At 58.7% G+C, this 56432-nt stretch carries 52 protein-coding genes and 1 pseudogene (1 of these 53 cut by a window edge); 27 read left to right on the top strand and 26 right to left on the bottom strand.

Features of this window, described 5'->3' with window-relative positions:
- The first annotated feature begins 113 nt into the window (after positions 1–113).
- Positions 114–407 carry a DUF3077 domain-containing protein gene (locus AC3ISI_RS01310; RefSeq protein WP_489335128.1) on the top strand — a complete coding sequence of 98 codons (294 nt, stop codon included), beginning with the start codon at positions 114–116 and terminating at the stop codon, positions 405–407.
- 57 nt (positions 408–464) lie between these two features.
- Here the strand turns inward: AC3ISI_RS01310 and AC3ISI_RS01305 are convergent, their stop codons facing one another.
- Complete coding sequence (locus AC3ISI_RS01305; protein ID WP_489335127.1) at positions 465–2078, bottom strand: Fic family protein; 1614 nt, start codon at positions 2076–2078, stop codon at positions 465–467.
- A 541-nt stretch (positions 2079–2619) separates the two neighbouring features.
- Here AC3ISI_RS01305 and AC3ISI_RS01300 point away from each other — a divergent pair.
- Positions 2620–3546 (top strand): LysR family transcriptional regulator, encoded by a 927-nt coding sequence (locus AC3ISI_RS01300; RefSeq protein WP_489335126.1) that lies wholly within the window; start codon positions 2620–2622, stop codon positions 3544–3546.
- Here AC3ISI_RS01300 and AC3ISI_RS01295 read toward each other — a convergent pair.
- The 8 genes from AC3ISI_RS01295 to AC3ISI_RS01260 all read right to left on the bottom strand — a co-directional run bounded on the left by AC3ISI_RS01295 (position 3463) and on the right by AC3ISI_RS01260 (position 11635).
- On the bottom strand, positions 3463–3780 hold the full coding sequence (locus tag AC3ISI_RS01295; protein ID WP_489335125.1) for an AzlD domain-containing protein: 318 nt from the start codon (positions 3778–3780) through the stop codon (positions 3463–3465). The two genes, AC3ISI_RS01300 and AC3ISI_RS01295, sit on opposite strands and share 84 nt — an antisense overlap.
- Positions 3759–4475 carry an AzlC family ABC transporter permease gene (locus AC3ISI_RS01290; protein WP_489335124.1) on the bottom strand — a complete coding sequence of 239 codons (717 nt, stop codon included), beginning with the start codon at positions 4473–4475 and terminating at the stop codon, positions 3759–3761. The genes AC3ISI_RS01295 and AC3ISI_RS01290 overlap by 22 nt, the downstream gene beginning before the upstream one ends.
- Complete coding sequence (locus tag AC3ISI_RS01285; protein WP_489337605.1) at positions 4472–4885, bottom strand: GNAT family N-acetyltransferase; 414 nt, start codon at positions 4883–4885, stop codon at positions 4472–4474. Before AC3ISI_RS01285 ends, AC3ISI_RS01290 begins: the two co-directional genes overlap by 4 nt.
- Positions 4886–4931: 46 nt before the next feature.
- On the bottom strand, positions 4932–5681 hold the full coding sequence (locus AC3ISI_RS01280) for a 2OG-Fe dioxygenase family protein (RefSeq protein ID WP_489335123.1): 750 nt from the start codon (positions 5679–5681) through the stop codon (positions 4932–4934).
- A gap of 290 nt (positions 5682–5971) precedes the next feature.
- Complete coding sequence (locus AC3ISI_RS01275; RefSeq protein WP_489335122.1) at positions 5972–6184, bottom strand: hypothetical protein; 213 nt, start codon at positions 6182–6184, stop codon at positions 5972–5974.
- Between the two features lie 245 nt (positions 6185–6429).
- A complete protein-coding gene (aguA, locus tag AC3ISI_RS01270; RefSeq protein ID WP_489335121.1) occupies positions 6430–7536 on the bottom strand; it encodes an agmatine deiminase in 1107 nt (368 codons plus the stop codon).
- A gap of 5 nt (positions 7537–7541) precedes the next feature.
- A complete protein-coding gene (gene aguB, locus AC3ISI_RS01265) occupies positions 7542–8420 on the bottom strand; it encodes an N-carbamoylputrescine amidase (protein ID WP_489335120.1) in 879 nt (292 codons plus the stop codon).
- Between the two features lie 302 nt (positions 8421–8722).
- Positions 8723–11635 carry an aminotransferase gene (locus AC3ISI_RS01260; protein WP_489335119.1) on the bottom strand — a complete coding sequence of 971 codons (2913 nt, stop codon included), beginning with the start codon at positions 11633–11635 and terminating at the stop codon, positions 8723–8725.
- Positions 11636–11822: 187 nt separating this feature from the next.
- Here AC3ISI_RS01260 and rfbC point away from each other — a divergent pair, with 187 nt between their 5' ends.
- The 4 genes from rfbC (at position 11823) to AC3ISI_RS01240 (ending at position 16165) form a co-directional block, all read left to right on the top strand.
- Positions 11823–12368: a dTDP-4-dehydrorhamnose 3,5-epimerase gene (gene rfbC, locus AC3ISI_RS01255; protein WP_489335118.1), complete on the top strand. Its 546-nt coding sequence runs from the start codon at positions 11823–11825 to the stop codon at positions 12366–12368.
- Positions 12369–12472: 104 nt separating this feature from the next.
- On the top strand, positions 12473–14281 hold the full coding sequence (locus AC3ISI_RS01250) for a sensor histidine kinase (protein ID WP_489335117.1): 1809 nt from the start codon (positions 12473–12475) through the stop codon (positions 14279–14281).
- Entirely contained in the window at positions 14278–15669 is a 1392-nt protein-coding gene (locus tag AC3ISI_RS01245) for a sigma-54-dependent transcriptional regulator (RefSeq protein ID WP_489335116.1), read from the top strand. The genes AC3ISI_RS01250 and AC3ISI_RS01245 overlap by 4 nt, the downstream gene beginning before the upstream one ends.
- A 40-nt stretch (positions 15670–15709) precedes the next feature.
- Positions 15710–16165: a thioesterase domain-containing protein gene (locus AC3ISI_RS01240; protein ID WP_489335115.1), complete on the top strand. Its 456-nt coding sequence runs from the start codon at positions 15710–15712 to the stop codon at positions 16163–16165.
- Positions 16166–16302: 137 nt separating this feature from the next.
- Here AC3ISI_RS01240 and cysQ read toward each other — a convergent pair whose 3' ends face one another.
- Both cysQ and nudE read right to left on the bottom strand, forming a co-directional pair.
- Entirely contained in the window at positions 16303–17130 is an 828-nt protein-coding gene (gene cysQ / locus AC3ISI_RS01235) for a 3'(2'),5'-bisphosphate nucleotidase CysQ (RefSeq protein ID WP_489335114.1), read from the bottom strand.
- On the bottom strand, positions 17127–17693 hold the full coding sequence (gene nudE, locus AC3ISI_RS01230) for an ADP compounds hydrolase NudE (protein ID WP_489335113.1): 567 nt from the start codon (positions 17691–17693) through the stop codon (positions 17127–17129). The genes cysQ and nudE overlap by 4 nt, the downstream gene beginning before the upstream one ends.
- A gap of 90 nt (positions 17694–17783) precedes the next feature.
- Between nudE and yrfG the strand changes: the two genes are divergently transcribed.
- The 5 genes from yrfG to AC3ISI_RS01205 all read left to right on the top strand — a co-directional run bounded on the left by yrfG (position 17784) and on the right by AC3ISI_RS01205 (position 23502).
- On the top strand, positions 17784–18446 hold the full coding sequence (yrfG, locus tag AC3ISI_RS01225; RefSeq protein ID WP_489335112.1) for a GMP/IMP nucleotidase: 663 nt from the start codon (positions 17784–17786) through the stop codon (positions 18444–18446).
- A gap of 64 nt (positions 18447–18510) precedes the next feature.
- Positions 18511–19398, top strand: coding sequence for a LysR family transcriptional regulator (locus AC3ISI_RS01220; RefSeq protein WP_489335111.1), 888 nt, complete (start codon positions 18511–18513; stop codon positions 19396–19398).
- Positions 19399–19492: 94 nt separating this feature from the next.
- Positions 19493–20332 carry a formate dehydrogenase accessory sulfurtransferase FdhD gene (fdhD, locus tag AC3ISI_RS01215; protein WP_489335110.1) on the top strand — a complete coding sequence of 280 codons (840 nt, stop codon included), beginning with the start codon at positions 19493–19495 and terminating at the stop codon, positions 20330–20332.
- The gene (locus tag AC3ISI_RS01210) at positions 20329–22677 is read left to right on the top strand and encodes an FdhF/YdeP family oxidoreductase (RefSeq protein ID WP_489335109.1); all 2349 of its coding nucleotides are present in this window, start codon (positions 20329–20331) and stop codon (positions 22675–22677) included. Before fdhD ends, AC3ISI_RS01210 begins: the two co-directional genes overlap by 4 nt.
- 336 nt (positions 22678–23013) lie before the next feature.
- Positions 23014–23502: a glycine zipper domain-containing protein gene (locus AC3ISI_RS01205; RefSeq protein ID WP_489335108.1), complete on the top strand. Its 489-nt coding sequence runs from the start codon at positions 23014–23016 to the stop codon at positions 23500–23502.
- Between the two features lie 71 nt (positions 23503–23573).
- Here the strand turns inward: AC3ISI_RS01205 and AC3ISI_RS01200 are convergent, their stop codons facing one another.
- The 3 genes from AC3ISI_RS01200 to AC3ISI_RS01190 all read right to left on the bottom strand — a co-directional run bounded on the left by AC3ISI_RS01200 (position 23574) and on the right by AC3ISI_RS01190 (position 27288).
- Positions 23574–23993 (bottom strand): acyl-CoA thioesterase, encoded by a 420-nt coding sequence (locus AC3ISI_RS01200; protein WP_489335107.1) that lies wholly within the window; start codon positions 23991–23993, stop codon positions 23574–23576.
- Between the two features lie 30 nt (positions 23994–24023).
- Complete coding sequence (locus AC3ISI_RS01195) at positions 24024–25250, bottom strand: 3-hydroxyacyl-CoA dehydrogenase (RefSeq protein ID WP_489335106.1); 1227 nt, start codon at positions 25248–25250, stop codon at positions 24024–24026.
- A 103-nt stretch (positions 25251–25353) separates the two neighbouring features.
- Entirely contained in the window at positions 25354–27288 is a 1935-nt protein-coding gene (locus tag AC3ISI_RS01190) for a RecQ family ATP-dependent DNA helicase (protein WP_489335105.1), read from the bottom strand.
- Between the two features lie 777 nt (positions 27289–28065).
- On the opposite strand from AC3ISI_RS01190, the gene AC3ISI_RS01185 reads away from it, so the two are divergent.
- From AC3ISI_RS01185 to AC3ISI_RS01165, 5 genes and pseudogenes are all read left to right on the top strand, one after another.
- Positions 28066–28341: a hypothetical protein gene (locus AC3ISI_RS01185; RefSeq protein WP_489335104.1), complete on the top strand. Its 276-nt coding sequence runs from the start codon at positions 28066–28068 to the stop codon at positions 28339–28341.
- Positions 28342–28794: 453 nt separating this feature from the next.
- Entirely contained in the window at positions 28795–29094 is a 300-nt protein-coding gene (locus AC3ISI_RS01180; RefSeq protein WP_489335103.1) for a hypothetical protein, read from the top strand.
- A 225-nt stretch (positions 29095–29319) separates the two neighbouring features.
- Positions 29320–29529 (top strand): annotated as a pseudogene (locus AC3ISI_RS01175) (EamA family transporter); the annotation flags it as partial.
- 258 nt (positions 29530–29787) lie between these two features.
- Positions 29788–30285, top strand: a complete 498-nt coding sequence (locus tag AC3ISI_RS01170) for a helix-turn-helix domain-containing protein (protein WP_489335102.1) — start codon at positions 29788–29790, stop codon at positions 30283–30285.
- On the top strand, positions 30282–31553 hold the full coding sequence (locus AC3ISI_RS01165; protein WP_489335101.1) for a type II toxin-antitoxin system HipA family toxin: 1272 nt from the start codon (positions 30282–30284) through the stop codon (positions 31551–31553). The genes AC3ISI_RS01170 and AC3ISI_RS01165 overlap by 4 nt, the downstream gene beginning before the upstream one ends.
- Positions 31554–31667: 114 nt before the next feature.
- On the opposite strand, the gene ltrA is transcribed toward AC3ISI_RS01165, so the two are convergent.
- The 4 genes from ltrA to AC3ISI_RS01145 form a co-directional block, all read right to left on the bottom strand.
- Complete coding sequence (ltrA, locus tag AC3ISI_RS01160; protein WP_489335100.1) at positions 31668–32984, bottom strand: group II intron reverse transcriptase/maturase; 1317 nt, start codon at positions 32982–32984, stop codon at positions 31668–31670.
- Between the two features lie 478 nt (positions 32985–33462).
- Positions 33463–35004, bottom strand: coding sequence for a phosphoenolpyruvate carboxykinase (locus AC3ISI_RS01155; RefSeq protein WP_489335098.1), 1542 nt, complete (start codon positions 35002–35004; stop codon positions 33463–33465).
- A 180-nt stretch (positions 35005–35184) separates the two neighbouring features.
- Entirely contained in the window at positions 35185–36087 is a 903-nt protein-coding gene (gene hslO / locus AC3ISI_RS01150; RefSeq protein ID WP_489335097.1) for an Hsp33 family molecular chaperone HslO, read from the bottom strand.
- A gap of 421 nt (positions 36088–36508) precedes the next feature.
- Positions 36509–36916 carry an RNA-binding S4 domain-containing protein gene (locus AC3ISI_RS01145; RefSeq protein WP_489335096.1) on the bottom strand — a complete coding sequence of 136 codons (408 nt, stop codon included), beginning with the start codon at positions 36914–36916 and terminating at the stop codon, positions 36509–36511.
- Between the two features lie 216 nt (positions 36917–37132).
- Between AC3ISI_RS01145 and rimB the strand changes: the two genes are divergently transcribed.
- Positions 37133–37612, top strand: coding sequence for a retropepsin-like aspartic endopeptidase RimB (gene rimB, locus AC3ISI_RS01140; protein ID WP_007949200.1), 480 nt, complete (start codon positions 37133–37135; stop codon positions 37610–37612).
- Positions 37609–38514, top strand: coding sequence for a 30S ribosomal protein S6--L-glutamate ligase (rimK, locus tag AC3ISI_RS01135; RefSeq protein WP_489335094.1), 906 nt, complete (start codon positions 37609–37611; stop codon positions 38512–38514). The genes rimB and rimK overlap by 4 nt, the downstream gene beginning before the upstream one ends.
- Before the next feature lie 128 nt (positions 38515–38642).
- Here rimK and AC3ISI_RS01130 read toward each other — a convergent pair whose 3' ends face one another.
- Both AC3ISI_RS01130 and ompR read right to left on the bottom strand, forming a co-directional pair.
- Positions 38643–39956, bottom strand: coding sequence for an ATP-binding protein (locus AC3ISI_RS01130; RefSeq protein WP_489335093.1), 1314 nt, complete (start codon positions 39954–39956; stop codon positions 38643–38645).
- Positions 39957–40059: 103 nt separating this feature from the next.
- On the bottom strand, positions 40060–40800 hold the full coding sequence (gene ompR, locus AC3ISI_RS01125; RefSeq protein WP_007949203.1) for an osmolarity response regulator transcription factor OmpR: 741 nt from the start codon (positions 40798–40800) through the stop codon (positions 40060–40062).
- A gap of 361 nt (positions 40801–41161) precedes the next feature.
- Between ompR and AC3ISI_RS01120 the strand changes: the two genes are divergently transcribed.
- The 7 genes from AC3ISI_RS01120 to tauD all read left to right on the top strand — a co-directional run bounded on the left by AC3ISI_RS01120 (position 41162) and on the right by tauD (position 49585).
- Positions 41162–43486 (top strand): Tex family protein, encoded by a 2325-nt coding sequence (locus tag AC3ISI_RS01120; protein WP_489335092.1) that lies wholly within the window; start codon positions 41162–41164, stop codon positions 43484–43486.
- Entirely contained in the window at positions 43486–43869 is a 384-nt protein-coding gene (locus tag AC3ISI_RS01115; protein ID WP_489335091.1) for a PaaI family thioesterase, read from the top strand. The genes AC3ISI_RS01120 and AC3ISI_RS01115 overlap by 1 nt, the downstream gene beginning before the upstream one ends.
- 293 nt (positions 43870–44162) lie before the next feature.
- Positions 44163–45746 carry a glutamate--cysteine ligase gene (gene gshA / locus AC3ISI_RS01110; protein WP_489335090.1) on the top strand — a complete coding sequence of 528 codons (1584 nt, stop codon included), beginning with the start codon at positions 44163–44165 and terminating at the stop codon, positions 45744–45746.
- Between the two features lie 247 nt (positions 45747–45993).
- Complete coding sequence (gene tauA, locus AC3ISI_RS01105) at positions 45994–46971, top strand: taurine ABC transporter substrate-binding protein (RefSeq protein WP_489335089.1); 978 nt, start codon at positions 45994–45996, stop codon at positions 46969–46971.
- A 16-nt stretch (positions 46972–46987) separates the two neighbouring features.
- The gene (gene tauB / locus AC3ISI_RS01100; RefSeq protein ID WP_489335088.1) at positions 46988–47767 is read left to right on the top strand and encodes a taurine ABC transporter ATP-binding subunit; all 780 of its coding nucleotides are present in this window, start codon (positions 46988–46990) and stop codon (positions 47765–47767) included.
- On the top strand, positions 47764–48597 hold the full coding sequence (gene tauC, locus AC3ISI_RS01095; protein ID WP_489335087.1) for a taurine ABC transporter permease TauC: 834 nt from the start codon (positions 47764–47766) through the stop codon (positions 48595–48597). The genes tauB and tauC overlap by 4 nt, the downstream gene beginning before the upstream one ends.
- Before the next feature lie 145 nt (positions 48598–48742).
- Entirely contained in the window at positions 48743–49585 is an 843-nt protein-coding gene (gene tauD / locus AC3ISI_RS01090; RefSeq protein ID WP_489335086.1) for a taurine dioxygenase, read from the top strand.
- Positions 49586–49677: 92 nt separating this feature from the next.
- Here tauD and mgrA read toward each other — a convergent pair whose 3' ends face one another.
- From mgrA to AC3ISI_RS01070, 4 genes are all read right to left on the bottom strand, one after another.
- On the bottom strand, positions 49678–50715 hold the full coding sequence (gene mgrA / locus AC3ISI_RS01085; RefSeq protein WP_489335085.1) for an L-glyceraldehyde 3-phosphate reductase: 1038 nt from the start codon (positions 50713–50715) through the stop codon (positions 49678–49680).
- Positions 50716–50851: 136 nt separating this feature from the next.
- The gene (locus AC3ISI_RS01080; RefSeq protein ID WP_489335084.1) at positions 50852–51316 is read right to left on the bottom strand and encodes a type II toxin-antitoxin system HicB family antitoxin; all 465 of its coding nucleotides are present in this window, start codon (positions 51314–51316) and stop codon (positions 50852–50854) included.
- Positions 51313–51495, bottom strand: a complete 183-nt coding sequence (locus AC3ISI_RS01075; protein ID WP_489335083.1) for a type II toxin-antitoxin system HicA family toxin — start codon at positions 51493–51495, stop codon at positions 51313–51315. The genes AC3ISI_RS01080 and AC3ISI_RS01075 overlap by 4 nt, the downstream gene beginning before the upstream one ends.
- 128 nt (positions 51496–51623) lie before the next feature.
- Positions 51624–52514 (bottom strand): LysR family transcriptional regulator, encoded by an 891-nt coding sequence (locus AC3ISI_RS01070; RefSeq protein ID WP_489335082.1) that lies wholly within the window; start codon positions 52512–52514, stop codon positions 51624–51626.
- 122 nt (positions 52515–52636) lie between these two features.
- Between AC3ISI_RS01070 and AC3ISI_RS01065 the strand changes: the two genes are divergently transcribed.
- Both AC3ISI_RS01065 and AC3ISI_RS01060 read left to right on the top strand, forming a co-directional pair.
- On the top strand, positions 52637–53371 hold the full coding sequence (locus AC3ISI_RS01065; RefSeq protein WP_489335081.1) for an SDR family oxidoreductase: 735 nt from the start codon (positions 52637–52639) through the stop codon (positions 53369–53371).
- A 137-nt stretch (positions 53372–53508) separates the two neighbouring features.
- Complete coding sequence (locus AC3ISI_RS01060; protein WP_489335080.1) at positions 53509–53769, top strand: hypothetical protein; 261 nt, start codon at positions 53509–53511, stop codon at positions 53767–53769.
- Positions 53770–53785: 16 nt separating this feature from the next.
- Here the strand turns inward: AC3ISI_RS01060 and betT are convergent, their stop codons facing one another.
- The gene (betT, locus tag AC3ISI_RS01055) at positions 53786–55747 is read right to left on the bottom strand and encodes a choline transporter BetT (RefSeq protein WP_489337604.1); all 1962 of its coding nucleotides are present in this window, start codon (positions 55745–55747) and stop codon (positions 53786–53788) included.
- Between the two features lie 426 nt (positions 55748–56173).
- Positions 56174–56432, bottom strand: the 3' portion of a protein-coding gene (epsC, locus tag AC3ISI_RS01050; protein ID WP_489335079.1) for a serine O-acetyltransferase EpsC. 668 nt of this gene lie beyond the right edge of the window; 259 of the gene's 927 nt are visible here — the last part of the coding sequence; the start codon falls outside the window, past its right edge; its stop codon occupies positions 56174–56176.

Here is a 56432-nt window from a genome sequence, read left to right as displayed (position 1 = left end):
AGCCATAAAAATCACTAAAACGTTCCCCCACGCCACCACCTAGCCACGATTACGCATCTGTCCCCTGCTCCACCGGTTCATACCCACCACCGCCCAAAAATCGGAGGTGCCCAATGACCAACCCTCAAGACCTCAAAACCATCGGCCTCCCCCCTTTCTCCTACCACGCCAACGAACCGCTGTTTCGCATTAACGCCGGCGTTCCAGTCATCGAAGCCCTCTCCCACGCCTCCGATCTGCTCCACATCGCCAAACTCCTTGCATCAGATGCCGGGATGGTTCGCGATACCGACCGCCATGCCTGGGCGTCGCATTACTTGCAGGACATGAGTAAAGCGATCATCGATGACGTGGTGAAGGTGCTCGCCGCACCGTGTAACAACCGCGCCAGTAACGTCGCCACATAATCCAGGCCGCACACATGAATAAGCCCCGAATCAATCGGGGCTTTCTGCGTAAGTCCATCATCTGCCTACAGGCTGATTCGGGTGGTATCGATCACTCACGCCACTGTCTATCGGCTCTTCCCTCCGCATCGACTGAGCCACCGCTTCGGTAATGGCGTCCCAAATATCCGGCCTTGTCAGCACAGGCATTTCCTTCGCCAGTACGTTGCTCAGCTTCCCTTCGTTCTGCTCCATGGACCGCAAGAGCCGATCAGCCTGTTGATCCGGCATTTCGACGATCTCCTTGATCGCCTGCCTGGCCCTGATGTGGCTGCGTAAATACCGCGACTCTTCACGCATCTGCTCGGTGATCGTGCGGCGAATGACGTTTGAGATGAACACTACGTGTGGCCCCAGGTTTGGATACCGCCACACCGGACGGGCCTGATCCTGACCCGTGAATTCAATGTTCGAGACCACGCCATCAGGGTATTGCGTACGAATACTGGCGAACGTTACCTGGTCTCGTATGCCCTGCATGAGCGGTTTTGAAACCTGGTCCAGCACGCTGTCATATAGGCGTCGCTCAGCCGAGTCGTCGGTGATAACAGCTGAAATCGGAAGGATCACCGGGTCTGGAATGACCCCATCACGACGCAAAATGTCGTTGATCAGGAAGCGATGGACCCGGCCATTGCCGTCAGCCAGCGGATGGATATAGACGAAAGCAAACGCGGCCACAGCGCTGCGCATGACCGGGGATTGCCCTTGGGTACGATTCAGAAAGACGCGAATGCCTTCTAACATCCGCTCCAAATCACTCTCCGGGGGAGCGACATAATGGACAATCTCCTGATAGCGAACCGTCTCTCCAACAAACACCGGAGATTGCCGAATCCCCAGGCGTGTCAGTGTGGTCACTGCTCCAAGGATTTCTTCTTGCATCTCAGCCAGTGCAACATCGGTGAGCGGCAGTTCGCCCTGACCGGTTCGTCGCGCCAACACATCAGCGAAACGCTGGATACGCGTAGAGCGATCCGCCTCCCCTTCAATCGCGAAGCTGGCTTTACTTTCCCGCAGTGTCATCCATGCGGCGGCGCGCAGCAGAAGGGCTTCGCCAAATTCTGCGGTCAGTTGACCAAAGAGGTGAGGCACATCGAGGTCCGCTGCTGACTGGACTGCTGCTGTCTTGACGACGATCGGGCAGAAGTAGCTCGTGCCCGGCAGGTTGTCATTCACTCGCCAACGCGGCACCTTCACCGCCTCTTCGGGTGAAGCCGCCACCATCAGACCGGCGTTGATGGCGTCGACATACTTACCGCCTATAGGCTCTGGCGCTTGCAATTGCTCGCCTGTTAGCCACTCAAACAGGAAAGCGGCCCTGCGTGCATATTGGCCGGTTGGCTCAACATTTAACCAGTCTTGTACCGGTGCAGGACCCACCTTGGTAAACAGCCGGGTCAAGAATTCAAGGTTCGGGACTTCATGCCGCAGGTGAAATTGCAGATGGGATGAGAGGTCCGGATCGGGGCGCATATTTTCGGTATAGGTCTCAAGACGAAACCCATCTTCGACCTGAGTTGACCGTCGGCTACCCACCTGACTTAACACGGGTAGCCGTGCCATCGGCAGCACGCCGAATGTCGTCGCTAGCCAGGCAGCACCGATGGGGTCTACGGGAAACTCGCTCACGGTCACACTCCTTTGAAAAGCTCGGCCAAATCAAAAATGCCTACAAATGAAGAGTAACGATCAAAATCAGGTTTTGTTGCATAAAAACGATTATTTTTTGATTAATTTGCATAAAAACGAACATTTCAGGCGCATCAGATTGCGCCCCGTCCTGAGATATCACGCTTTCGAACTTACCCTAAACGCATAAAAACGAGTTTGCGCGCTCAAAAACGATCACAAATCTGGCTTTTTGCATAAGAACGTTTCGAGGCCGGCCAGCCTTACTATGTCCCAGCAGGACGAAACCCGCACCGCCATCCCCGTTCCACCCCAAAAAAATGCCCAAACCTCCCGGTCCGAGCATTTTTTGACCCCTATCACCCACCCTTCCCCAGAAACCCCCGACCCTACGCAACCCTCCAACCATCGGACGCCAGCATCATTTCGCTACTAAACTCGGGACAAGCGGGTTCAGGTGCAGGATTATAGCCAGCACATATCGCCCGACCGGCGGTCAGGTACTCAACAATAGCCAGCCCACTTCAGAGGGCATTACCCCATGGATAGCAGAACCCTACGCAACCTCATGCGCATCGTGCAGACCGGCTCTTTGTCGGCGGCGGCAGAGCATTCCTGTTTAACGGTGCAGGCATTGGCTGCGCAGTTGAACAAGGTAGAAGAGCAGTTTGGTTTTCGGTTGTTTCGTCGCTCCAACAAGGGATTGACCCTGACCACCCAGGGCTCGGAACTCACGCCTTACATTGACAAGGTGTTGCTGGCCACGCGGCAACTCGAAGAAAAAGTGGCTGCGCTGAAGATGCCTGGGCAGCGCACGCTCAAGGTGGCGCTGAACACCACGCTTTCGTCTGACTTCAACCGGCGAATGATCGGACGTCTGATTGAGGTATTTCCCGACTATCAGCTGGAATTCAGCTACGCAGAGTCGATGGAAAACCTCAGCAAGCTGAAGAATGAAGACTTCGACCTGGCCGTACTTATCGGGCCGCAGCAGCCAGGGTTGCCGAGCATTATCCTGCCCGAGGTTCAGGTGCAGGTGGTCGGAGCCCATTGCGGCCAGGAAAACGATCCGTTGGTGATGCTCGGCAACAAGTTTCAGGTGCGGCCGGCCGGCGATTGTCCTTATTCCCACAGTTTTTTGCGTTTTCTCGACGCCGGCCTTGGCAATTACGAGTCGAACAAGCGGATGGTCTATTCCTGCAGTGAGACGCTGACGCTGTCGCTGATAACGCAAATGGATGGCCTCGGCATGGTGTCCCGTGACGCGGCCCAACGTAACGGCTTGACCATTTTCCCTGGCTTCGAGGATGCCCTCGAAGTGCGGTTGACGGTCAATAACCCCGAATTGTCGGGCCAGGCCTTGCAAGACGTGGCGGACCTTCCGCTACATGAACGAGCCGAGCGCAATGTACGCAGCCGTTCCCACCGCAACGGAGAGAAAGAGGTTTTTGCTGAGGTACGCACATAACAACGTCGGAATCGCGGCATAAAACTCCGGGCGATCGAGCTGCATCTGTTGATCCTTGATCAACAACGGCGTGAGGCTGATGGCAGCGACGATCGCCACCGGCAAGTATTCCAGCGCCCGGGCGACGAAGGGTGGCCAATGGTCAGTGTTCACTTGCAGCGGCAATGCTCGCGGCAGGAACGTCACGGCCATCATCAAGACGACGACCAGAATCAGGAACGTTTGGTCAGGCATACACCCACCCCACAGCCCACAAAGGTGGCGATAAATACGTTGAACGGCGAGCTGCCCACCAGGCTCAGCGCGCCCATGCAAGCGACGGCGGCCAGTGCGGCGATGAGTTTGTTACGCGTATTACAGAGCGACACCAGCACGTAGAGCATCATCGCCGTCAACGCGTAGTCCAGCTGATACTTGATCAAGTGCGCCGCGTACTGTGCGCAAATCGCCCCCAACAGACCGCCGAGCACCCATGAGGTGTGGCAATACAGATTGAAGCCGATCAGGTAACGCACATTGACCGGCGCACCCTTGCCCAGTTTGACGCTGTGGAAAGCGAAGGACTCATCGGTCAACCCGCCTGCATAACACCAACGCTCAAGTCGACTGAGACCCATCGCCTGCAACGCCTTGGCCATGTAGACCGACATAAGCATGTGCCGCGCGTTGATCAGAAACGTGGTGAGGATAATGGTGGTTAGCGACGCACCGCTGGTAATCAGCGCCAAGGCGGCAAACTGCGAAGCGCCAGCGTACACAAACAGGCACATGGCGACCGGCAACCACACAGGCATCCCGGCATTGACCGCCATCAGGCCGAACACAAACGACACCGTGAAGTAACCCGCCACCACCGGGCTGGCTTCGGCAAAGGTGCGCGAACGCTGGGCCCCGACCATCAGCGGCTGGCGGCTGGACGTCTCATTCATAGATCCCTCTCAAAGGTTCTTTCGCCGCGCGGTTCGCAAAAACCCTGGGCACTCCAAAAACGTTTGCCGGCGAGGTTCGTATCGTCGACAAACAGGAACATCCGCAGCACGCCCACGCGTTTCATGTCCGCAGATGCCGCTTCAACCAGCCGTTGACCGACGCCCTGGCTGCGGTACACCGGGCTGACCGCCAAGTGGTTGATAGTGCCGCGACTGCCGAGCATGCCACCCAGCACCGCGCCAACGATTTCGCCACTGAGGTCCAGCGCGATAAACGAAATGGTGGTCTTTTGCACCAACACACCGCGCAGGCATTTGGCGTCCTGCCATTCGCAGAACGACACTTCTTCGAACTGCCGAAAGAAACGCTCCAGACGCTGCGCATCCTTGGCCGTGGTGCGCCGCAACATCACCGGTGCAGGGCACTCGGCGAGGTTCATCATGGGGTCGAGCTGTTCAGCGAACAATGTCAAAAGCGGTCCCGGGCCGCGAGAAGGAAATCGCCAGAATTTGCCGATAAGCCATGGCGTGAGAATGGGTGTTGCGCGCCGGCGTGACGTAGTGGCGCATGTCCCGATCAAGGAAATAAGTGGTATCGAGAATGTCCGTGTACGTTGTCGACGCCAAATGCTCTTGTTCATGGGCGCTGTACAAGCGGCTCTCCGCCCCCTCCACATTATTACGCCCCCAAAAATGCACGCCGCTGAACGGATAACCGTCGCAGTGAATGCCTTCCGGGGTGATCTCCAGTTGCTTGCCTGGCTTGATCTCGATACGGATCTGATGAATCTGGCATTGCCAGATTTCGTCATGCAGTTCCGGTGGAAGAACGTTTTTGTACACGTCGAAATCCGTGTCAATCAGGCTGCGCATCACCGGTGAATGGATGATTTCTTCGGAGAAGTCCTGGAAGTGCCGCACCATTCCGCCCACGTAGCTGTTGTTGGCCTTGGACTGAACGTAGGCGCGGTGTTCCAGCTGTGTCAGTTCGCGCGTCACCGGGTTGTACTCGAAATCACTGTAGCGACGGTATCGATTGCCCGCCTCGGCTTGACCGTAGTAACTGTCGGGCTCCATGTTTTCCCAACTTCGGGTCAACCTGACGAAGTCGGAGAAGTGACCGAATAAATTGAAGTCACTACTTTTGACGTTGACGTATTTGTCGCGCCGTAGCGATTCGCCCACTTCTTTGTTCAAAACGAGCATTTTTAAAATCTCCGTGCATTTAGCAACCTAATCTAGAGGGCACAGGATTTGCGTCCATGAGAAAGAATTTCAGGCATCTCAAGCACGGCTTGAAACGGCGTTTGGAGTGGCTTGAATTCGACTTTTTACGACTGAGAACAGCCGTTTTTAGTGTTTTTTTACCGTAATGAGGCAAAAAACCCACCGAACCAGTCCGGGGGTTTTCGATTTATTTCGCTAATAAAACCATCGCCCATAAAAAAAAAGCGCCGCCATTGCGGCAGCGCTTTATCAATCCTTTGTTTTTCTTCTTATCCTTCCATCACATCCAACAACGCATCCAGTTCCGCTTCGCTGAAAAAACCAGCGGGATAGCGCTCGATCATCGTCCGACGCGGATCAGGTTCACTGATCTGACGCATTCCATTGGACTTCAACCAGTGCGCAAAGTCCTGGAGTGATTCGCCATTAATTGCCAGGGGGTGCAACGCCCGCTCGCCCACTACATTTACTTCGGCGTTCATTTCAGCGCTCTCTCCTGGTTTGTGAGCGGCTAACTTATCCAAGGTTTATGACAGAACATCGCAGTTCTCCCCCTCCCTGTTTCGCGCGGTGACAGATACAAGAGCTGTGCCAATGTTTCTGGACTGCCGACAAGCGGATATAAAAAAGCCCGCAGTCCTTCAGGGCTGCGGGCGTTACATGTAGAGGGAAGGATTAACATCTGCTCAACAGTTTTTGCAATTGACTCAAGATGTTACAACCTCACTCACTCCTTGTGCGGCGCAGGTTGCTGTTGGGTAAGGCAGTGGATGTTACCGCCTCCCAGTAACAGTTCCCGGCCTGGCACCATCACCACTTCATGTTGCGGGAACAGCGTCTGCAAAATTTCTTTTGCCGGGCCGTCCAGCGGATCATCGAAGCTAGGCGCAATAATCCCGCCGTTGACGATCAAGAAGTTCACGTAAGAACCGGCAAGACGAACAGTCGGATTGCGCTCCTGAGTACCGTCCACCGGGTCGACACCCGCACATTCTTCTTCTGTTGCATACAGCGGCCCCGGTATCGGCATCTTGTGCACCGTGAACGGGCGACCCTTGGCGTCGGTGCTGCTTTGCAGGACTTTCATGGCTGCCTGGCAGCGCGGGTAGTTCGGGTCTTGCGGATCATCGGTCCAGGCCAGCAATACTTCACCCGGGCGCACGTAGCAACAGAAGTTATCCACATGGCCGTCGGTTTCGTCGTTGAACAAACCGTCCGGCAACCAGATGATTTTATCCACACCCAGATTGGCACTGAGCACCGCTTCGATTTCTGCACGATCAAGGTGCGGATTGCGATTGCGGTTGAGCAGGCATTCTTCGGTCGTGATAAGTGTGCCTTCGCCATCGACGTGAATCGAGCCGCCTTCGAGCACGAAGCCCTCGGTGCGATAACGCTGGCTGCGCTCGATCTCGAGGATTTTGCCGCCGACTTGCGAATCTCGGTTCCACGGCGAATACAGACCGCCGTCAAAACCGCCCCACGAGTTGAAGTCCCAATTCACACCACGGACTTCACCACGGTTATTGATGACAAACGTCGGGCCGGTATCACGAACCCAGGCGTCATCACTGGACATTTCCACCACACGAATGTTCGGCACGTCGAGACGGGCGCGAGCGTTTTCGTATTGGCCTGCGGAAACCGCCACGGTCACCGGCTCGAAACGCGCGATGGCTTTTGCCACCGCCACGTGTGCGGCTTGCGCCGGTTTGCCACCCAGGCGCCAGTTATCCGGGCGCTCGGGCCAAATCATCCAGGTCTGGGTGTGTGGCGCCCATTCGGCCGGCATTTGGAAGCCGTCGGCGCGAGGCGTGGTGTGCAAAGTGGTCATGAGAATCAGGACTCCAGGGAACCGTCGAGAGTTTTCAGTGCGCCGTACAGGTTCGGGCGACGATCACGGAACGAACCCCACGCGCTGCGAATGTGTTCCAGCTCGTCGAGGTCGAAAGTGTGCACCAGAATACCTTCTTCGGTTTTGTTGAGCTCCTGAACTTTTTCGCCGAACTGGTTGGCGATGAACGACGAGCCATAGAAGGTAATGTCGTAACCGTCCTGCTCTTCGTTGCCGATGCGGTTGCTGGCGATCAGCGGCATGAGGTTGGCGCCGGCATGCCCCTGTTGTACGCGCTGCCAGTGATCACGGGAGGAAATGGTCTTGTCGTGCGGCTCGCTGCCAATGGCGGTCGGGTAGAACAGGATTTCTGCCCCTTGCAACGCCATGCTACGGGCGCACTCTGGAAACCACTGATCCCAGCAGATGCCCACGCCGATTTTCGCGTAACGGGTGTTCCACACTTTGAAACCGGTATCGCCCGGGTTGAAGTAGTACTTCTCGTGGTAGCCAGGGCCGTCCGGGATGTGGCTTTTACGATAAATCCCGAGGTTGGAGCCGTCGGCATCAATGATCGCGATGCTGTTGAAGCGCGCGCGGCCGGCCAATTCGTAGAAGCTGATCGGCAGCACCACTTGCAGCTCTTTGGCGACTTTCTGGAAGTGCTTGATGGCGACGTTGTCTTCGACGGTTGTGGCCAGTTGCAGGTAATCCGCGTTCGGCTTCTGGCAAAAATACGGGGCCTCGAACAGCTCCTGAATCAGGATGATCTGCGCGCCTTGGGCTGCCGCTTCACGGACCAGCTTCTCAGCGGTTTCGATATTGTCTTCAAGGTCCCAGGAACAGGCCATCTGGGTAGCGGCGACGGTAACGATACGGCTCATGAATCGGCTCCTGAGCAAAGGCTTGGGGTCGAGTGTGGCATCGACCCATGACAGAAATGGGAAGCGCTGGGCGTGGTTCGTCCACGCCGAGGCAGCGGTGACTTTATAGCCGATAAATATCGGCTTTAGAAGCGACCAACAAACCATCTGTCATATTTTTTTGCTGAAAAGCCGATATCTATCGAATAAATACACCTCTAATGTAGGAGCGAGCTTGCTCGCGAAGAGGGAGTGTCAGCCGACATCAACGTCGACTGACACACCGCCTTCGCGAGCAAGCTCGCTCCTACAGGGGTATGGGTTTACAGGCCTTCCGCGAGCACCTTCGAGAGCATGTCGACGAAGAAATCCACACTCTGGCGTGACGTCACCATCGGCGGTTTGATCTTGAGGACGTTGAGGAAGTCGCCGGTCGGTTGCATGAAAATCCCCAGCTCTCGCAGGCGATCACACAGCGCCGTGGTTTCTTCGGTCGCCGGTTCCAGGGTGTCGCGGTTGCGGATCAGCTCGACGCCCAAATAGAAGCCGGAACCGTGCACCGCGCCCACCAATGGATGAATCTCGATCAGCGCTTCGAGGCGCTCCTTGAAATAGCCGCCCACGACCTGAGCGCTTTCCCAGAGCTTTTCTTCTTCCATCACATCCAGTACCGCCATGCCGATCTGGCAACTGACCGGACTGCCGCCCGCCGACGAGAAGAAATAACCTTCGGCCTCCAGCGCTTCAGCAATTTCCCGCCGCGTAATCACCGCGCCCAACGGCTGGCCGTTGCCCATGCCTTTGGCCATGGTGATGATGTCCGGCACCACGCCCTGCTCTTCAAAGCCCCAGAAGAAATGCCCCATACGCCCGTAACCAACTTGCACTTCGTCGGCGATGCACACACCCCCCTGCGCGCGAACCATGGCGTAGACCTGCTGTAAATAGCCCGGCGGCAACGAGATCCCGCCCGCATTGCCGTACACCGGCTCGCAAATAAAACCAGCCAACTGACGCTTTTGCTCGGCGATTTTCGCCAGGTTGTGCTCGACGCTGCGCACATAATCCGGCGCACTGTCCGGACCACGGAATTCTCCGCGATACGTGTTCGGCGCGATGACCGGATGCACCCAGTCCGGACGGCTGCTCAAGGCCTTGGGGTTGTCGGCAATTGAAGTCGACACCGCATCGGCGCCCACCGTCCAGCCGTGATAGGCCTCCAGCACGCTGATCATGTCGCGCCCGCCGCTGTAAGCCCATGCCAGACGAATCGCCAGATCGTTGGCCTCGCTGCCGCTGTTGACCAGGAACACGCGGTCCATGGAGTCCGGCGCCAACTTCAGCAAGCGTTCGGAAAACTCGGCAACCGCCGCATAGTTGAAGCGCGAGTTGGTGTTGAGCAGCGACCACTGACGACTGGCGACCGCCGCCATACGCGGATGTCCGTGGCCAAGTACCGCGACGTTATTGAGCATGTCGAGGTAGGAGCGGCCCTGCATGTCGATCAGGTGGTTGCGCCAGCCGCGTTCGATGCGCGGCGGGTCGACGTAATAGTGCTTCTGGGTACGGGCGAAACTGGCGCTGCGGCGCGCCAGCAGCGTTTGCGAATCCAGTTCCTCTTCAGCATCACAAGCCAGTCCCAGCAATGCCGCCGGCGACGGGCACAAGGCTTGCCAGGCCAGGGCGCGCGAAGGTGTGCAAAACAGCGGCGCATTGAAAGCCGTGCCTCGGCTCAACTGCACGATCAAAGGCCCGCTGACCGAGCCCAACACCTGGCCTTTGACCAGCGCCGCGCCGGTGTGCAGAGACGGTGTCACGCCCCACAACCGCACACTCAGTTGTGGCCCGTCGAGTTGCAGCACGCCGGCCGCCGGCCGATGAACCACACCGGCAAACGGCGATTCGACCGCCGTGCCGTGGGGCACTCGCAACTCGACGTGCAACGGACAGGTGTCCGGCTCGTCGGCACTGTCTGGACGCGTTCGCGACAATCGGTATTGCCCAAATCGACTGGCTGCCAAGCCGTGGGTAGTAGCGGCTTCGGTCAGTAGCCGCTGATCAATCCCTTCTTGCTCCCAGTTACCCGCCTCGAAATGTGGGCTGAGTACACCCAGATCGATCAGCGCAAACTCGCGCCCCACCAGGCTCGGCAACAATGGCGCGAAACCTTCACTGCCAATGCTCGGCAGGCTATTGCCGACGCAGGTCAGGATCGCCGCTTCCATCAATTGCAGCGGCACCGATGTGGCCACCCGGAAAATTTCCCATTCATGGGTCAGGTTGTCGCGGCTGTATTGGTTGCCCGGATCAATACTGACTTGCTGTTCGCCGCTGAGCACCAATACCGCAGCACGCGCGACGATCAGCGGCCAGAGCGCCAGCAGTTCTTCAGGCTGCAAAGGATTGACCGCGTGATAGGCCTCAATCGCTGGCAAAATGTAGAACGGGTCGCTGTTGGCGTGGTGCAGCAGCGCCGCGCAGGTCACCGAAAGATCGGTGATGCGCCAGGTGCGGACCAGGTCGCCGAAATCGATCACGCCCTGCAATTGCCATTGACGTTGCAAGTCGCGCTGCCAGACCACGTTGTCGTCAGTGATGTCCATGTGAATGGCCTGCACCGGCAACTTATCCACCAGCGGTTGCAAGTGACGCTCGGCGCGTTCGGCGGCATCGGCGATCAACCGGCGTTGCGCGTCATCCTTGATGACGGGCAGCAAATGACCGATCAATGCGTTGGCATGACGGGCGTCCCACTGCAACGTGCGCTCAAGGCCAGGATGGTCGAACGCGGCCAGGGCCAGGTCCATTTCGCCGCACAGCTGACCGAAACCAGCCACCACGGCACCCGGAAGGTGATCCAGATGCGTGAGCGACTGACCTTCGATGTAGTCGAGCAGTCGCACGTGCACCGATTGGCCCGCGACGTCCAGCGTGAGCAGATCAGCACCGCTTTTGGCGGGGATCACTCGCGGCACCTTCACGCCGGAGTGCTCGCGCAGATGCTTGAGCCCCGCGTGTTGGGCTTGCAGCTCCAGCGCCGCATAATCGCCACGGCAGATTTTCAGGACGAAACGCCCCTGGTCGCTGTCTACGCGAAAGTTGAGATCCTGCTGGCTGCCAAGAGCCTGCAACTTCCCGCTCAATCCGTAATGCCCTTCCAGCAGCTCAAGCGCTTGCTGCGCGGAGACTTGCGGGCTGGGCAAACTGGCGCGGTGAATCAACGTGGCGAGCGGCATACAACGACCTCTGAAATGTTATTAGGCGCTTATATCGCCATTGCCAGAGGCGATACGCAACCCCCATTCGACCGCCTGACACTTGGCTCAATCAGTAAATGGATCAGGAAAAATCACGTCGCACTCGCCTCACTCGGCACTTTGCGCAAGAATGTCCCCAATCAACGCCTATTACTGGAGAAACACCATGAATGTAGTCACCACCGACCTGCCCGGTGTTCTGATCATCGAACCCAAGGTTTTTGGTGATGAGCGCGGCTTCTTCTATGAGAGCTTCAATGCAAAGGCCTTCGAAGAAGCGACTGGTCTGGATACACAGTTTGTCCAGGACAACCATTCCCGCTCGCAAAAAGGTGTACTGCGCGGTCTGCATTACCAGCTGGAAAATACCCAGGGCAAACTGGTGCGCGTGACGGCCGGTGAAGTGCTGGATGTGGCGGTGGATATTCGTCGTAGCTCAGCGCATTTCGGCAAATGGGTGGCGGTGCGCCTGTCCGCCGACAACCATCGCCAACTCTGGGTCCCGGAAGGTTTCGCCCACGGTTTCGTGGTGCTGAGCGAGTTCGCCGAATTCCTCTACAAAACCACCGACTACTACACCCCATCCGCCGAGCGTAGCATTCGCTGGGATGACCCGGACCTGGCCATCGATTGGCAACTTGAGGAAGCACCGCAACTGTCCGGCAAAGACCAAGCCGCCGTGTTCTTCAAGGACGCTGAAGTCTTTTCCTGAGCCCCTGTCTGAATCTTCTTCGCCAGAACGACTTGGCCAAGGTGCGCAGACTGCGCCACCAAGCCTAGGCATAATGCGCCTGTACCCACAGGCGCCCGATGCTCATGACTCCGACTCTCCCCCGCAGACCCCGCTGGCGCAGCCTTGCCCTGCTGGCGCTGTGCCTGGCGCCGTTATTGTGGCCGCTGGAGCACTTGGCCGAGCGTTACTACCGCAGCGAACTGGCCGGGCAGAACCGTCAGACGCTCGACCTGTATGTCGCCAACCTGCTGGGTACGCTGCATCGTTATGAAGTCTTGCCGCAAATCCTCGGCGACCTGCCGGCCCTGCGCGCGGTACTCGGCGCGCCCGATGATGGCGTCACCCAAGGCAATGCCAACCGCTTGCTGAAAAACATCAGCACGCAAACGGGTGCCGAAGTCATGTACTTGATGGACACCAGCGGCAAAACGCTGGCGGCGTCCAATTGGGACAAGCACGACAGCTTTGTCGGGCGTAATTTTTCCTTCCGGCCTTATTTCAGCGAAGCCATGGCTGGCCGGCTCGGACGGTTTTTCGGCTTGGGCACGACCTCGGCCAAACGCGGTTATTTCTTTGCAGCGGCGGTACGCGATGGCGAAAAAATCATCGGCGTGCTGGTGGTCAAAGTCGACTTGGACCACACCGAAAGCCTCTGGGGCAAAACCCCGGAACAGCTGCTGCTGACCGACCAAAACGGTGTGGTCATTCTCACCTCGCGGCCGGAGTGGCGCTTCCGCTCGACCCGCACGTTGAGCGACGAAGAAAACAAAGCCGTTACTGCGATTCAACCGTACCCGACCCGCGATCCAAAACCGTTGAAACTCAACCCCAACGCTTGGCTGATCCAAACCCAACAGATCGCCGAAACCGGCTGGAACGCCAGTATCCTTGCTCCGCGCACCTTGATTAACCGCCCGGTCCGCACGGTGCTCGCCATCGGGGGCGCAACGTTGTTGGTGTTGATGCTGCTGCTTGGGCTGATGATGCAGCGCCGCCGACATTACCTCGAACGGATCGCTTTCGAAGCCAAGGCTCGTCGCGAACTGGAGGGCCGGGTCGCCGAGCGAACCAGCGACCTCGAAGGCCTCAACCGGCGCCTGAAACAGGAAGTGCTGGAGCGCGAACACGCTCAGCAGGAACTGGTGCGCGCGCAGGATGATCTGGTCCAGGCCGGTAAATTGTCAGCGTTGGGAACCATGTCGGCGAGTATCAGCCATGAGCTCAATCAGCCCCTGGCGGCGATTCGCAGCTACGCGGAAAACGCCGAAGTGCTGCTCGATCATCAACGCACCGACGAGGCACGCGGCAACCTCAAACTGATCAGCGAACTGACCGGGCGCATGGCCTCGATCATCGCTCACCTGCGCGCCTTTGCCCGGCGTGATCGTCACGCGCCGGAAAGCGTTGCGTTGCAACCGGCGCTGGATGACGCGCTGGCATTGCTGGCTAAGCGCCGACGCAGCATGGAGGTCGAACTGATCCGCGACTTGCCCGCCGCCACGCTGTGGGTCGAGGCCGGAGAAACCCGTCTGCGTCAGGTACTCGGCAATCTATTGGCCAACGCCCTCGATGCGCTGACTGAAAAAGGCCCGCCGCGTAAACTCTGGTTGAGTGCCCAATCCACCGCTGACGGCGTCAATCTGTACATCCGTGACAACGGCCCCGGCTTTTGCATGGAAGCCTTGGGACGCGCCAGCGAACCTTTCTACACCACCAAGACCCGCACACAGGGACTTGGGCTGGGGTTGGCGATTTGCGAAACCCTGATGCGTGCCTTCGGTGGTGAACTGTCGTTCGCCAACCACAAGGAAGGCGGCGCCCTGATTACCCTGAGACTACGCGCGGGCGCACCGGGCGTGAGCTTGCAACCGTCCGAGGACCGAAGTGCATGACCATCGACAGCCGCATTCAGGTCGTGTTGATCGACGATGATCCCCATCTGCGTCAGGCCCTGAGCCAGACCCTGGACCTCGCCGGCCTGAAAATCCTGCCGCTGGCTGAAGCCAAAGGCCTGGCCGCACAACTGGAGCGTGACTGGCCGGGTGTGGTGGTCAGCGACATTCGCATGCCGGGCATGGACGGCCTCGAGTTGCTGACCGAATTGCATGCCCAGGACCCGGAGCTGCCGGTATTGCTGATCACCGGCCACGGCGATGTGCCGCTCGCGGTGCAAGCCATGCGCGCCGGGGCTTATGACTTCCTCGAAAAACCCTTCGCCAGCGACGCCCTGCTCGACAGCGTGCGCCGTGCGCTGGCCTTGCGCCGGTTGGTACTGGATAACCGCAGCCTGCGTTTGGCCCTGAGTGATCGCAATGAATTAAGCACTCGACTGGTTGGGCAATCGGCGCCCATGCTGCGCCTGCGCGAGCAGATTGGCGCCCTTGCCGCGACCAAGGCCGATGTGTTGATTCTGGGTGAGACCGGCGCCGGCAAAGAAGTTGTGGCCCGAGCGCTGCACGATTTATCGAACCGTCGTAACGGTCCGTTCGTGGCGATCAATGCCGGCGCGCTGGCCGAGTCCGTGGTGGAAAGCGAGCTGTTCGGTCACGAGCCCGGCGCGTTCACCGGTGCGCAAAAGCGCCGCATCGGCAAGTTCGAATTCGCCAACGGCGGCACGCTGTTCCTAGACGAAATCGAAAGTATGAGTCTGGACGTACAGGTGAAGCTGCTGCGTTTGCTGCAGGAACGTGTCGTCGAGCGTTTGGGCGGCAATCAGTTGATCCCGCTGGACATCCGCATCATCGCCGCGACCAAAGAAGACCTGCGTCAGTCCGCCGATCAAGGGCGTTTCCGCGCCGACTTGTATTACCGCCTGAACGTCGCGCCGGTGCGTATTCCGCCACTGCGCGAGCGCGGTGAAGATGCGTTGGTGATGTTCCAGCATTTCGCCGATGAAGCCAGCGCCCGCCACGGTTTGCCGCCCCATATGCTACAACCGGGGCAACGCGCCATGCTGCTGCGTCACACTTGGCCCGGCAATGTACGCGAACTGCAAAACGCCGCCGAACGCTTTGCCCTGGGCCTGGAACTGGCGCTAGACAACAATACGCCGGAGGGCGGAACCAGCATGCCGGCTGAAGGGTTCAGCGGCGGATTGAGCGAGCAAGTGGAAAACTTCGAAAAGAACCTGATTGCCGCCGAACTGGCACGCTCTCACAGCTCCGTGCGCAGCCTCGCTGAAGCGCTAGGCATTCCGCGCAAAACCTTGCACGACAAGCTGCGCAAACATGGGCTGATCTTCGCCGGCGGAGCAAGCAGCTCTGCTGACGATCTCGATTGAGCGACCGTTAAATCATCACCTTCAAACAAGAGGCCCGCGCATGAATCGCGACAGTCGTCACCTGGAATCCATTCTCCATCACGACATCCCCCTGACGCAGGCCATGGGCATCAAAGTGCTCGACTGGCACGACCAGCAACTGCGCCTGTTCTTGCCACTGGAAGCCAACGTCAATCACAAAAGCACCATGTTCGGTGGCAGTCTGTATTGCGGCTCGGTGCTGGCGGGTTGGGGCTGGCTGCATTTGCGCTTGCGTGAGGAAGGGATTGAAGACGGGCATATCGTGATTCAGGAAGGGCAGATCAGCTATCCGCTACCGGTAACCATGGACGCGACAGCGATTTGTCAGGCGCCGAGTGCGGCGGTGTGGAAAAAGTTTTTGACGATGTATCAGCGCTATGGGCGGGCGCGGTTGACGCTGCATTCACGGATGGTGAATGTCGGCAGTGATGACGATGCGGTGAGGTTTACCGGGCAGTACGTCCTTCACCGCTGAAGCTCAGCCGCCACAAAAACCTGTGGGAGCGAGCCTGCTCGCGATAGCGGACTGACAATCAACCTATTCTTTGACTGACACACCGTCATCGCGAGCAGGCTCGCTCCCACAAGGATTTCGCCTCACTCATACCACGGTCAGGAACGGGCCAGCTCCAACAGTTTTTCGCGCCACGCAGCCTTGGCCGGCAGTGCCAAAAAGAACTCATTCAACAACGATTCCCGTGCTGGATAACAAAACGGTGCACCGCTCAAGTCCAGCACCTCGCCGCCCGCACCTTCCAGCACGCCTTGCGCCGCAGCGGTGTCCCACTGCGAGGTCGGCGCCAGACGCGGATAACAATCCGCCGCCCCTTCCGCCAACAGGCAGAATTTCAACGAACTGCCGATATTGGCCAGTTGCAACTCGCCCAGGCTGTTGCTCAACCCGGCCAGCAAGCGCTCTTGCTCCGGGCTCGAATGCCGACGACTGGCAACCACGGTAAACGCCTCTCCCGCCGCAGGCACTTCGCGAACCTGAATCGGCAATGGCTGGCTGCCCTTGTCGCCGCGCCAGGCGCCCAAACCTGCACCACCGACGTAGAAACGCCCGTTGGTCGGCATCGAGACCACGCCAAACACCACCCGGCCCTGTTCGATCAGCGCGATGTTGACGGTGAACTCTTCACTGCCGCAAATAAATTCCTTGGTCCCGTCCAACGGGTCCACCAGCCACCACCGCTGCCACCCGGCACGCACGCTTTGCGGGATGTTGGCGTCTTCTTCGGACAGCACCGGGATGCTTGGGTCCAGCGCGGTCAACCCGGCCACGATCACATGATGAGCCGCGAGGTCAGCGGCGGTGACGGGTGAATCATCAGATTTGGCGGTCACGGCTGTGCCGGTACGCCAGAACGGCAGGATTGCTTCGCCAGCCTGCAATGCCAGTTCAACCACCGGCGCCATCAATGGATGCGAAAAATTCATGGCAGAAACACCCCGCGCTGGGTCAGCAGGTCACGGGCCAGATACAGTGCCGCCAAGGCACGGCCCTCGGTGAAGCGCGGGTTCTGCGCCAGGGCGGACAACTCACGCAGATTGATCTTGTCCACACCCATCGGCTCGGGCTCGTCACCCTCAAGGCTTTCTTCATACAGATCGGTGGCCAGCACCACCTGGATCTTCTGGCTCATGTAACCAGGCGACAATGACAACTCGGTCAGATGCTCCAGCTGTCGCGCGCCATACCCGGCCTCTTCCTTGAGCTCCCGCTCGGCCGCCGCCAGCACGTCTTCACCCGGCTCGATCAGGCCTTTGGGCAAGGACAGTTCATATTCATCGGTGCCGCCGCAGTATTCCTCGACCAACACCGCATGATCCGAATCGAGCATGGCCACGACCATCACCGCGCCATACCCCGCGCCCTTGCCGACCAAACGTTCATACGTGCGCTCCACGCCATTGGAAAAGCGCAGTTTCAGCTCTTCGACACAGAACAAACGGCTGGTGGCGACGATTTCGCGGGCGAGGACGGTGGGTTTCTGGCGCATGAAAAGCTCCTAGGCGTGAACGCGCTACTATACCCGGCCTATCCTGATTGTTGACCTCGGATATCTCTTTTACCGCTGGAGAAGTTTTTTATGTCCCTGCTGCCCTGGCGCGACATCGACACCGTTCTGCTGGACATGGATGGCACGCTGCTGGACCTGCACTACGACAACCATTTCTGGATGGAGCACTTGCCACAGCGTTACGCCGAGTTGCACGGGGTGAGCCGGGCTATGGCTGAGCTGGAATTGCAGCCGCTGTTCGAGCGTAACGCCGGCCAGTTGCAGTGGTACTGCCTGGATTTCTGGAGCACCGAATTGAAACTGCCGGTGCGCGAACTGAAACTGGAAACCGCGCACCTGATCGCCTTGCGGCCGGATGCAGATACCTTTCTGGCCGCGATCAAACAGGCGGGCAAGCGGGTAGTGATGATCACCAATGCGCATCGGGATTCACTGTCATTGAAGCTGGAAAGGATTGAACTGGCGCCCTACTTCGAGCGCTTGATCAGCTCGCATGATTACGGTTTTCCCAAAGAGAATGCGCAGTTCTGGGAGGCGTTGCAGGCGGACATCGGTTTCGACCCTGCGCGCAGTCTGTTTATCGACGATACGTTACCGATACTGCGCAGCGCGCGCCGTTTTGGCGTGGCGCATTTGTTGGCAGTGAGCGAGCCGGACAGTCGCAAAGGGCCTAAGGACACGGCGGAGTTTGCGGCGGTGGGAGATTATCGGGATTTAATTGCCGGGCTCTAGACTGCGTCGCCTGAATCGCGGGCAAGCGCTAGAATCCCCTCCTTCACCGCGCCCTGGAGCGAAGATGGACATCAAGCAACTGAAATTCCTCATCGCCCTCGACGAAACCCGACACTTTGGCCAAGCCGCTGCCCGCTGCCACATCACCCAGCCGACCCTCTCCATGCGCCTGCGCAGTCTAGAAGAAGAACTTGAGTTGCCACTGGTCAATCGTGGTCAGCGATTTGAAGGGTTTACCGCACCCGGTGAACGCGTGCTGGCCTGGGCGCGCACAGTGCTGGCGGCTTACGACGGCTTGCAGGCTGAAGCTGCGGCTTGTCGCGGTAATCTGGTCGGTACGTTGCGATTAGGCGTAGTGCCGCTGTCGAGTTTCGATCCTCTGCCGCTCATGCAACGCTTGCACGCTGAACACCCGAACCTGCGTTTCGAACTCTCGGCGTTGAGCTCCGAGCAAATCCTCGAACAACTGTCGAACAACCGTCTGGACCTCGGCGTGTCTTATCTGGAGCGTCTGGACAACGAGCGCTTCGATTCACTGGCGTTCAGTGAAACCCACATGGGCCTGCTCTACGATCAGCGCTTTTTCAGTTTCGGCGAATCGCCTTTGAGCTGGGAGTCGCTGATCGAGCTGCCGCTGGGCATGCTCACCAGCGGCATGCACTTTCGCCAGTCCATCGACCACAACTTCCACAGCCGCGGCCTGTCACCTCAGCCACTGCTGCAGACCGATGCGGTGCACCAATTGTTACAAGCGGTACACGGTGGCATGTGCTGCGCGGTGATGCCGCTGGAAGGCGGCCTGGAAAACCTCACTGATCACTTGCGCCTGCAACCTATCGAAAACGCGCAGACCCTCGCCCGGCTGGGGTTGATCATGCGTCGCAGCGCCCCACGCTCGGCCTTGGCGGAAGCCTGTTTTGCGATTTATTCAAAATCACTGACAGCCTCTTGATCGACGTCATCTATCGGCAGATCAGTAATAGCGATTAGACGCGACCTTTTGACGCGCCTAGGCTTAGAGCTGATCAAACCGTCGGTGAAACCTCATGAACACCAAGCGCCCCGGCTGCGCGGCGCCCGCACTCGAAACACCCGCGCCAGACGCAAGCCAGACCTACAGTTTCTGCGATCTTCAATTCACAGAGTCGGCCAGCACCGCGCTGGCCGAAGAAGTTGCGTTGGCAATTGCCTACAACGGCATCAGCCAGGCTGTGATGTTGGTGACGCCGACTGACCTTGAAGATTTCATCGTCGGCTTCAGCCTCGGCAGCGGCATTATTGAAGACGCGACCGACATCTATGACCTGCAATTGACCGGTGAAGGGGCTGCGCAGTACGCGCAAGTGACCATCGCCAACCGCGCCTTCTGGAACCTCAAGCAGCAGCGTCGGCAACTGGCCGGCACCAGCGGTTGCGGGCTCTGTGGCGTGGAAGCAGTTGAACAGGCATTGCCCGACCTCAAGGTGCTGCCGGGCGCGCCGCTGCCGCCTGCCGAATGGCTCGATGGCCTGCGCCAACGCATCGGTGCGTTTCAGCCGCTGGGCCAGCATTGCGGCGCGGTGCACGCGGCGGTGTTTATGAACGGTCAGGGCGAGTTGCTGCTGGGCCGCGAAGACATTGGCCGGCACAACGCCCTCGACAAATTGATTGGCGGGTTGATCCGCCAAAATATTCCAATTACCGGTGGGGTAGCGATAGTCACCAGCCGGTGCAGCCTCGAATTGATCCAGAAAGTCTTGCGCGCCGGCATCCAGACCCTCGTCAGCCTGTCGTCACCCACGGGCCTTGCTGTGCAGTGGGCCCGTCGTCATAACCTCAATCTCATCCATCTATCACAGAAGAATGCGCCGCGGGTCTACAGCCCAGCGTTGGAGACTCAAGCGTGAGCCAACATCAACAAGCCGACCAGAAACCCGTCCCCCGCTACAAGCCCTATAAAGGCGCGGCCGGTGGCTGGGGCGCGCTGGCCAGCGTTGCCCGGGCCTGGTTGACCAGCGACAACGCCCTGAAAAATCTGCGCATGATGCTCAAGACCAACAAGAACGGCGGGTTCGACTGCCCCGGTTGCGCCTGGGGCGATTCCAAGGAAGCCGGCATGGTGGCGTTCTGCGAGAACGGCGCCAAAGCGGTGAACTGGGAAGCGACCAAGCGCCGTGTCGATGGCGCGTTTTTCGCCAAGCACAGCGTCAGCTCGTTGCTCGAACAAAGTGACTACTGGCTCGAGTACCAGGGCCGCTTGACCGAGCCGATGTGCTACGACGCCGAAACCGATCGCTACAAGCCGATCAGCTGGGAAGCGGCGTTTGCCTTGATCGCCAAGCATTTGCAGGGCTTGTCGAGCCCGAACCAGGCCGAGTTCTACACCTCGGGGCGCGCCAGCAACGAAGCGGCGTACCTTTATCAACTGTTCGTACGCACTTACGGCACCAACAACTTCCCCGACTGCTCGAACATGTGCCACGAGGCCAGCGGTGTGGCATTGGCGCAAAGCGTTGGCGTCGGCAAAGGCACCGTGACCTTCGACGACCTCGAACATGCGGATGCGATTTTCGTCTGGGGCCAGAACCCCGGCACCAATCACCCGCGGATGCTCGAACCGTTGCGCGAAGCAGTGAAACGCGGTGCGCAGGTGGTGTGCATCAACCCGCTGAAAGAGCGTGGCCTGGAACGCTTCCAGCACCCGCAACACCCGATCGAAATGCTCACCAACGGCGACAAGCCGACCAACACCGCGTACTTCCGTCCGGCATTGGGCGGCGACATGGCAATCATGCGCGGCATGGCGAAATTCCTGCTGCAATGGGAGCGCGATGCGCAGAAGACCGGGGAGCCCGCCGTGTTCGACCATGACTTCCTCAACGAACACAGCGCCAACGTGCTGGATTACCTGGCCGTCGTCGACGATACGTCGTGGGAGCAGATCGTCGAACAGTCCGGCCTGACCCTGGTGGAGATCGAGCAAGCGGCGCGCATGTACGCCAAGGGCAAGAACGTCATCATGTGCTGGGCCATGGGCATCACGCAGCACCGCCATTCGGTGGCGACCATTCAGGAAATCGCCAATCTGATGTTGCTGCGCGGAAACATCGGCCGGCCGGGTGCAGGTCTGTGCCCGGTGCGCGGCCACAGTAACGTGCAGGGCGACCGGACCATGGGCATCAACGAGCGTCCGCCAGTGGCGTTCCTTGATTCGCTGGAGCGTCGTTTCCAGTTCAAGGTGCCGCGTGACAATGGCCACAATGTGGTCGAAGCGATTCACGCCATGGCCGACGGTCGCTCCAAAGTTTTCATCGGCCTGGGCGGCAACTTCGCCCAAGCCACGCCGGACAGCTCGCGAACCTTCCAGGCGTTGAGTAATTGCGACCTGACCGTGCAGATCAGCACCAAGCTCAACCGCAGCCATTTGGCCCACGGTAAAGACGCGCTGATCCTGCCGTGTCTGGGCCGTACCGACATCGATATCCAGACCGAAGGCCCGCAAGCGGTGACCGTGGAGGACTCGTTCAGCATGGTCCACGCCTCCAACGGCCAGTTGCAGCCGCTGTCGAACCAGATGCGCTCTGAGCCGGCGATCCTCGCCGGCATCGCCGCCGCCACGCTGGGCAGCAAACCGGTGGACTGGAACTGGCTCGTGGCTGATTACGGCCGCATCCGCGATCTGATTGCCGACACGATTCCAGGCTTCCAGAACTTCAACGAAAAGATCAAGAATCGGGGCGGTTTCTACCTCGGCAGCAGTGCCGGTGCGCGTAAGTGGAACACGCCGTCAGGCCGGGCCAATTTCCGCCCGAATGCCCTGCCTAAAGATTTGGTGCACGAGCGCACACGCGCTACCGGGGTGCTCCCCGATTTGATCATGCAATCGATGCGCTCTCACGATCAGTACAACACCACGGTTTATGGGCTTGATGACCGTTATCGTGGCGTGAAGGGTCAGCGCGATGTGTTGTTTGTAAACGAAGCCGACATCATTCGCCTGGGTTTCAAACCGGGGCAGAAAGCCGATATCGTTTCGATCTGGGATGATGGGCGTGAGCGTCGGGTGAAGGGCTTCACGCTGCTGGCGTTTGATATTCCTGCGGGGCAAGCGGCAGCTTACTACCCTGAAGTGAATCCGCTGGTGCCGTTGGAAAGCATCGGGGATGGCAGCCATACACCGACGTCGAAGTTCGTGGCGATCCGGTTGGAAGTGGCGAGTGAGACCGGGTTGATTTTGGCCAAGTCGGCTTAACGCGGCGTCTGATCTGGCCTCTTCGCGAGCAGCTCGCTCCCACAGGGGGTTTGTGTTCAACACAGACCCATTGTAGGAGCGGGCTTGCTCGCGAAGGCGGAGAAACATTCAACTATTATTCCGGACCAATCACTTTCCAATCGCCCACAAAAAAGGCCGTTTCTGTATAGAAACGGCCTGTCCGAAGTAACTAAAGACCGGCGAAAAACAGTTAAGTTCCGTCTATAAAACAGTAACTTATAGAAATGTGCTCAAGTCGTGTTACTCGTCGGATTTCGATTGTCACACCTCTGACACAGCCTCAGGATCGCGTCGTCATCCCCTTGAGGTTCCTCCATGAAGTTCTCCTCGATTCTCTTGTTGTCCCTTGGCTTGTTTAGCGGCATTGCTTCTGCTGGCGGCAATACCGAAGCAGGTGTGGGCGGCGCATTGGGCGGGGTTCTTGGCTCGGTCGTCGGTCAGTCCTTAGGCGGCAATACAGGTTCCACCATCGGCGCAGCCTTGGGTGGCGCGGGTGGTAGCGCAGTCGGCGCAAACAAACACAGCCGTGGCGAAGCCGCCATCGGTGGTGCGCTGGGCGCGGCAGGCGGTAACGTGGTCGGTCGCAGCATGGGCGGCACCTCAGGCAGCCTGATCGGTGCCGCAGCAGGCGGCGGCGCCGGTGGCGCGCTGGGTAACTACATGGGCAACAAATACGATGATGAAGATGGCGGCGATCATGGCTCCTATCGTGGTCATGGTGATCGTCGTTACTACGATGACCACCACCGTCACCACGGCCATGCCTATGGCCATCGCAAGCATCACAAATACTATCGCGACTGAGGCTTCCATCACCTCGTTAGCCGATACATCAAAAAATCGCAGCCCAAGGGCTGCGATTTTTTTTGCCCTGTCTAAACCACCAGGCGCTCCAGCGCGCCACGCAATCCGGCCGGAATCGATACCGGCTGATTCGAAGCACGATCTACGAAGACATGCACGAAGCGCCCGGCCGCACAGGCTTCGTCTTCCCCGTGCTTGAACACGGCCAATTCGTATTGCACCGAGCTGTTGCCCAGTTTGCCAACCCGCAGGCCGATCTCGATCCGGTCCGGAAAGGCGATGGAGGCAAAGTAATCGCAAGCTGAACTCACGACAAAACCCACCACCTCGCCGTCATGGATATCCAGGCCACCGACCTCGATCAAGTAGGTGTTCACCGCCGTGTCGAAAAAGCTGTAGTAGGTGACGTTGTTGACGTGACCATAGGCGTCGTTGTCGTGCCAGCGGGTGGTGATGGGCTGGAAATGTGGGTAGTCGGTGCGTTGATTCATACGCAGCTCTCGTCTTGAAGTGGCTGAAGTCTACCGATCCGCAAACCCTTTACCCACCTCTGCCAATTCGCCGATCAAGCGCGCCGGACGCCAGTGGTCACCCTGCCGGGTTTCCAGCGCCATCAAGCGCTGATGAATGTCCGTCAATCCTTGCTGGTCCGCCCACGCCATTGGCCCGCCCTTCGCCGCCGGGAAACCATAACCGTTGACGTACACCAGATCGATGTCATGCGCCGACGCGGCAATGCCTTCCTGAAGGATCTTCGCCCCTTCGTTAACCAGTGCCAGCAGGCAACGCTCAAGAATCTCCTCAGCGCTTATCTCGCGACGCTGGAAGTCCAGCCCTTCGCTGACCTGCAACACCAGCGCATCCACTTCCACATCGTGCTCGGCCTGGCGACTGCCCGGCGCGTAGTGGTAATAACCGTTGCCACTCTTCTGACCGAAACGCCCGAGTTCGCACAGCCGGTTATCCACCTGAACCTCCGGCGCATCCTGTCCTGTGCCCGCCAGTTCACGAGCCCGCCAGCCCAGGTCGACGCCAACCACGTCGTACATGCGGAACGGCCCCATGGCGAAACCGAAACCTTGCAGCGCTGCATCCACCTGATAGGGATAAGCCCCCTCCAGCAACATCTTGCGTGCTTCAAGCACGTAGGTATTGAGCATGCGGTTGCCGATGAAACCGTCACAGTTGCCAGCAACCACACTGACCTTTCCCATGCGCTTGCCCAGTGCCAGCGCAGCGTCTAGCACTGGCGATGCGGTCTGGGCGCCACGGACGATTTCCAGCAGTTTCATGATGTGTGCAGGGCTGAAAAAGTGCAGGCCCAGCACTTGCTGCGGACGATGAGTCACAGCAGCGATGGCATCGATGTCCAGCGCCGAGGTGTTGCTGGCCAGAATCGCTTCGGGTTTGAGCAGCCCGTCCAGTTCACGAAATATTGTCTGTTTCAGCTCGAGGTTTTCGTAGACCGCTTCGATGACCAGATCGACGTCACGGATCGATGCGTAGTCCGCCGCTGCGGTCACTCGCGCAATGCGCGCGTCTGCCTCGGCCTGATCGATGCGCCCTTGGCGCACATTGTGAGCATTGGTTTCGGCCACTGTGGCCAGTGCCTGTTCAAGCATCTGCGGATTGTTATCCACCCACTGTACCGGCACCCCGGCGTTGGCCAGACACATGACAATGCCACGGCCCATGGTGCCTGCACCGATGACCGCGGCGCGCTGAATGTTGAATGGCGTCTGGCTCATGATTTTCTCTCGTGTTGGCGATCCAAAGACAGCCCCCACCATAGTCAGCCATCGCGCGTTTTTGAAATTTATTCCTGTGATGAGCAACATTCAGCGGATGGATTTACCCCGGCAGATTCGCCTCGGCCCAACCGCGTACCTCGGCGTACGGATAATCTTCCAGCGCCGCAAACCCTGAAATATTCCGCGCCTTCAGTTTGGTAAACAGCGGCACACTAATCCCGCACAGGAAACGAGTCACACGCTCAGCCGATGGAACGTTGCCAGTGTGCTGCTCATGCCTGTGGATAAAATCACCGCACAGTGCTTCAAAGTTTTTATCCACAAGCGCCGGCAATTCCGGTGGTGCTGGCAGTCGCGCGACATGCCCGTGACACACCGAGCAATGCCCGCATTGCCGAGGTGCGTTTTCGTCGCCGAAGTACTCGGCCAGGCGATAACCCAGGCAATGGTCGGTGGCGAACAAGTCCAGCATCGCGTGAATACGAGCGATCTCTGTACGTTCGTGCTGGGTGAAGTAAGCATGTAACTCGGCACTCAACGCCTGACTGTCGAAGTCTGTTTTCAGCAGGCTGTAGACCTCTGTCATCTGCTTGCTTTCAAGTTCGACCCAGCCTTTCTCCTGAAAGTAATCCAGTGCCTTGACCACCCGATTGCGCTCGGCCTGATGCTGCTCATACAGCGCATCGAAATTCACCGTGGCCCAGGTTCGCGCACGGCTGGAGGTCTGGATGATTGCGGCGACGAAGTCCTTGCGCTCGCCCTCGAAGCGCGCAAGCAAGGCTTCCGGCTCCTGCAAGTACTTGAAACGGTATTCGGCGTAATAGGCGTAACGCGGGGCGATCAAGCCGCGCAGCTCCAGCTGAACCAATAAGGTCTTGAGCGGCAATTGGCGAATGTTGCTCTGATCCGCCAATGGCCCCAACAGAAACTCCCACTGCCCCTCAGGGGCGGCGGCGAGCATTTCATCGAGCACACTGCGGATACCGTCAAGCTCTGGAGTGTCGCCGTAGACGAAGTTTTCCAGCACGTTGAGGCTATCGCGGTTGGCCAATACCAGACAGTCGGAGGGTTGCCCGTCACGCCCGGCACGGCCGATTTCCTGGCTGTAGTTTTCGATGGATTTGGGCAGGTCGAAATGCACCACGTTGCGGATGTCACTCTTGTCGATGCCCATGCCAAACGCGATGGTGGCGACGATGCAATTTGACTGACCGCCCATGAACCGTTTCTGGATGGCTTCGCGCTGATCGTTGGGCAACCCGGCATGATAGGCCTCGGCTTGAATGCCGTTACGCCCCAGGTGTTCGGCGATGTGTTCAGCGGTTTTTTGCAGGGTGACGTAGACGATGCTCGGCTGCTGGGGGCGCTCGCTCATCCACTCGACCAGACGTCGGCGCTTGTCCTGACCGCGTACGGGCTCAACCAACAAGTTGAGGTTCGGCCGGTAGAAACCGGTGGTCACGACATCTTCCGGGGCGATTGCGAACCTGGCCTCCATGTCCGCGATCACCTTGGGCGTCGCGGTAGCGGTCAGTAGCAGCGCTTGTGGAATATTGAACTGGCGCTGGTAGTCGGGCAGCTTGAGGTAATCAGGGCGGAAGTTATGGCCCCACTCGGAAATGCAGTGCGCCTCGTCTACCACCAGCAGCGAAATGGGGACTTGCTGCAAGAAGTTACGGAAGCGCTCATTTTTAAGGCGCTCCACCGAGATCATCAAAATCTTCAACTCGCCGGACTTGGCCCGGGCCATCACATCACTGGCGTCGTCGCGACTCTGCGCCGAATCGATACTGCCCGCCGCAATGCCGTGGCGTTGCAGGAACGCCAATTGGTCCTGCATCAGCGCGAGCAACGGCGAGACTACCAGCGTCAGGTGCGGCAGCAACAAGGCGGGTAATTGATAGCAAAGGGACTTGCCGGAACCGGTGGGAAAAATCGCCGCCGCCGAGCGCCCGGCCAGTACCGCGCTGACCGCAGCCTCCTGACCCGGTCGAAACTGTGGATAACCGAAAACCTGTTCCAGGGTGTTGTGCATAAGCTGTCACTCCGTTGACCGCTGCGAAGCCCAAAGCCTAGCCGGCAAACGCTGCGAGTCGAGAAAAGGTCGGGGACCAAAACGATACGGGATGATACCGCGTCACTCTATGGAGCTTTGCCACAGGATGAAACAAACGAAACACTTTGTTCCTCGCAGTGCCGCTCACTCTGACGGTAAGGTCTTTCTCGCACAATAACCGTCCGCGCATTTCACATCACGGCAGGACGCCTGATGGGCGCGGCATTTGAACAAGGAACGACCATGTTTCACAAACCGATTGTTGCCATTGCGCTGCTCCTGACCTCCCTGCTGCTGAGCGCTTGCGACGGGCCCCCCGCAGAGCCTCCGATACTCGCTACGTGTGACACCCTGGAGTGTTCCGCCCAGCAGGCCTGGCGAACTTCCTGACAACTGCGGGTCAAGTGACTCACACGCCCCCCGTAGTTGCTCGATCAACCTCTGCTCCTGAAACACCCGGCTTTTGCTCGCCGATGCAGCATGAGCCGGGCTGATTCATCTTAAGCGTTGCACAGTCGTTTTCGAAACGTCCTACAGATTCTGACGCGCACCCTACCGAGGCTGGAAGCACTGCGCCTGACAACCCCGTAGGAAATTCGCCCCCAAAGGGTATTTCTGAAAAAACTCGGGGATCATGTAGGCAAAAGGCGACATTGACGGTATATCCCCTACAAACCCCGTCCATTTGCGCGGTATTGCGACGCCTGGATGCGCGCCCCTATAGTTTGCCGCGCCGCTGAAAACAGGACGGACCCCATGCAAGACCGCTATCGCCCACTCAAAACCAGTTACAGCGCAACACCCGTGCTGGTCATCGACACTGACGCAGATCCCCACGAAATACTCGACGCCGCGCGACAACGCATCCGCGCCGCCAGCGGCCTGCTCGAAACCCTTTATTGCCTGTGCTTTAAACAGGCTGATACAGACGACATCCCAAACATCGTCAACGCGTTGTACCTGTTGACCCAAGACGGCAACGAACTGCTCGAAATTGCCCGGCAACGACTGCCGAAAATTACCGCTGGTTGATGCCCGGATGAAAATCCCTGTGGGAGCCGGGCTTGGTCCGGGCGGCGTTCCGACGATGAACGATAACGCGGCAGGCCTGAATGCCACCAAACGAGAGATATTTCGGCTGGGGATAAGTCCGTAGGCAACGCCCTATCAAAGCTTCATCCCGGTCCTACAGCTCCAGATCCTTTGTCGTCTTTCGCTGCACGGCGGCTGACACCTATAGTCGTGACCGTCGCTGCCAAATCAGTGACTCGGGCTTGGTCACCCGAATTAGATCCACGCACGCACCCGTTGTATGCTGCCGACGCTTTTGCGTCAGTACGTTTTATGGCGGCTGTGTTTGGGACGTCTTCGGACGTGCCGGGTTTGCGTGTGGTCTCACCGGTTGACCAACCCGAACACAGTCCGCCTCCCATCGCTTGGTCACGATGGCGGCGGTTCCTTCTGATGTATCTGAGGCTACATAAAATGAAGACATGTAATCCGCTCACGATCGATCGCTACCGCCCCCTGCAAACCAACCTCACCGATTCCCCGCCCCTGATCATCGACACAGAGGCAAATCCCCAGGACATCCTCGAAGCTGCCATGCAGCGCATCCGAGCCTCCAGCGACCTCCTGAAAACCCTGCACTGCATCTGCTTCAAACACGGCGACGTCGAAGACATCCCCCACATTACCCACGCACTTTACCTGCTGACCCAGGACGGCTTCGACCTGATGCAAGTCGCCCAACAACGCATGATGGGCTGGAAAGCGCCTGCCTGAGGCCAATTGAAGCTCGTTCCCACGCTCTGCGTGGGAATGTCTCTACAGACGCTCCGCGTTCGGCTCTTGGGATGCAATGCGTCCCGGGCTGCATTCCCACGCGGAGCGTGGGAACGATGAAAAAAAGTCATCGAACACTGGAAAACCATGAGCACGCTTTTTGATGAATTAATGGAAAGCGTGCGACAGATGGATGAGATCTTAAGAGATGAGCGTCGGCCTTGGGCGAGTCTGATGAACCTTGGCGGCTTTTCGTCTTTCGCTTGGGGGGGGGTGGCGGGCTCGGTTTCGGTCATGACGGTGATCAGTACGTTATCAGGTGGGATCGCAGCGATTCTGGGTTATGTGTTTTTCAAAGAGCGACTGGCGAAGGTACAGGTGCTGGGTGTTGTTTTGGTATTGGCAGGGGCATTTGTTCTACATCTGAAAACCTAAAACTACGACGCCTATCGCTACTTCCTACATCCGAAAGAACTTAGGGGGACTCTAAGTGGCATTATTCTGGCTGTTTATCAAGGTTTCAGCTGGAATAATAGCAGTCAAAGTACTTTGTCAAATTTCGATCAGCGCGTGATTTTGAGTCGTTACACGCGACAGAACAATTTTTCCCAAGGCACTGAGCAACCTAACGCGCGCACGCATAAGTGCTATTATTCTGGCAGTTAATGCCTATAAATGAAGGAATAATGGCACATGGCTAAGAAAACGGCGCCCCTCCTACCCTTGGCATCCAGGCTACTCTCGGAGTTTGGCGAACGGCTAAAACTCGCTCGTCTACGCCGCAAGCTGACAGCCAAACAAGTCGCAGAAAGGGCGGGCATGTCCCTGACGACACTGCGCTCTCTGGAGTCAGGCGGGTCAGGCGTAACAATGGGAGCTTATTTGTCAGTGATGCAGGTGCTGGGCCTGGAGAAAGACTTGAGCAAACTCGCCGCAGTGGATGAGGTGGGGCGTCAGCTACAAGATGCGCAGCTGACTTCAGGAACAAGCTCAGCGGTTATCAAACGCCAACGAGTACGCAATGTGATTCCAGCGAAGGTATCGTCAGCTACTCGGGACAAGGAGACCGGGGCATTGGGAAAACCCACAGTGAAACCCAATCTTGCCGCTGACTTTCCTGTCAGCACCCAATCCCTATCCAATTTGTTGACCAAGAAAAAAAAACCTACATCTTCAATGGATGAAAAATGACGCTGATAGCCGTGTATGCCGACTGGGAATCCTTGAATGGACCAAGGCGCCTGGGATTCCTGCATGCCAGAAGGGCTCGCTCCACCAATGTGTTCGAGTTCGAGTTCGACGCTACTGCCTTGGCCGATCCTGAGTTGAACTTCACATCACTGGATCCGCGAATAGGCCTCTTTGAGGGTCGACAATTCCCTGGTCAACATCAGACCCGATTTGGTGTTTTTGCCGATTCAAGCCCGGACCGATGGGGCCAATTGCTGATGAAGCGCCGGCTGGAGCGGGATATCCGTGACGGGTTGGCCCCCAAAGGAACCAAGCTTTACGAATCGGATTTCCTCCTGGGCGTTCATGACCTCTATCGAGTCGGGGCAATTCGATACAGGCTCAACGACGAAGGTAATTTTCTGGATGATCGCGATGGCCTGGCAGCCCCCCCTTTTGTGGAACTACGTGCATTGGAGGAGGCTAGCCGTGCGCTTGAGAGTGATCCAGATAACACGTCTCCGGATGGGCGCGAGTGGCTAAGGATGCTGATAGCTCCCGGCGGTTCACTGGGTGGCGCCAGACCCAAGGCGAGCGTTGCTGACGAGCATGGTCATTTATGGATCGCCAAGTTTCCCAGCACACGTGATGACTACGACGTCGGCGGTTGGGAAATGGTGGTGAATGCCTTGGCGAATCACTGCGGCTTGCGAGTGGCAACTGGCATGGCACGTCGATTCGCAAGCGATCATCACTGCTTCATGGTCAAACGCTTCGACCGGACCGAATCGGGTGGCCGGCTACACTTCGCCTCGGCCATGACCATGACCGACCGCGTGGACGGTGACGATGCATCGGTAGGCGCCAGCTATCTCGAATTGGCAGAAGTGCTCATAAGGCACGGCTCAGAAACCAACGCAGACCTTCGCGAGCTGTGGTCTCGTATCGTGTTCAACATCCTGATCTCCAATACTGACGATCACATGCGCAACCATGGCTTTCTCCTTGACCCTGGTCGGGGATGGCGACTGTCAGATGCCTATGACATGAACCCAGTAGCACACGCCGATGGATTGAAACTCAACATCACAGACGCCGACAACGCACTGGACCTGGAACTCGCTCGCGAAGTGGCCGAATACTTTCGGGTTAGCCGCGTAGATGTGAAAGAGATTATCGAGAGTTTCCAAGAGGTAGTCAGCCAATGGCCAACGCTGGCCGACGCGCTGGGACTGTCGAAGCGCGAACAAGACAACATGGCGCCAGCGTTTCGCCGGTCCAGCATTTGAGCTCGTTTTTGCTTGTATATCGCCCAATCGGCATAGGGGACGGCCTTCATAGGCCGTACCCCTGCCACACCACCCGGCATGCGGGTCCGCACCGGGCGGTTCGAGAGATTGAGGTTATGAGAGTCTCACCAGACCCAGCCTGTCGAACCACGCCACATCCAGCACTCGATTGAGCTCAAACCGGCTGTTACGCCACCAGCTACACGAGTTGGCCGCCACTTTCCGGGCCGATTCGCTGCTGGCTCCCAGAGCCCGCAGTTCGCGGTAAATCGTCGGACCACGCCTCCATTGTTTAAGCTGGATCGCTCGCAATCGGTGTCGCATCCACTCGTCTAGCTCTCGCCAGATTCTCGGCGTTTGTGACAACCCAAAGTAAGTTTTCCAGCCCAGAAGATAAGGGCGTAGGTTCTCGACAACTTGTCGCAGACTGCGACCGCCTGAGCGACGGGTGAGCTCGCGTATCCGTTGCTTGAACTGCTTGCGCGCCTTGACCGCTACCGCTCTTTTGACGCCTTGTGGAGATGCCCAGAAGGCGTAGCCCAGAAACTTGCGACCATATGCACTCGCCACCGCACTCTTGCTCTCGTTGACAATCAAGTGCAGCTTTTCATACAGGCGCTTCAGCAAAGCCATCACCCGCTGTCCTGCCCTACGACTGCGAACATACACATTCGCATCGTCGGCATAGCGCACGAAACAATGGCCTCGACGTTCAAGCTCCCGATCCACTTCGTCCAGCAGCACATTCGCCAACAACGGCGACAACGGGCCGCCTTGCGGCGCCCCACAGCGGCTTTTCTCGACCGCGCCATTGATCAGCGTTCCCGCATCCAGATAGGCCCGGATCAGTCGGATAACCGCCCGATCCGCAATCCGCTTGCGTAAGCGATCAATCAAAATGTCGTGGTCGACCCGGTCGAAGAACTTCTCCAGGTCAACATCCACCACCACTTTCCGGCCCGAAGACATATGACGCTGGGCCGCTAGAACGGCATCCTGCGCACAACGTCCCGGACGAAAACCGTAGCTGTGCTCACTGAAGATTGGATCGAGTAGCGGTTGCAAGACTTGCAGCAGCGCCTGTTGGATCAAACGGTCGGTGACCGTCGGAATACCCAACTCACGCTGACCACCGTCAGGCTTGGGAATGACCACACGCCGTACCGGACTGGGCCGGTAGACGCCTGAAAGAAGCTGTTCACGAATCGCCGCCCATTGGGTCAGCAGATGTTCGGCCGTCTGTTCAATATCCAGACCGTCGACTCCTGCTGCACCTTTGTTGGCCTTGACCCGCTTCCACGCCCGCTTCAGGTTTTCTCTCGCAAAGGCCCGTTCCAGCAGCCCTTGCCCTGCGTTGTCGGTTTCATTTTGCGGGCGATTGACCTCGTCGCTGGCGGAGCTTCTCACGGCTTCACCGTTCGCAGTCTCCATCCGCCCCGCGTTTGGCAGGCATCTGACTTCCGGTCGTTCGCATCAACATGGCCTATAACGCTTTCTCTCGTTCGGCCCTTCGTCAAAAAAAAAGACTACTACGGCCTCTGCTGACTTCTCGCTCCGGCTCGCGCCGTCGCCCTTTCAGGCACAAGGCGAGATCTCCCCAGGTAAGAACGCAATCCTTCCCCGCACAACCGCCGGATTTACGTTGCCTGACCCTTGACCACAAGAGCTTCGCGATTTATGGCCCGCTCGCCCTGATCGGCATCGCCTTGTATCCGGTTCTTGTTCATCGGCTCGCGGTTTCGATTCACGCTTCCTCCCCACACTCGGTCGCCCTCATACGGTTGCGCTTCACTTCGTTCGCTGTGGTCAGCTTACGGCGGGACTTTCACCCGCAAGATTGCGCCCATGCTGGGCGCACCACAAAAAAAGCCGCCCCGAGGGGCGGCTTTTCAGTGTTTCAGACCAAATCTTACAACTTCGGCCCAGCAGCCTTGATCGCGTCGCTCACTTCAAACTTTTGGAAGTTCTCAACAAACAACCCGGCCAGTGCTTTAGCCGATTCATCGTAAGCAGCCTGGTCAGCCCAGGTGTTACGTGGGTTCAACAGGCCGGTTTCAACGCCCGGTACAGCCAATGGCACGTCGAGGTTGATGGTGTCCAGGTGTTCGGTTTCAGCACCGATCAACGCGCCGCTCTGGATCGCTGCGATCACTGCGCGGGTGGTCGGAATGTTGAAGCGCTTGCCGACGCCGTAGCCACCGCCGGTCCAGCCGGTGTTAACCAGGTAAACCTTCGAACCGAAACCGCGGATGCGCTTGATCAGCAGCTCTGCGTATTCGCCAGCCGGACGCGGGAAGAACGGTGCGCCGAAGCAGGTGGAGAAGGTCGACTTGATGCCGCTGCCGGAACCCATTTCGGTCGAGCCCACCAGTGCGGTGTAGCCGGACAGGAAGTGGTAGGCCGCTTGTTCTTCGCTGAGGATCGACACGGGCGGCAGTACGCCGGTCAGGTCGCAGGTCAGGAAGATCACAGCGTTTGGCTCGCCACCGAGGTTCTTCTCGGAACGCTTGGCAACGTGCTCCAGCGGATAGGCTGCGCGGCTGTTCTGGGTCAGGCTGACGTCGTCGTAGTCGGCGTGCTTGGCGTCATCGATAACGACGTTTTCCAGGACGGCACCGTGCTTGATGGCTTTCCAGATGACTGGCTCGTTCTTCTCGGACAAGTCGATGCACTTGGCATAGCAACCGCCTTCGATGTTGAACACCACGCCCTCGCCCCAACCGTGCTCGTCGTCACCGATCAGGTAACGGCTTTCGTCGGCGGACAGGGTGGTTTTACCGGTGCCGGACAGACCGAAGAACAGGGTCACGTCGCCTGCTTCACCGATGTTGGCAGCGCAGTGCATTGGCAGCACGTCGGCGGCCGGCAGCAGGAAGTTCTGCACCGAGAACATGGCTTTCTTCATTTCACCGGCGTAACGCATGCCGGCGATCAGCACTTTCTTCTGTGCGAAGTTGATGATCACGCACCCGTCGGAGTTGGTGCCGTCACGCTCTGGAACGCATTCGAAGTTGGCAACGTTGAGCACCTGCCACTCATCACGACCAGCCGGGTTGTACTGGGCCGGGTTGATGAACAGGCAACGACCGAACAGGTTCTGCCAGGCAGTCTGAGTGGTCATTTTCACGGCCAGGTAGTGGTCGGCAGACGCACCTACATGAACGTGGGAAACGAAATGCTCTTGCGCATTGTTGAACGCCTCAACGCGGTCCCACAGGGCATCGAACTTGTCGGCCGGGAACTTGCGGTTGATCGGGCCCCAGGCGATAGCGGCCTGAGTGGTCGGCTCTTCAACGATGAAACGGTCGACTGGCGAACGGCCGGTACGGTGACCGGTACGTACAACCAGTGCGCCGGTATCGGCAAGCTCGCCTTCACCGCGATTCAGGGCTTCTTTAACCAGAGCATCAACACTCAGGTCGGTGTACACGGCGTTATTGGCTTGCGTCATGAGGTTCCCCGTCGGCCAATGGCCGAGTGCTCCAAACGTTTTGTAGTAGAAAGTCGTGCGCTACTACCGCGATAAAAAGTGCGCCGGATTATGCCAGAAAAGCCCAAAAAAAGTAGGGCCCTCCCGTCGTTACGGCGTAATACCGGCACTAACCAGTGAATTCACCTGCGCTGAACCGTTTTAGTGACGGGTATCTGACGGCGTGTCGACGCCTGCACCAGCGAATAATTGGGCGATATTGGCGGCATCGAACAGGTAACGCTGGTTGCAGAACTGGCAATCGACCTCGATGTTGCCACCGTGCTCGACCACCAGATTTTGCGCATCTTCCAGACCCAAACTGACCAGAGCATTGGCCGAACGTTCGCGCGAGCAACTGCAACGGAAGCGCAGTTTTTGTACGTCGAACAGGCGCACCTGCTCTTCGTGGTAGAGGCGATGGAGTACGGTTTCGTTGTCCAGGCTCAGCAGTTCATCAGCGGTCAGGGTGCTGCCCAGCGCGGTAATGTGCTGCCAGCTGGCGGCGCGTTCTTCTTCGTCTTTCAAGCGGTCGGCGGGCAGTTGCTGCAGCAGCAGGCCGCGGGCACGACGGCCATCGGCGTACAGCCAGAAACGGGTGCCGACCTGTTGGGACATGACGAAGTAATTGGTGAAGCACTCGGACAGGGTTTCGCCGTCGAGGTCGACGATGCCCTGATATCGCTGACCATGGGTCGGGTCGACCGTCAGCGCCAATACACCATTGGGCATCAGGTCGGCGAGCGTCGCGTCGGGGGCGATCTGGTCGGCTTCGTATCGGGCCAGGCCGCGAATATCGCGTTCACTGGAGCACTCGATCATCAGCAGCGGGATCGGGCCGTCGGAACGGGCCTGAAGGATCAGCAAGCCATCGAACTTCAGCGCGCCGACCAACAGCGAGGCGGCCGCCATCAGTTCACCGAGCAGTTGCTGGACCGGTTCCGGATAGGCGTGCTTGGCCAGGACTTCGGCGTAGCTGAGCTCCAACGAGACCAGCTCGCCACGGGTGTCGCTGTCATCGAAGATGAAGCGTTGGGTGAAGTCGTTATCCGGTAGGTCGGTCATAGGTCTGGGTATCTGAAGTGGTGACAATGGGTTTCAACGGTCAAGATCACGTGTGTGCAAACACCCTTGGATGCGCAACGCTCGGCCATGGCCGGCATTTTATGAACAATCCGGGCTTGTTCCAAGCAAGGTGCAAGGTTCGCAATCCTTGGTCACTGACGCCGCTGGCCTTCTGGTTATGGCCCATGGCGCAGAGGCTGTGGTGATTTGCGACGAGCGGCTGTTTATCTGCTCGCTGGCGAATCACCCGATATGGTTGCTCATTAGGGCAATTGCAAGTCTTCCCTTAGATCCGGTGGCATCTGGCGAGTGCTGCGCACTCGATCGCGGGCAAGCCACGCTCCCACAGTAAACCGCATATCCCTGTGGGAGCGGGCTTGCCCGCGATGACGAACTGAACATCGCCCGAGAAATTTCTGACTTACTCATCGTTGCTGCTGCCACGGAACTTGAACAAATCCCGTCGCTGTTTCTTGCTCGGTTTGCCATCAGTGGTCATCCCCAGCGCACCAGCCTTGCGCTGGGCAGCGGCGTTTTCGCGCTTGGCGACGCTGGCCTCGGTTTCGGCATACAGCGTCTGAGCCTCCGGCGCGCCACGGCGAACAATGGATAACGCTTGAACCACCACCGTACGCTCTTCGAAACCGGCGCGAATCACAAACTCGTCGCCGACCCTCGGCTCCTTGCCTGGCTTACAACGCTCGCCCCGACAATGCACCTTGCCACTTTCAATCGCCGCCTTGGCCAAGGCACGGGTTTTGTAAAAACGCGCGGCCCATAGCCACTTATCGAGACGGACTTTGTCGTCCTCTTCATTTTTTTGTGCCATGGAATTTCCTCACTCTGAAATATTGCTGAACTGTACTACCGTTTCAGTCGTACCAAGAATTGCGCCGGCTCGGATTACAATGCACGCATTCCAGAACCTCCCCGAGGGGCTGGAAATCCGGGCCGTAGATATCTGTCGCCTTTTAACCATTATTCTGCGTGAATACCGCAAATTCGGCCTCTTGCGGGCCGAGCGGTTTCTACCGGTTGAGCAACTTTGAAGACATTTGACCATTTGACCGTTGTCGGTCTGCGCGAGTGGGTGGCGCTCCCGGATTTGGGAGTCGCGGGCCTGCGGGCAAAAATCGACACCGGTGCCAGCACTTCCAGCCTGCATGCCACCGACATCGAGCCGTTCGAGCGCGATGGCGAGCAGTGGGTGCGCTTCACCGCGCACTTGGGCACGGTCGTGCAATTGCGTCATCGACGCTGCGAAGCACCGCTGGTGACGATGAAAACCATTAAAAGCTCCAACGGTCACGCGCAGAAGCGATACGTGGTCAGCACCACCCTGGCCCTCGGTGATCGGGTCTGGCGGGTCGAGTTCACCCTCGCCTGCCGCAAGTCCATGCGTTATCGCCTGTTACTCGGTTCAAAAGCCTTGATTCACGGCCAATTGGTGGTCAATCCAGGCATTAAGTACGTACAAGACAAGCCGGTGTTCCCGGTATCTACCTCCTCCACAGGTGTTGCATGAAGATCGCTGTGCTGTCGCGGAACCCGCGTCTGTATTCCACTCGTCGTCTGGTTGAAGCCGGTACCGAACGTGGCCATGAAATGGTGGTGATCGACACCCTGCGCGCCTACATGAACATTGCCAGCCACAAGCCGCAGATCCACTACCGCGGCAAGCCGCTGGAAGGTTTCGACGCGGTGATCCCCCGGATCGGTGCGTCGGTAACGTTTTATGGCTGCGCCGTGTTGCGTCAGTTTGAAATGATGGGCGTGTTTCCGCTCAATGAATCGGTGGCCATTGCCCGTTCGCGGGACAAACTGCGCTCGTTGCAATTGCTGTCACGTCGCGGGATCGGTTTGCCGGTGACCGGGTTTGCTCACTCACCGGACGACATTCCCGACCTGATCGACATGGTCAACGGCGCCCCGCTGGTGATCAAGGTGCTGGAAGGTACCCAAGGCATTGGCGTGGTGCTGTGTGAAACGGCGACGGCGGCAGAGTCGGTGATCGAAGCGTTCATGGGCTTGAAGCAGAACATCATGGTTCAGGAGTACATCAAAGAAGCCGGCGGTGCCGACATTCGTTGCTTCGTGGTCGGTGACAAGGTGATTGCAGCGATGAAGCGCCAGGCCAAGCCTGGAGAGTTTCGCTCCAACCTGCATCGGGGTGGCAGCGCCAGCCTGATCAAGATCACACCGGAAGAACGCATGACCGCGTTACGTGCAGCGAAGGTGATGGGGCTGGCAGTGGCAGGTGTGGATATCTTGCGTTCCAATCACGGGCCGCTGGTGATGGAAGTGAACTCGTCACCGGGTCTGGAAGGGATCGAAACCACCACCGCGAAGAATGTGGCGGGGATTATCATTGAGCATTTGGAGAAGAATGGCGGGCCGAATATGACGCGGACCAAGGGTAAGGGTTAACCCAGACTTATGGGGCGGCAGGGAGGCCGCCTTCGCGAGCAGGCTCGCTCCCACAGTTGACCGCGTACTCATTGTGGGAGCGAGCCTGCTCGCGAAGGGGCCATCAGCCTCAGCCAAGATGTCAGCTGTTAAACCGCATCCCGAGGCAACATCAGCCCCAACGGCAACCGCACCCTGGCCTCCAATCCGCCACCGGAACGATTGCGCAATTCAACATTCCCACCATGCATCGAAGCAATCCGCTTCACAATCGCTAGCCCCAAACCAGTTCCCTTCCCTCCGCGGGCACGATCACCCCGTGTGAACGGGTTGAAGATCGCTTCCAGTTCAGCGGGATCTATCCCCGCCCCGCGGTCCATGACACTCAGCACCACATATGGCGCGCTGGTATCACCAGAGACATAGGCCGCCACCTCAACGCCACTACCTGCGTGGTGCAAGGCATTGCCAATCAGGTTGTTCAACAGGCGTTTCATCGACACCCGCCGCAATGGAAACGGTTGGATCGGCTCCAAGCGCAGCCGCACCCTTTCTTCGTTCTGGTTGTACGGCGCAGCGACTTCGCGGACCAGGTCGCTCAAGTCCACCTCTTCCACCGACTCGTCACGGCCATCGCGAATGAACGCCAGGAACTGGTCGAGGATCGCGTCCATGTCTTCGATGTCGCGCACCATGTCGTCGGTGAGATCGTTGCGATCCCCCATCAACTCCAGGGACAGGCGCAATCGGGTCAAGGGCGTACGCAAGTCGTGGGACACACCGGCCAGCATCAATTCGCGCTCTCGTCCGGCCTGCTCGACGTCTTCTGCCATCTGGTTGAAGGCGCGATACACCTCGGTCATTTCACTTGGGGTGTCGCTGATGGGCAATCGCACACTGCGCCCCTGGCCAAGTTGCCTTGCGGCAAACACCAGACGCTTCAACGGTTGATTGAGCTGGCTGACGAAAATCCATGCCGACGCAGTGGACAGCAAGCCAATGGCGAGGAACCAGCCGAGCACGTTCCAGATTTTCTGTCCACGCAACGGATGCGGGTACAGCGGCACTTTCAACCAGCCATCGCCCAGGCTTGGCGCCCGGACCCACAGCGCCGGTGGCGAGTGCATGCGTAACCGGACTTCGGTTTCGGCACCCAGTTCGGCCTGCATCTGCCGCTGGTAGATCTCGCTGTACGGCCAATGGTGCTCACCTTCCGGCACGCCGGCCCCCACCACCCGGATCAGCGTGGCGGCATCGGCGATCTTCGCGCGGTTTTCTTCATCGGCGGCCCAATAGGCGCGCAGCGTCAGGGCGACACCATGGCTGTATTGACGGTCCACCAGCACGTCTTCGTTCATCAACAGATAAACCAGGGTCAGAGCCTTGGAAAACAGGACAACGATCAGCACCAGCCAAAGGGTGCGGGAGAAGAAGCTTTGGGGGAACCAAACGGGGGTTTTCATGGATAGCCGCTACACACTTGCAGGAGCGAGCGATGCTCGCATATTGCGGATCGCGAGTCTGCGGGCAACTTCGTCCGCAAGACCCGCTCCTACAAATCGCCGATCACTTGGTGGCGGCGCCATCCGGAACGAACACGTAGCCCACGCCCCAAACAGTCTGGATGTAGCGCGGCTTGGACGGATCAGGTTCAATCATCCGGCGCAGACGGGATATCTGTACGTCGATCGAACGCTCCAGGGCATCCCACTCGCGGCCACGGGCCAGGTTCATCAGTTTGTCTCGGGTCAGTGGCTGACGCGCGTTCATGACCAATGCCTTGAGGACGGCAAACTCACCGGTGGTGAGCATGTGCACCTCGTCACCACGCTTGAGTTCGCGGGTCGCCAGCGACAGTACGTAATCACCGAAGGTCACGCTTTCGTCTTCGCTGCCCGGCGCACCCGGTACCGGCGTCGACTGACGACGCAGGACCGCTTTGACGCGAGCCATCAGTTCGTCCGGGTTGAACGGCTTGGCCAGGTAATCGTCGGCGCCCAGTTCCAGGCCTTTGATACGGCTCAGCTCGTCGCCCTTGGCGGTCAGCATGATGATGGGGATCTGATTGTTCGCCGTGCGCAGGCGGCGGCAGGCGGTCAAGCCGTCTTCGCCGGGCAGCATAAGGTCGAGGACGACCAGATTGAACACTTCGCGCGCCAGCAGGCGATCCATTTGCTCGGTGTTCGGAACGGCGCGGGCGCGGTAGCCCTTGCTGACGAAAAAACGTTCCAGCAGGCTGCTGAGCCCCGGATCGTCGTCAACAATAAGAATTTTTTCGCCTTCAGCAGTGTTTGCAGTGCTGCTCATTAGATGCTCCTTTGATCTCGGCGCGCATTATGGCGTAGCTGCCGTTATACGCACCGTGTGCATTGTTAGCAGATTTTTCCTCCACCGCCAGTAAACCGGCCATTCCCCTTCCCGCCCGCGATGCCCCAGAACACGCGAACGCTGGTTATAATGCGCGGCGTTTTGTGTCAGGCAACATCAGACAGGTACTACAGGCAGGCGCTATTTATTTCCCTGCCGCCCGCAGTAATTGTTCGATTTCACGGGTCAATGGGGTGCCCTTTGATCCAGGCAGCGGCGCAGGCCAGGCCGCTCAACCAGACTCGCAGAGCCTTTGATTCTGCGCCTGCGAGCCTGCTTTCACAATTTGTCAGGTGGTTTTATGGACAGCATCAACAGCCGCATCGCCGAGGAACTCGGTGTACGCCCACAACAGGTCGAAGCGGCCGTCGCGCTACTCGATGAAGGCTCTACCGTTCCCTTCATCGCCCGTTACCGGAAAGAAGTGACCGGCAGCCTCGATGACATCCAGTTGCGTCATCTGGAAGAGCGTCTGCGCTACCTGCGAGAACTCGACGAACGGCGCATCAGCATCCTCGCCAGCATCGAAGAGCAAGGCAAGCTGACACCACAGCTCGAGCGCGACATCAAACTCGCCGACACCAAGACCCGCCTCGAAGACTTGTACCTGCCGTACAAACAGAAGCGCCGCACCAAGGGCCAGATCGCCCTGGAATCCGGCCTCGGCGAGCTGGCCGACGGCCTGTTCAACGACCCGTCCCTGACGCCAGACACCGAAGCCGCACGCTTCATCAACGCCGAAAAAGGCGTGGCCGATGTAAAGGCAGCCCTCGAAGGCGCCAAGTACATCCTCATGGAGCGCTTCGCCGAAGACGCCGGCCTGCTGGACAAACTGCGCAGCTACTTGAAGCAAGAAGCCACCCTCAGTGCCCGCGTCATCGCCGGCAAGGAAGAGGAAGGCGCCAAGTTCCGCGACTACTTCGAACACGATGAACCGCTGAAAAGCATGCCGTCGCACCGCGCACTCGCTATTTTCCGTGGCCGCAACGAAGGCATTCTGAGCTCTGCGCTGAAAGTCGGTGACGAACTGCCGGGCACCATGCACCCATGCGAAGGCATGATCGGCCAGCAATTCGGTATCCAGAACCAGAACCGCGCCGCCGACAAATGGCTGGGTGAAGTGGTGCGCTGGACCTGGAAGGTCAAGCTCTACACCCACCTCGAAACCGACCTGCTGGGTGAGTTGCGCGATGGCGCGGAAACCGAAGCGATCAACGTGTTCGCGCACAACCTGCACGATTTGCTGCTGTCGGCTCCGGCCGGCCCTCGCGCCACGCTGGGTCTCGACCCGGGCCTGCGCACCGGCTGCAAAGTTGCCGTGGTCGACGCCACCGGCAAGTTGCTGGATCACGCCACCGTATACCCGCACGTGCCACACAACAAATGGGATCAGACCCTTGCGATTCTCGCTGCCCTGTGTGCCAAGCATTCGGTCGACCTGATCGCCATCGGCAACGGCACCGCCAGCCGCGAAACCGACAAGCTGGCCGCTGAACTGATCAAAAAATACCCAGCGATGAAGATGACCAAAGTGATGGTTTCCGAGGCCGGCGCATCGGTTTACTCGGCGTCGGAGCTGGCTTCGAAGGAATTTCCGGACCTGGACGTGTCGATCCGTGGCGCAGTGTCGATTGCCCGTCGCTTGCAGGATCCACTGGCCGAGCTGGTGAAGATCGATCCGAAATCCATCGGTGTCGGCCAGTACCAGCACGACGTGTCGCAGCTGAAACTGGCGCGCGGCCTGGACGCGGTGGTCGAGGACTGCGTGAACGCCGTGGGCGTCGACGTCAACACCGCCTCCGTGGCGCTGCTGGCGCGCATCTCCGGGCTCAACGCGACCCTGGCGCAGAACATTGTCAGCCACCGTGACGAGCACGGCGCCTTCAAAACCCGCGCCGCGTTGAAGAAAGTCGCGCGTCTGGGCGAAAAAACCTTCGAACAAGCCGCAGGTTTCCTGCGCGTGATGAACGGCGACAACCCGCTGGATTCGTCGGCGGTTCACCCGGAAGCCTATCCGCTGGTGCAGCGCATCGCCGCTGAAACCGACCGCGACATCCGCTCGCTGATCGGCGACGCTAGCTTCCTCAAACGTCTCGATCCGAAGAAGTACACCGACGAAACTTTCGGCCTGCCAACGGTCACCGACATTCTGCAAGAGCTGGAAAAACCTGGCCGCGATCCACGTCCCGAGTTCAAGACCGCCGAGTTCCAGGAAGGCGTCGAAGACCTCAAGGACCTGCAACTGGGCATGATCCTCGAAGGCGTCGTCACTAACGTGACCAACTTCGGTGCGTTCGTCGACATCGGCGTGCATCAGGACGGTTTGGTGCATATCTCTGCGCTTTCGGAGAAGTTCATCAAGGATCCGCGTGAAGCGGTGAAGGCCGGTGATGTGGTGAAAGTGAAGGTCATGGAAATCGACATCCCGCGCAAACGCGTGGGCCTGTCGATGCGCATGAGCGACACCCCGGGCGAGAAAATCGATGGCGCTCGCGGTGCACGTCCGGGGTCGGCGCCACGCCAGTCCCAGAACAGCGCACCGCGCAAGGAAACCACCGCAGCGGCCCCGAGCAACAACGCGATGGCGTCGCTGTTCGCCAACGCCAAGCAATTGAAGAAACGCTGATGGACATCCCTGCCGGGTACACCGAAAGCGCCTTTTTCAAGCTGCTGGGGTGTCGCCTGCACAGCCTGGAAACCGGGGTGGCGCAAGTCGCCCTGGCGCTGGAACCGGAGCTGCGCAATCGCGGCGGCAAGCTGCACGGCGGGGCTTTATTCAGTCTGGTGGACATTGCCATGGGGCTGGCTTGTTCCAGCACCCATGGCTTTGACCAGCAGAGCGCGACCATCGAATGCAAGATCAACTACATTCGCGCCGTTTCAGACGGTGAAGTGATGTGCACGGCGCGGGTGATCCACCCGGGCCGCCGCACCTTGGTGGTTGAGGCCGACGTGATGCAAGGCGACAAACTGGTCGCAAAAGCACAAGGCACGTTCGCTGTCCTGTAGCTAGATGTCACCCATTTGAGTTAATTTCGGCGCTGTGACCGCAGCGCCGAAGTTTCCTGTGGGAGCGAGCCTGCTCGCGATTGCGGTGTGCCAGACGACTTCAACGTTGACTGACACTCCCTAATCGCGAGCAGGCTCGCTCCCACAGGGGATTGCGGCGATCGATCCTTGGCCGGCTGCCAGTAGTTCTGTGCGGCTCAAAAACCAGGCGAAAACGCCAGTTTTAACTTCACCCTTGTAGACCGTCTTGCCCACCCCCATATTGGGGCGACTGACGCGTGAAGGAATCCAACTTGAGCGAACTTCTCAACCGCCGCCTGGCCCTGCTTGGCGAGCGCGCTAACCTCTCTCTGCTCGAACAGTGCCTTCACGGCATCGAACGTGAATGCCTGCGCGTGACCGGCGAAGGTCGCCTGGCGCAAACGCCGCACCCGGAAGAATTGGGTTCCGCGCTGACCAACGAACAGATCACCACCGACTATTCCGAGTCGCTGTTGGAGTTCATCACGCCCGCCCTGCCCGACCCGGCAGATACGCTGGCGAGCCTGGACAAAATTCATCGTTTTGCCTACAGCAAGCTCGGCAACGAGTTTCTGTGGAGCCCCTCGATGCCGTGCCCATTGCCGGCGGAGGAAGACATTCCGATTGCCTATTACGGCACATCCAACATCGGCCAGCTCAAGTATGTCTATCGCAAGGGCCTGGCCCTGCGCTATGGCAAGACCATGCAGTGCATCGCCGGGATTCACTACAATTTTTCCCTGCCGGAAAAGCTCTGGCCACTGCTGAAAGAGTCTGAAGGTTTTGTCGGCACCGACCGCGACTATCAGTCCTCGGCCTACATCGCGCTGATCCGTAACTTCCGTCGCTACAGCTGGCTGTTGATGTACCTGTTCGGCGCCTCGCCTGCGCTGGACGCCGGCTTCCTGCGCGGTCGTTCGCACCAGTTGGAACAACTGGACCCGGACACCTTGTACCTGCCGTATGCCACCAGCCTGCGCATGAGCGATCTCGGCTACCAGAGCAACGCCCAGGCCGGTTTGACGCCGTGCTACAACGACCTGTCGAGCTATACCGACAGCCTGCGCAAAGCGGTTGCCACGCCGTACGCGCCGTATGTCGAGATCGGCACGCATCAGGACGGTGAGTGGGTTCAGCTCAACACCAACATCCTGCAAATCGAAAACGAGTACTACTCCAACATTCGCCCGAAACGCGTGACCTACACTGGCGAACGGCCGATTCAGGCGCTGGTGGCCCGAGGCATTCAGTACGTTGAAGTGCGTTGCCTGGACATCAACCCGTTCCTGCCGATGGGCATCGACCTCACCGAGTCGCGCTTCCTCGACGCGTTCCTACTGTATTGCGCACTGAATGACAGCCCGTTGCTGACCAATACGTCCTGCAGCAACGCCACCTCGAACTTCCTCAGCGTGGTCAAGGAAGGTCGCCGTCCGGGCCTGCAATTGCACCGCGACGGGCAGCCGGTGGACCTCAAAGAGTGGGCCAGCGAGTTGCTGGAGCAGATTGCTCCGTTGGCGGCGATGCTGGATCAGAGTCATGGTGGCGATGCACACAGCAAGGCACTGGATACGCAATTGGCCAAGGTCAAAGATCCATCCCTGACGCCTTCTGCCCAAGTGCTGGCGGCGATGGCCGAGCACAAGGAAAGCTTTGCTCAGTTCTCTCTGCGTCAGAGCCGCTCGCATGCGGAGTTTTTCCGCAGCGAGCCGTTGAGTGGTGAAGACCAGACGAAATTTGAAACCCTGGCGCGTTCGTCGCTGGCGGCTCAGGTTGAGCTGGAGCAGAACGAAGTCGGCGATTTCGATGTGTTTGTCGGGTCGTATCAGGCGAGCATCCTGGCGATCAGTAACTAGCCTCTGAAGGTCCTGCGGACCTTATCGCGAGCAGGCTCGCTCCCACAGGGTTTATCGGCGTTCACACAATTTGTGGATACACCGCCAATCCAATGTGGGAGCGAGCCTGCTCGCGATGACCGCGAAGCGGTCGCCTTTAGAGTTTTCCACACATAAGCTCATTCTAAAAAGTTATTTATTTTCTGATTCTTAGATCATTTAGTCTCCTTTGACGCCGACTCTCGGTCGCCTCACAAGGAGCTTCCCAATGAAACTGCATTTCCCTCTTCGCCTCCTGGCGGCCGCCTCTCTGGCTGCAGCGAGCTTCTTTGTCCAGGCGGCTGACGTCACCGTCGCCTACCAGACCACCGTGGACCCGGCGAAAGTCGCCCAGGCCGACGGCGCCTACGAAAAAGCCACTAAGGCCGATATCAGCTGGCGCAAATTCGATAACGGTGCCGACATCATCGCCGCCATTGCGTCCGGCGACGTGCAAATCGGCTATCTCGGTTCCAGCCCTCTGACCGCTGCGATCACCCGCAACGTCCCGGTAGAAACGTTCCTCATCGCTACCCAGATCGGCGCCGCCGAAGCGCTGGTCGCTCGCGACGGTTCCGGGATCAAGACCCCACAAGACCTGATCGGCAAGAAAATCGCCGTGCCCTTCGTGTCCACCGGTCACTACAGCCTGCTGGCTGCGCTGAAGCATTGGAACATCGATCCGTCGAAAGTCACCGTGCTTAACCTCGCACCGCCAGCAATCATTGCCGCATGGAAACGCGGTGACATCGACGCAACCTACGTGTGGGACCCAGCCCTCGGCGTGGCCAAGGAAAACGGCAAAGTGCTGATCACCTCGGGTGAACTGGCTAAGTTCGGTGCACCGACGTTTGATGCCTGGATCGTGCGCAAAGACTTCGCCGAGAAGCACCCGGAAATCGTCACCGCGTTCGCCAAAGTGACCCTGGACGCCTACGCCGATTACCGCAAAGACCCGAAAGCCTGGCTCGCCAATCAATCCAACGTCGACAAACTGGTGAAGCTCTCCGGTGCCAAGGCCAGCGATATTCCGCTGCTGCTGCAAGGCAACGTCTACCCGCTGGCGGCTGATCAGGTGATCACCCTCGGCGCACCGACCACCAAAGCCATCACCGACACCGCTGCGTTCCTCAAGGAACAAGGCAAAGTCGAAGCCGTGCTACCGGACTACGCGCCGTACGTCAGCGCCAAGTTCATCACCAACTAATCGGGAGTTAATCGCGATGGCCTTGCTACAGCTGGAGCGCATCAGCGCACAGTACCCCGGCAGTCCGGAACCGGTACTGGCAGATATTTCCCTGAGCCTTGGGCCCCAGCAATTGCTGGTCGCCCTCGGCCCATCCGGCAGTGGCAAGACTTCGCTGTTGAACCTGATTGCCGGTTTTGTCGAGCCGAATGCCGGACGCATTACCCTTGATGGCGTGCCGGTCAAGGGCCCGAGTGCCGAGCGAGGCGTGGTGTTTCAGGACGACGCCTTACTGCCTTGGCAGGATGTGCTGGCCAACGTCGGATTCGGTCTGGAACTGGCCGGTGTGTCCCAGGAAAAACGCGAATTCCGCGCCCGGGAAATGCTCGCGCTGGTCGACCTTACCGGTTTCGAAAACCGTCGCATCTGGCAGCTCTCGGGCGGTCAGAAGCAACGTGTAGGCCTGGCTCGCGCATTGGCTGCCGATCCTCGTGTTTTGCTCATGGACGAGCCCTTCGGCGCCCTCGATGCCTTCACCCGCGAACAGATGCAAGAGTTGCTGCTGCAAGTCTGGCAGCGCACCGCCAAACCGGTATTTTTGATAACCCACGACATTGAAGAAGCGGTGTTCCTCGCCACGGATCTGATTCTGTTGGCGCCCAATCCCGGGCAAATCGTCGAGCGCCTGAGCCTGGATTTCGGCCAGCGTTACGCCGCCGGTGAGTCGGCTCGGGCGATCAAATCCGATCCACGCTTTATCGAAACCCGCGAACACGTACTTGCCAAAGTTTTCTCCCAGCGGAAGGAGCGCGCATGAGCAGCTATGAAATTCCGGCCGTAGCGCTGAAATCGAGTTCGAAGGTAATTGCGGTTCGTCGCAGTCTCAGCACGCGCTGGATCAGCGTGCTCACGCTGGTTGTCCTTGTTGCTATCTGGTGGGCCGTGACCGCTACGGGAATGATCGAACCGCTGTTCCTGCCGCCTCCGTCCGCCGTGCTGCAAAAGGGCTGGCTGCTGGTGACCACCGGCTACATGGATTCGACGTTGTGGCAGCACTTGGGCGCGAGCCTCAGCCGAATCGGCCTGGGCCTGGGCTTTGCCGTGTTGACGGCGGTGCCGGTCGGCATCGCCATCGGCCATAACCGCATCGCGCGCGGCATTCTTGATCCGCTGATCGAGTTCTACCGCCCTATTCCTCCGCTGGCCTATTTGCCGCTGATCGTGATCTGGTGCGGCATTGGTGAGCTGTCGAAGGTGTTGTTGATCTACCTGGCGATTTTCGCCCCGATTGCCATCGCCACCGCGACCGGCGTGCGCACCGTAGACCCGGCCAAATTACGTGCCGCGCAGTCGTTGGGCGCGACCCGCGCTCAGTTGATTCGTCATGTGATTTTGCCAAGTGCCTTGCCGGACATTTTGACCGGTGTGCGCATCGGGCTGGGCGTGGGCTGGTCGACCCTGGTCGCCGCCGAATTGATCGCCGCCACCAGCGGGTTGGGCTTCATGGTGCAGTCGGCCGCGCAGTTCCTGGTCACCGATGTGGTGGTGCTGGGGATTCTGGTGATCGCGCTGATTGCCTTCGCCATGGAAATGGGCCTGCGCGCCCTGCAACGCAAACTGGTGCCATGGCACGGCCAGGCTCACTAAAAAATCATCATGTGAACAACCCTGTGGGAGCGAGCCTGCTCGCGAATGCTGAGTGTCAGCCAAAGCTGCTGCAACTGATCCACCGCTTTCGCGAGCAGGCTCGCTCCCACACAAAGCACGACCCCTGAATTTAAAGAGAACCACCATGAGCCAGTTGACCATCGTTCCTCTAAGCTCCGCCCTCGGCGCACAGATCAGCGGCGTCGACATCAGCCAACCGCTGACCCCGGAACAACGCGAGGCCATTGAACAAGCCCTGCTCAAACATCAAGTGCTGTTCTTCCGCGACCAGCCGATCACCCCACAACAGCAAGCACGCTTCGCCGCCAATTTCGGCGACCTGCACATCCACCCGATCTACCCGAATGTGCCGGAACAACCGGAAGTGCTGATCCTCGACACCGCCGTCACTGACGTGCGCGATAACGCGATCTGGCACACCGACGTGACCTTCCTGCCGACCCCGGCCATGGGTGCAGTGCTCAGCGCCAAACTGTTGCCGGAGTTTGGTGGCGACACGTTGTGGGCCAGCGGGATTGCAGCGTATGAAGCGCTGTCGGCACCGATGAAAAACTTGCTTGAGGGGTTGACCGCAACCCACGATTTCACCCGTTCGTTTCCGCTGGAGCGTTATGGCAATACGCCCGAAGCACTGGCTCAGTGGGAAGAAGCGCGGCGCAAGAATCCGCCGTTATCGCACCCGGTGATCCGCACCCACCCGGTGAGCGGACGCCGCTCGTTGTTCGTCAACGAAGGCTTCACGTCGAAGATCAATGAGCTGTCGGAATCCGAGAGCGAAGCGATTTTGAAGTGGTTGTTTGCTCATACGACGCGGCCGGAATTTACCATTCGCTGGCGCTGGCAGAAGGATGACGTGGCGTTTTGGGATAACCGCGTGACTCAACATTACGCCGTGGATGACTACCGGCCGGCGCGACGGGTGATGCAGCGGGCGACGGTGCTGGGGGATGTGCCGTTTTTCCGGTAATCCCTGAATGATTCAGTGTTTGTTATGGCACCATCGCGAGCAGGCTCGCGATGGCGGTCAGACAGGCGCCGGGAAAATCCGGCGCCGAAGGCTTACTCAGCCGTTGAAGGCTTCTCCCAAAGATTAATCCCGCCTTCCTGGGCAAACCGGTCAATCTCCGCCAATTCTTCAACGCTAAAGCTCAAGTTCTTCAACGCCCCGACGTTCTCGATAATCTGCTCCGGCCGGCTCGCACCGATCAGCGCCGACGTCACCCGCGGGTCACGCAGCGTCCACGCCAACGCCAGTTGTGCCAGACTCTGCCCGCGACGCTTGGCAATCTCATTGAGCCCACGCACATGAGCAATGTTGGCCTCAGACAAGTGCGAGGACTGCAACGAACCACCGCCCGGACGATTGACCCGCGCATCCTGCGGAATGCCGTTGAGGTATTTATCGGTCAGCAGCCCCTGCGCCAACGGCGTGAAGGCAATCACGCCAGTGCCGAGTTCATCAGTGACATCCAGCAGGTCTTTTTCAACCCAACGATTGAGCAGGTTGTACGCCGGCTGATGAATCAGCAATGGCACTTTCCACTCTTTCAACAGTGTCGCCATTTCACGGGTTTTCACCCCGGAATACGACGAGATGCCGATGTACAACGCCTTACCCTGCTGCACCGCAGTGGCCAGTGCGCTGGCAGTTTCTTCCAGTGGGGTGTCCGGGTCGAATCGGTGCGAGTAGAAAATATCCACATAATCCAGCCCCAGGCGCTGCAGGCTCTGATCCAGGCTGGCCAGCACGTATTTGCGCGAACCTCCGCCCTGCCCGTAAGGACCGGGCCACATGTCCCAACCGGCCTTGCTGGAGATGATCAACTCATCGCGATACTGCTTGAAGTCTTCACGCAGCAAACGGCCAAAGTTGATCTCGGCGCTGCCGTACGGCGGGCCATAGTTGTTGGCCAGGTCAAAGTGGTTGATGCCAAGATCGAACGCCGTGCGCAGCAACGCGCGCTGGGTATCGATTGGCGTGCTGTCACCGAAGTTGTGCCACAGCCCCAGGGACAACGCCGGCAGCACCAAACCGCTGCGGCCTACGCGGCGGTAAGGAATGGAATCGTAGCGGTTTTCGGCAGCGGTATAGGTCATCGAATCCTCTCTTGTCGGTCTTGAATGCGGTATCGACTGCGTCGCAAGTTGCCCAGCATACGCCCAGACAAACGCCGATAAACCTCGGACTCGAGAAAATGCTGAAACGTTTCACAGATATTGAATCTGACTCACCTTATGCCGACAACTCACGCAACGCAGCAGCCGCTAAAAACCCGGATCTTGAGCTGTAGCGCTGATCTCGCCTGACTGTCTGGTCAATACGCTCAAGCAACTGCTCGGGAAGCGTGGCATTGAAGCGCACTGACTTGCCGAAGTAAGGCGTGATATCGAACTCGACCACCCCCCACACACCGCCCGCGTAATCGGGGTTATCCAGATGAGCATCAATCTCTTGCACCTGAGGCAATGGATCACCATCGGCGACCAGGCCTTCATAGTGCAACGCCAACGCCTCCTTCACGTTTTCAAATGCCTGCGCCACCGTAGCGCCCGCGGAGAAACAACCCGGCACGTCCGGGATAATCACTCCGTATTCTGAGTCGGCATCCTTGTGCAGAACGACCGGGAATTTCATTTCAGTGTGTCCTTCCTTTGATGTGGCCTCTTCGAGGCTCTCGTTTCCGATGCCGGGCCTCATTTCAGACCCGCCTGTTTCAATATGCTGTTGATCGTCCCTTTTGGAAGATCTAAATCAGGGTGCTTTATCGTTACCCTGCCTGGCTTACACAAATGCTTGTACTGATGGTGACTGCCTTTAACGGCCACCAGAGACCAACCATCCTCCTCGATCATCCTGATCATTTCCCGACTTCGCATCACCTTCGTCCTTGTGGGCAGCATCTGCCGAGCACATTACGCGATGACCGCAGGCCTTATACACACAATACACACTCTGATAAATACTAGCGGAATGCAAGCTGGTCAGATTGCCCGTAGACCACCGGCTACCGCGCGCCCGCAAACACTTCCCCCAACCAATCCACAAACACCCGAACCCGTGGCGACATGTGTCGGTTATGCGGATACAACACCGAAACCGGCATCGGTGGTGGCGGCATATCGGTGAGGACTTCCCGCACGAGTCCCTGGGAAATCTGCGTTTCCATCCGGTAATGCGGGCACTGGATCAGCCCGAGCCCGGCGATCGCCGAGGCGGCGTAGATTTCTGCGCCGAACACTGAAAGCGCGCCGTCGATGGCGACTTCCTTGAGTTCGCCATTCACCATGAATTCGAACGGAAACAACTTGGCGGTGGTGCGCGAGGCGTAGTTCACCGCGCGGTGATGCTTGAGGTCGTCGAGGGTTTTCGGTTCGCCGAATTTGCGCAAGTACGCAGGGCTGGCGCAGGTGATCTGGCGCAGGTTGGCGATGCGTTTAACGATGAGCGCCGAATCAGTCAGCGTGCCGGCACGCAGCACGCAGTCGACGCCTTCGGCGATCAAGTCGACAAAGCGGTCGGACTCGCTGATAGACAGTTCGATCTGCGGGTAGCGCTCCATGAATTGCGGCAATGCCGGGATCACAAAACTTTTGGCCAACGTCCCGTGCAGGTCGACACGTAACCGGCCTTTAGGTGCACAGCCACGAAACGCCAGCTCGGCCTCTTCCAGCTCCGCCAGCAGTTGCACGCAACGCAGGTAATACGCCTCGCCGTCCAGCGTCGCACGCACCTTGCGCGTACTACGCTCCAGCAACCGCGTGCCGAGCCAGGCTTCGAACTGGTTCAGGGTGTGCGTCAACGTCGCGCGCGGCAGGTTCAGGTCGTCGGCCGCCAGGGTGAAGCTGCTGCGCTCGTAGATCCGCACGAACACCTTCATCGCTTTGACTTGATCCAAGCGAACCTCCAATTGTTGGCGATTATTGAACAGTCAAGGCAACTCTCATGCATTTATCGACCTGAGTAAACATGTGAATCTGGCTTCACACCGAGCCAAACACCTCATCAGGAATCCACACCATGACTACTCAGAAAGTTGCCATCGTCACCGGCGCCTCCCGCGGCATCGGCGCCGTGATTGCCAGACAACTGGCCAGCGACGGTTTCGCCGTCGCCATCAATTACGCTAGCAGCGCCACTGAAGCTTCGGCCCTGGTGGTGGAATTGCGCCAGGCCGGCCATCAAGCCATAGCGATCAAGGCTGATGTGGCCAACGCTGACGACGTGCGCCGGATGTTCGACGAGACTGAAACACAACTGGGGAAAGTCGACGTGCTGGTCAACAACGCCGGCATTCTCAAGGTGATGCCACTGGCGCAGCACACCGATGAGCTGTTCGAACAGACCTTCAACATCCACGCACGCGGCACCTTCAACACCTTGCGCGAAGCGGCGACGCGATTGAACAGTGGCGGGCGGATCGTCAATTTTTCCAGCAGCACCGTCGGCCTGAACTTGCCGGGTTACGCGGTGTACATCGCCAGCAAAGCGGCGGTGGAATCGCTGACTCAGGTGTTTGCCAAGGAAATGCGCGGGCGCAATATCACCGTGAATGCCGTGGCGCCGGGGCCGGTGGCCACCGAGCTGTTTTTGCATGGCAAGAGTGAGGAACAGATTCAGAATTTCGCGAAGATGCCTCCGCTGGAACGCCTGGGTCAGCCGGAAGATATTGCTCGGGTGGTGTCGTTTTTGGTGGGGCCGGATTCGGCTTGGGTCAATGGACAGATTTTGCGCGCTAATGGTGGGTTGGTTTAACTAAGCTCAATCCGAGACCATAGTGACCCTTTCGCGAGCAGGCTCGCTCCCACATGAGATCGAGGTCTAATGTGGGAGCGAGCCTGCTCGCGAAGGCGGCCGATCAGGCAACAAAAATCTGAAGGATGGACCTCACCATGCACACAGCCATCATCATCACCTTCGGCCTGGCCCTCCTCGCCCTGATGCTGTTCATCGGCGAGAAAATCGGCTTCAGCCGCCAGACACTGACCTACAGCTTTGTGGTCCTGTGGCTGGCGCTGACGGTGATCAACGGCGCCATCGGCGTGGTCACTGCCGGACAGCCCTTGAGTTCAGAGCTGGTGATCGGCACGGTGGTGTTCAGTGTGCCGGTGGCAGCGCTGGTGCTGTTCATGGTGATGAACGCCGAGGCCTGAAACAGGCCCCGCACGGCTAACGTACCAAATGTAAAAACTGCAGATGCCGTTCGTACTGATCAAGGATGTCGTTAATGATCTGATCCTTGGTGTAACCCACCAGATCGTAGTCCTGACTGCCTTCGCTCAAATGCACTTCTGCCCGGTAGTAACGACGGTTATTGAGTTGCTTGGACCCCATCCCGCCACGGGCAAACGATGGCGTGAAATAGCCGCGCATCTGCACCTGATAAATAAACGGATGCTCTTCACCGTGACCGATTTCCAGGCTGACGCTGTCGTTGGCCGGGTCCGGTTGCGTGATCACATTCAACCCCTTCTCGACGAACACCGCCGACACTTCCTCAATCGCCGGACGCACCGTTGTATCGAGAAAACGGTACACCTCATCCCGGGACGGGAAGTGCACCGCCTGACTCAAGCGCTGACGCCAGCCACCCTTGCCACGCCTTGAACCGGAAACAGGTGCCAGCGAATGCAGCTGCGCGATCTGCTTCTGGGACTCCAGGTAAAACGCCTTGTGCAGCCCCCACATCATCAACAGCAGGATCAGCGAGAACGGCAGCGAGGTCAGCACCACCGCCGACTTCAACGCATCGATGCTGCCGGAGAACAACAGCGCACTGGTCACCAGCGCGGTCATCGCGCCCCAGAACACCCGCAACCATTTCGGCCCGTCTTCATCCGGGTTGCCACCCTTGGCGGACAACGTCGACAGCACCACCGTGCCGGAGTCGGCCGAGGTGACGAAGAACACGAAGCTGATGAACACCGTCACGGCGATAACGGTTTTGCTCCACGGGTAGGTTTCCAGCAGCAGGTAGAGGGTCATCGACGGGTTGTCGATGGCCGACATGCCGAGCGCGCTCATGCCGTGGTTGAGCACCTGATCGATGGCGCTGTTGCCGAAGATCGACATCCACGCCAGGGTGAAGCCGAGCGGGATCAGCAGCACGCCAAAGACGAATTCGCGGATGGTCCGGCCACGGGAAATCCGCGCAATGAACAGGCCCACAAACGGCGACCATGCGATCCACCAGGCCCAGTAGAACACTGTCCAGCCGCCGAGCCAGTCGCTGGGTTTGTCGTAGGCGTACAGATCGAAACTCTTCATCGGCAAGGCGCCGAGGTAGTCACCGATGTTCTGGATCAGCGTGTTCAGCAAGTGCTGGGTGGGGCCGGCGAACAACACGAACAGCAGCAGCGCGCAGGCCAGCAGCATGTTGATGTCGGACATCACCCGCACGCCTTTATCGACGCCGGACACCGCGACGATAATCGCCGCGCCCATCATCAACGTGATCAGGCCGACCTGAATCCACTGGGTATGGGCGATGCCGAACAGGTAGTCCAACCCGGAGTTGAGGTGCAGCACACCGAAGCCCATGTCGGCACCGAGGCCGAACACCGTGGCGATGATGCCGAAGCCGTCCACCGCATAACCGATGGGGCCGTTGATGCGCTTGCCGATCAGCGGATACAGCGCCGAACGCAGGGCCAGCGGCAGGTTGTGCCGGTAGGCAAAGTAAGCCAGCGCCATGCCGACAAAAGCGAACACGCCCCAGCCGTGCAGGCCCCAGTGCAGAAACAGAATCTGCATCGCCTGACGCGCAGCCTCCGGCGTACCGGCCTCGCCTTGTGGTGGTTGCGCCAAGTGGGTCAGCGGTTCGGATACGCAAAAGAAAAACAGCGTGATGCTGATCCCGGCGGCGAACAGCATGCCGGCCCAGGACAGGTAACTGAATTCGGGTTCGTCGTGGTCGGCACCGAGCTTTATCTTGCCGTAGCCGGACAAGGCGGTGACCACCACGAAGACCAGATACAGGGTCATCGCGAGCATGTAGTACCAGCCGACCGTATTGGCCGCCCAGTTTTGCGCCGCCAGCAACCAGGCACCGGCCTGTTCAGGCATGGCGATAACGACAATGCCGAAGAGCAGAATGAAGCTCGCCGAGAAGTAGAACACCGGCGGATTCATGCGGACCAGACCGCTGGGAGGAAGGGACGATGCACTCATGTAGCGTGCACCTCGACGGGGTAAAACGTGGCTGTAGAAATCGGACTCAGCAAAGGCAAGCCTCCTGTTGTGAGCGGGCAGCTAACTGCCGGTTTAACTTGAATGAACGTTCAAGTTAAACATGGATAGGGGGCTAAGGACTAATCCTGAGGCTCGGCGGTACTGTTCGTACGCTAGCTCAAGGATGGGTAAGAGGAGGTTTTTTGAGGATTCGTTCAGTTGAGATTTAGCTGAATGCGATTATCTCGGTTCGCTTGAAACCAATCGCGAGCAGGCTCACTCCTACAGTGGTTTTGTGTCAGCCCATACCCTGGTGAACACTACAAAAACCCTGTGGGAGCGAGCCTGCTCGCGATGAGGCCGGATCAGTCAGTCCAGATTCCGGCTCTACTTCTGCGTCCCATCATCATGCTGCAAATTCGCCTGCGTCAGGTTGCACCCCGCCGGCACGCTACGGGTCAGCCAGACATTGCCGCCAATGGTCGAGCCTTTGCCAATCGTGATCCGCCCAAGAATCGTCGCCCCGGCATAGATCACCACGTCATCCTCCACGATTGGATGGCGCGGATGGCCCTTTTGCAACTGACCGTCCTCATCAGACGGGAAGCGCTTGGCGCCCAACGTGACCGCCTGATAAATCCGAACC

The sequence above is a fragment of the Pseudomonas sp. GL_139_B genome, assembly GCF_057834475.1.
This window is presented reverse-complemented; position numbering and strand designations above follow the sequence as displayed.

What these genes read in the sequence shown, in the direction of transcription:
- AC3ISI_RS01065 (WP_489335081.1), top strand. Translation starts at nt 52,637, where the DNA reads ATGACTACTCAGAAAGTTGCCATCGTCACCGGCGCCTCCCGCGGCATC.
- AC3ISI_RS01275 (WP_489335122.1), bottom strand. Translation starts at nt 6,184, where the DNA reads ATGAACGCCGAAGTAAATGTAGTGGGCGAGCGGGCGTTGCACCCCCTG.
- aguB (WP_489335120.1), bottom strand. Translation starts at nt 8,420, where the DNA reads ATGAGCCGTATCGTTACCGTCGCCGCTACCCAGATGGCCTGTTCCTGG.
- AC3ISI_RS01190 (WP_489335105.1), bottom strand. Translation starts at nt 27,288, where the DNA reads ATGCACAACACCCTGGAACAGGTTTTCGGTTATCCACAGTTTCGACCG.
- AC3ISI_RS01155 (WP_489335098.1), bottom strand. Translation starts at nt 35,004, where the DNA reads ATGACGCAAGCCAATAACGCCGTGTACACCGACCTGAGTGTTGATGCT.
- AC3ISI_RS01145 (WP_489335096.1), bottom strand. Translation starts at nt 36,916, where the DNA reads ATGGCACAAAAAAATGAAGAGGACGACAAAGTCCGTCTCGATAAGTGG.
- AC3ISI_RS01310 (WP_489335128.1), top strand. Translation starts at nt 114, where the DNA reads ATGACCAACCCTCAAGACCTCAAAACCATCGGCCTCCCCCCTTTCTCC.
- AC3ISI_RS01220 (WP_489335111.1), top strand. Translation starts at nt 18,511, where the DNA reads ATGGACATCAAGCAACTGAAATTCCTCATCGCCCTCGACGAAACCCGA.
- AC3ISI_RS01205 (WP_489335108.1), top strand. Translation starts at nt 23,014, where the DNA reads ATGAAGTTCTCCTCGATTCTCTTGTTGTCCCTTGGCTTGTTTAGCGGC.
- AC3ISI_RS01180 (WP_489335103.1), top strand. Translation starts at nt 28,795, where the DNA reads ATGAAGACATGTAATCCGCTCACGATCGATCGCTACCGCCCCCTGCAA.
- tauA (WP_489335089.1), top strand. Translation starts at nt 45,994, where the DNA reads ATGAAACTGCATTTCCCTCTTCGCCTCCTGGCGGCCGCCTCTCTGGCT.
- AC3ISI_RS01170 (WP_489335102.1), top strand. Translation starts at nt 29,788, where the DNA reads ATGGCTAAGAAAACGGCGCCCCTCCTACCCTTGGCATCCAGGCTACTC.
- aguA (WP_489335121.1), bottom strand. Translation starts at nt 7,536, where the DNA reads ATGACCACTTTGCACACCACGCCTCGCGCCGACGGCTTCCAAATGCCG.
- AC3ISI_RS01260 (WP_489335119.1), bottom strand. Translation starts at nt 11,635, where the DNA reads ATGCCGCTCGCCACGTTGATTCACCGCGCCAGTTTGCCCAGCCCGCAA.
- betT (WP_489337604.1), bottom strand. Translation starts at nt 55,747, where the DNA reads ATGAATCCGCCGGTGTTCTACTTCTCGGCGAGCTTCATTCTGCTCTTC.
- AC3ISI_RS01240 (WP_489335115.1), top strand. Translation starts at nt 15,710, where the DNA reads ATGAATCGCGACAGTCGTCACCTGGAATCCATTCTCCATCACGACATC.
- rimK (WP_489335094.1), top strand. Translation starts at nt 37,609, where the DNA reads ATGAAGATCGCTGTGCTGTCGCGGAACCCGCGTCTGTATTCCACTCGT.
- tauD (WP_489335086.1), top strand. Translation starts at nt 48,743, where the DNA reads ATGAGCCAGTTGACCATCGTTCCTCTAAGCTCCGCCCTCGGCGCACAG.
- AC3ISI_RS01295 (WP_489335125.1), bottom strand. Translation starts at nt 3,780, where the DNA reads ATGCCTGACCAAACGTTCCTGATTCTGGTCGTCGTCTTGATGATGGCC.
- tauC (WP_489335087.1), top strand. Translation starts at nt 47,764, where the DNA reads ATGAGCAGCTATGAAATTCCGGCCGTAGCGCTGAAATCGAGTTCGAAG.
- AC3ISI_RS01185 (WP_489335104.1), top strand. Translation starts at nt 28,066, where the DNA reads ATGCAAGACCGCTATCGCCCACTCAAAACCAGTTACAGCGCAACACCC.
- rfbC (WP_489335118.1), top strand. Translation starts at nt 11,823, where the DNA reads ATGAATGTAGTCACCACCGACCTGCCCGGTGTTCTGATCATCGAACCC.
- AC3ISI_RS01075 (WP_489335083.1), bottom strand. Translation starts at nt 51,495, where the DNA reads ATGCGAAGTCGGGAAATGATCAGGATGATCGAGGAGGATGGTTGGTCT.
- yrfG (WP_489335112.1), top strand. Translation starts at nt 17,784, where the DNA reads ATGTCCCTGCTGCCCTGGCGCGACATCGACACCGTTCTGCTGGACATG.
- cysQ (WP_489335114.1), bottom strand. Translation starts at nt 17,130, where the DNA reads ATGAATTTTTCGCATCCATTGATGGCGCCGGTGGTTGAACTGGCATTG.
- AC3ISI_RS01280 (WP_489335123.1), bottom strand. Translation starts at nt 5,681, where the DNA reads ATGCTCGTTTTGAACAAAGAAGTGGGCGAATCGCTACGGCGCGACAAA.
- AC3ISI_RS01165 (WP_489335101.1), top strand. Translation starts at nt 30,282, where the DNA reads ATGACGCTGATAGCCGTGTATGCCGACTGGGAATCCTTGAATGGACCA.
- AC3ISI_RS01290 (WP_489335124.1), bottom strand. Translation starts at nt 4,475, where the DNA reads ATGAATGAGACGTCCAGCCGCCAGCCGCTGATGGTCGGGGCCCAGCGT.
- fdhD (WP_489335110.1), top strand. Translation starts at nt 19,493, where the DNA reads ATGAACACCAAGCGCCCCGGCTGCGCGGCGCCCGCACTCGAAACACCC.
- ltrA (WP_489335100.1), bottom strand. Translation starts at nt 32,984, where the DNA reads ATGGAGACTGCGAACGGTGAAGCCGTGAGAAGCTCCGCCAGCGACGAG.
- AC3ISI_RS01115 (WP_489335091.1), top strand. Translation starts at nt 43,486, where the DNA reads ATGGACATCCCTGCCGGGTACACCGAAAGCGCCTTTTTCAAGCTGCTG.
- mgrA (WP_489335085.1), bottom strand. Translation starts at nt 50,715, where the DNA reads ATGACCTATACCGCTGCCGAAAACCGCTACGATTCCATTCCTTACCGC.
- AC3ISI_RS01200 (WP_489335107.1), bottom strand. Translation starts at nt 23,993, where the DNA reads ATGAATCAACGCACCGACTACCCACATTTCCAGCCCATCACCACCCGC.
- tauB (WP_489335088.1), top strand. Translation starts at nt 46,988, where the DNA reads ATGGCCTTGCTACAGCTGGAGCGCATCAGCGCACAGTACCCCGGCAGT.
- hslO (WP_489335097.1), bottom strand. Translation starts at nt 36,087, where the DNA reads ATGACCGACCTACCGGATAACGACTTCACCCAACGCTTCATCTTCGAT.
- AC3ISI_RS01195 (WP_489335106.1), bottom strand. Translation starts at nt 25,250, where the DNA reads ATGAGCCAGACGCCATTCAACATTCAGCGCGCCGCGGTCATCGGTGCA.
- AC3ISI_RS01245 (WP_489335116.1), top strand. Translation starts at nt 14,278, where the DNA reads ATGACCATCGACAGCCGCATTCAGGTCGTGTTGATCGACGATGATCCC.
- AC3ISI_RS01120 (WP_489335092.1), top strand. Translation starts at nt 41,162, where the DNA reads ATGGACAGCATCAACAGCCGCATCGCCGAGGAACTCGGTGTACGCCCA.
- AC3ISI_RS01250 (WP_489335117.1), top strand. Translation starts at nt 12,473, where the DNA reads ATGACTCCGACTCTCCCCCGCAGACCCCGCTGGCGCAGCCTTGCCCTG.
- ompR (WP_007949203.1), bottom strand. Translation starts at nt 40,800, where the DNA reads ATGAGCAGCACTGCAAACACTGCTGAAGGCGAAAAAATTCTTATTGTT.
- AC3ISI_RS01060 (WP_489335080.1), top strand. Translation starts at nt 53,509, where the DNA reads ATGCACACAGCCATCATCATCACCTTCGGCCTGGCCCTCCTCGCCCTG.
- AC3ISI_RS01130 (WP_489335093.1), bottom strand. Translation starts at nt 39,956, where the DNA reads ATGAAAACCCCCGTTTGGTTCCCCCAAAGCTTCTTCTCCCGCACCCTT.
- AC3ISI_RS01285 (WP_489337605.1), bottom strand. Translation starts at nt 4,885, where the DNA reads ATGTTGCGGCGCACCACGGCCAAGGATGCGCAGCGTCTGGAGCGTTTC.
- AC3ISI_RS01300 (WP_489335126.1), top strand. Translation starts at nt 2,620, where the DNA reads ATGGATAGCAGAACCCTACGCAACCTCATGCGCATCGTGCAGACCGGC.
- AC3ISI_RS01080 (WP_489335084.1), bottom strand. Translation starts at nt 51,316, where the DNA reads ATGAGGCCCGGCATCGGAAACGAGAGCCTCGAAGAGGCCACATCAAAG.
- nudE (WP_489335113.1), bottom strand. Translation starts at nt 17,693, where the DNA reads ATGCGCCAGAAACCCACCGTCCTCGCCCGCGAAATCGTCGCCACCAGC.